This is a genomic window from Streptomyces sp. NPDC006326, assembly GCF_040612915.1.
In the GTDB taxonomy this organism is placed as follows: Bacteria; Actinomycetota; Actinomycetes; order Streptomycetales; family Streptomycetaceae; genus Streptomyces.
In genome coordinates, this window is record NZ_JBEXRC010000022.1 from 54,295 (window position 1) to 109,002 (window position 54,708).

Annotated in this window: 56 protein-coding genes (2 of these 56 cut by a window edge); 23 read left to right on the forward strand and 33 right to left on the reverse strand. The window is 72.4% G+C overall.

Annotation, left to right across the window (positions count from 1 at the left end; genetic code table 11):
- Together ABZ128_RS18750 and ABZ128_RS18755 are read right to left on the reverse strand one after the other, a co-directional pair.
- Positions 1-1,734, reverse strand: partial view of a hypothetical protein gene (locus ABZ128_RS18750; RefSeq protein ID WP_356849582.1) — the 5' portion only. It extends 36 nt beyond the left edge of the window; the window shows 1,734 of its 1,770 coding nt (coding positions 1-1,734); its start codon is at positions 1,732-1,734; its stop codon lies beyond the left edge, outside the window.
- 142 nt (positions 1,735-1,876) lie between these two features.
- On the reverse strand, positions 1,877-2,638 hold the full coding sequence (locus tag ABZ128_RS18755) for a phosphoglyceromutase (RefSeq protein WP_356849583.1): 762 nt from the start codon (positions 2,636-2,638) through the stop codon (positions 1,877-1,879).
- Positions 2,639-2,804: 166 nt separating this feature from the next.
- On the opposite strand from ABZ128_RS18755, the gene ABZ128_RS18760 reads away from it, so the two are divergent.
- Complete coding sequence (locus tag ABZ128_RS18760) at positions 2,805-4,133, forward strand: MFS transporter (RefSeq protein WP_356849584.1); 1,329 nt, start codon at positions 2,805-2,807, stop codon at positions 4,131-4,133.
- Positions 4,134-4,136: 3 nt separating this feature from the next.
- Here ABZ128_RS18760 and ABZ128_RS18765 read toward each other — a convergent pair whose 3' ends face one another.
- Both ABZ128_RS18765 and mshA read right to left on the reverse strand, forming a co-directional pair.
- Positions 4,137-4,679 (reverse strand): YbjN domain-containing protein, encoded by a 543-nt coding sequence (locus tag ABZ128_RS18765; protein WP_356849585.1) that lies wholly within the window; start codon positions 4,677-4,679, stop codon positions 4,137-4,139.
- Positions 4,672-6,009 carry a D-inositol-3-phosphate glycosyltransferase gene (gene mshA, locus ABZ128_RS18770; RefSeq protein ID WP_356849673.1) on the reverse strand — a complete coding sequence of 446 codons (1,338 nt, stop codon included), beginning with the start codon at positions 6,007-6,009 and terminating at the stop codon, positions 4,672-4,674. The genes ABZ128_RS18765 and mshA overlap by 8 nt, the downstream gene beginning before the upstream one ends.
- Before the next feature lie 234 nt (positions 6,010-6,243).
- Here mshA and ABZ128_RS18775 point away from each other — a divergent pair, with 234 nt between their 5' ends.
- The 3 genes from ABZ128_RS18775 (at position 6,244) to ABZ128_RS18785 (ending at position 9,971) form a co-directional block, all read left to right on the forward strand.
- A complete protein-coding gene (locus tag ABZ128_RS18775; protein WP_356849587.1) occupies positions 6,244-7,080 on the forward strand; it encodes a class I SAM-dependent methyltransferase in 837 nt (278 codons plus the stop codon).
- Between the two features lie 189 nt (positions 7,081-7,269).
- Positions 7,270-8,340: an NlpC/P60 family protein gene (locus tag ABZ128_RS18780; protein WP_356849588.1), complete on the forward strand. Its 1,071-nt coding sequence runs from the start codon at positions 7,270-7,272 to the stop codon at positions 8,338-8,340.
- Between the two features lie 299 nt (positions 8,341-8,639).
- Entirely contained in the window at positions 8,640-9,971 is a 1,332-nt protein-coding gene (locus ABZ128_RS18785) for a fused response regulator/phosphatase (protein ID WP_356849590.1), read from the forward strand.
- An 82-nt stretch (positions 9,972-10,053) separates the two neighbouring features.
- On the opposite strand, the gene ABZ128_RS18790 is transcribed toward ABZ128_RS18785, so the two are convergent.
- The 3 genes from ABZ128_RS18790 to ABZ128_RS18800 all read right to left on the reverse strand — a co-directional run bounded on the left by ABZ128_RS18790 (position 10,054) and on the right by ABZ128_RS18800 (position 11,525).
- Entirely contained in the window at positions 10,054-10,395 is a 342-nt protein-coding gene (locus ABZ128_RS18790) for a DUF2516 family protein (RefSeq protein ID WP_356849591.1), read from the reverse strand.
- 152 nt (positions 10,396-10,547) lie between these two features.
- Entirely contained in the window at positions 10,548-11,108 is a 561-nt protein-coding gene (locus ABZ128_RS18795) for a hypothetical protein (RefSeq protein ID WP_356849593.1), read from the reverse strand.
- 18 nt (positions 11,109-11,126) lie between these two features.
- Positions 11,127-11,525 carry a helix-turn-helix transcriptional regulator gene (locus ABZ128_RS18800; RefSeq protein ID WP_356849595.1) on the reverse strand — a complete coding sequence of 133 codons (399 nt, stop codon included), beginning with the start codon at positions 11,523-11,525 and terminating at the stop codon, positions 11,127-11,129.
- Positions 11,526-11,695: 170 nt separating this feature from the next.
- On the opposite strand from ABZ128_RS18800, the gene ABZ128_RS18805 reads away from it, so the two are divergent.
- Both ABZ128_RS18805 and ABZ128_RS18810 read left to right on the forward strand, forming a co-directional pair.
- A complete protein-coding gene (locus tag ABZ128_RS18805; RefSeq protein ID WP_356849597.1) occupies positions 11,696-12,088 on the forward strand; it encodes a VOC family protein in 393 nt (130 codons plus the stop codon).
- A gap of 36 nt (positions 12,089-12,124) precedes the next feature.
- Entirely contained in the window at positions 12,125-14,524 is a 2,400-nt protein-coding gene (locus tag ABZ128_RS18810) for an excinuclease ABC subunit UvrA (protein ID WP_356849598.1), read from the forward strand.
- Between the two features lie 72 nt (positions 14,525-14,596).
- On the opposite strand, the gene ABZ128_RS18815 is transcribed toward ABZ128_RS18810, so the two are convergent.
- From ABZ128_RS18815 to ABZ128_RS18830, 4 genes are all read right to left on the reverse strand, one after another.
- Complete coding sequence (locus ABZ128_RS18815; RefSeq protein WP_356849600.1) at positions 14,597-15,430, reverse strand: putative protein N(5)-glutamine methyltransferase; 834 nt, start codon at positions 15,428-15,430, stop codon at positions 14,597-14,599.
- The gene (locus tag ABZ128_RS18820; protein WP_356849601.1) at positions 15,427-16,332 is read right to left on the reverse strand and encodes a sigma-70 family RNA polymerase sigma factor; all 906 of its coding nucleotides are present in this window, start codon (positions 16,330-16,332) and stop codon (positions 15,427-15,429) included. The genes ABZ128_RS18815 and ABZ128_RS18820 overlap by 4 nt, the downstream gene beginning before the upstream one ends.
- 133 nt (positions 16,333-16,465) lie before the next feature.
- The gene (locus tag ABZ128_RS18825) at positions 16,466-17,710 is read right to left on the reverse strand and encodes a GNAT family N-acetyltransferase (RefSeq protein WP_356849603.1); all 1,245 of its coding nucleotides are present in this window, start codon (positions 17,708-17,710) and stop codon (positions 16,466-16,468) included.
- Positions 17,711-17,815: 105 nt separating this feature from the next.
- Positions 17,816-18,418, reverse strand: coding sequence for an AmfC protein (locus ABZ128_RS18830; protein WP_356849605.1), 603 nt, complete (start codon positions 18,416-18,418; stop codon positions 17,816-17,818).
- A 132-nt stretch (positions 18,419-18,550) separates the two neighbouring features.
- Between ABZ128_RS18830 and dtd the strand changes: the two genes are divergently transcribed.
- Complete coding sequence (gene dtd / locus ABZ128_RS18835; RefSeq protein ID WP_356849606.1) at positions 18,551-18,976, forward strand: D-aminoacyl-tRNA deacylase; 426 nt, start codon at positions 18,551-18,553, stop codon at positions 18,974-18,976.
- A 16-nt stretch (positions 18,977-18,992) separates the two neighbouring features.
- Here the strand turns inward: dtd and ABZ128_RS18840 are convergent, their stop codons facing one another.
- The 13 genes from ABZ128_RS18840 to ABZ128_RS18900 all read right to left on the reverse strand — a co-directional run bounded on the left by ABZ128_RS18840 (position 18,993) and on the right by ABZ128_RS18900 (position 28,739).
- Positions 18,993-19,961 carry a folate-binding protein gene (locus ABZ128_RS18840; RefSeq protein ID WP_356849608.1) on the reverse strand — a complete coding sequence of 323 codons (969 nt, stop codon included), beginning with the start codon at positions 19,959-19,961 and terminating at the stop codon, positions 18,993-18,995.
- 21 nt (positions 19,962-19,982) lie between these two features.
- Positions 19,983-20,438, reverse strand: coding sequence for a Fur family transcriptional regulator (locus ABZ128_RS18845; RefSeq protein ID WP_356849609.1), 456 nt, complete (start codon positions 20,436-20,438; stop codon positions 19,983-19,985).
- 68 nt (positions 20,439-20,506) lie between these two features.
- A complete protein-coding gene (locus ABZ128_RS18850; protein ID WP_356849610.1) occupies positions 20,507-21,079 on the reverse strand; it encodes an FABP family protein in 573 nt (190 codons plus the stop codon).
- Between the two features lie 296 nt (positions 21,080-21,375).
- A complete protein-coding gene (locus ABZ128_RS18855; protein WP_356849611.1) occupies positions 21,376-22,299 on the reverse strand; it encodes a hypothetical protein in 924 nt (307 codons plus the stop codon).
- Complete coding sequence (locus ABZ128_RS18860) at positions 22,296-23,147, reverse strand: hypothetical protein (RefSeq protein WP_356849612.1); 852 nt, start codon at positions 23,145-23,147, stop codon at positions 22,296-22,298. Before ABZ128_RS18860 ends, ABZ128_RS18855 begins: the two co-directional genes overlap by 4 nt.
- Positions 23,144-23,986: a hypothetical protein gene (locus tag ABZ128_RS18865; protein ID WP_356849613.1), complete on the reverse strand. Its 843-nt coding sequence runs from the start codon at positions 23,984-23,986 to the stop codon at positions 23,144-23,146. Before ABZ128_RS18865 ends, ABZ128_RS18860 begins: the two co-directional genes overlap by 4 nt.
- Before the next feature lie 117 nt (positions 23,987-24,103).
- The gene (locus ABZ128_RS18870) at positions 24,104-24,367 is read right to left on the reverse strand and encodes a DUF3099 domain-containing protein (protein ID WP_356849614.1); all 264 of its coding nucleotides are present in this window, start codon (positions 24,365-24,367) and stop codon (positions 24,104-24,106) included.
- 106 nt (positions 24,368-24,473) lie between these two features.
- Positions 24,474-24,764 carry a DUF1416 domain-containing protein gene (locus ABZ128_RS18875; RefSeq protein ID WP_007265476.1) on the reverse strand — a complete coding sequence of 97 codons (291 nt, stop codon included), beginning with the start codon at positions 24,762-24,764 and terminating at the stop codon, positions 24,474-24,476.
- A gap of 86 nt (positions 24,765-24,850) precedes the next feature.
- Positions 24,851-25,696 (reverse strand): sulfurtransferase, encoded by an 846-nt coding sequence (locus tag ABZ128_RS18880; RefSeq protein ID WP_356849616.1) that lies wholly within the window; start codon positions 25,694-25,696, stop codon positions 24,851-24,853.
- A 193-nt stretch (positions 25,697-25,889) separates the two neighbouring features.
- Positions 25,890-25,979 carry an Ms5788A family Cys-rich leader peptide gene (locus ABZ128_RS18885; RefSeq protein ID WP_350875872.1) on the reverse strand — a complete coding sequence of 30 codons (90 nt, stop codon included), beginning with the start codon at positions 25,977-25,979 and terminating at the stop codon, positions 25,890-25,892.
- Between the two features lie 156 nt (positions 25,980-26,135).
- On the reverse strand, positions 26,136-26,849 hold the full coding sequence (locus tag ABZ128_RS18890) for a DUF2993 domain-containing protein (protein ID WP_356849617.1): 714 nt from the start codon (positions 26,847-26,849) through the stop codon (positions 26,136-26,138).
- Between the two features lie 98 nt (positions 26,850-26,947).
- Positions 26,948-28,474 carry a hypothetical protein gene (locus tag ABZ128_RS18895; protein ID WP_356849618.1) on the reverse strand — a complete coding sequence of 509 codons (1,527 nt, stop codon included), beginning with the start codon at positions 28,472-28,474 and terminating at the stop codon, positions 26,948-26,950.
- A gap of 10 nt (positions 28,475-28,484) precedes the next feature.
- Entirely contained in the window at positions 28,485-28,739 is a 255-nt protein-coding gene (locus ABZ128_RS18900) for a MoaD/ThiS family protein (protein WP_356849619.1), read from the reverse strand.
- Positions 28,740-29,137: 398 nt separating this feature from the next.
- Between ABZ128_RS18900 and ABZ128_RS18905 the strand changes: the two genes are divergently transcribed.
- The 5 genes from ABZ128_RS18905 (at position 29,138) to ABZ128_RS18925 (ending at position 35,019) form a co-directional block, all read left to right on the forward strand.
- Positions 29,138-29,953: a response regulator transcription factor gene (locus ABZ128_RS18905; RefSeq protein ID WP_356849620.1), complete on the forward strand. Its 816-nt coding sequence runs from the start codon at positions 29,138-29,140 to the stop codon at positions 29,951-29,953.
- Between the two features lie 24 nt (positions 29,954-29,977).
- Positions 29,978-31,000 carry a LacI family DNA-binding transcriptional regulator gene (locus ABZ128_RS18910; RefSeq protein ID WP_356849622.1) on the forward strand — a complete coding sequence of 341 codons (1,023 nt, stop codon included), beginning with the start codon at positions 29,978-29,980 and terminating at the stop codon, positions 30,998-31,000.
- A gap of 608 nt (positions 31,001-31,608) precedes the next feature.
- Positions 31,609-32,742 (forward strand): trypsin-like peptidase domain-containing protein, encoded by a 1,134-nt coding sequence (locus ABZ128_RS18915; protein WP_356849624.1) that lies wholly within the window; start codon positions 31,609-31,611, stop codon positions 32,740-32,742.
- A gap of 70 nt (positions 32,743-32,812) precedes the next feature.
- Positions 32,813-33,562 carry a response regulator transcription factor gene (locus tag ABZ128_RS18920; RefSeq protein WP_356849626.1) on the forward strand — a complete coding sequence of 250 codons (750 nt, stop codon included), beginning with the start codon at positions 32,813-32,815 and terminating at the stop codon, positions 33,560-33,562.
- Entirely contained in the window at positions 33,559-35,019 is a 1,461-nt protein-coding gene (locus tag ABZ128_RS18925; RefSeq protein WP_356849627.1) for a HAMP domain-containing sensor histidine kinase, read from the forward strand. Before ABZ128_RS18920 ends, ABZ128_RS18925 begins: the two co-directional genes overlap by 4 nt.
- Here ABZ128_RS18925 and ABZ128_RS18930 read toward each other — a convergent pair.
- Together ABZ128_RS18930 and ABZ128_RS18935 are read right to left on the reverse strand one after the other, a co-directional pair.
- Entirely contained in the window at positions 34,999-35,973 is a 975-nt protein-coding gene (locus ABZ128_RS18930) for a phosphatidylinositol-specific phospholipase C (protein WP_356849628.1), read from the reverse strand. The genes ABZ128_RS18925 and ABZ128_RS18930 overlap by 21 nt on opposite strands.
- Positions 35,974-36,050: 77 nt before the next feature.
- Entirely contained in the window at positions 36,051-36,620 is a 570-nt protein-coding gene (locus ABZ128_RS18935) for a helix-turn-helix domain-containing protein (protein WP_356849630.1), read from the reverse strand.
- Positions 36,621-36,740: 120 nt separating this feature from the next.
- Here ABZ128_RS18935 and ABZ128_RS18940 point away from each other — a divergent pair, with 120 nt between their 5' ends.
- Positions 36,741-37,523, forward strand: coding sequence for an alpha/beta hydrolase (locus tag ABZ128_RS18940; protein WP_356849632.1), 783 nt, complete (start codon positions 36,741-36,743; stop codon positions 37,521-37,523).
- Positions 37,524-37,634: 111 nt separating this feature from the next.
- On the opposite strand, the gene ABZ128_RS18945 is transcribed toward ABZ128_RS18940, so the two are convergent.
- A complete protein-coding gene (locus ABZ128_RS18945) occupies positions 37,635-39,449 on the reverse strand; it encodes a bifunctional metallophosphatase/5'-nucleotidase (protein ID WP_356849633.1) in 1,815 nt (604 codons plus the stop codon).
- 177 nt (positions 39,450-39,626) lie between these two features.
- Between ABZ128_RS18945 and mshD the strand changes: the two genes are divergently transcribed.
- The 7 genes from mshD (at position 39,627) to pstB (ending at position 48,589) form a co-directional block, all read left to right on the forward strand.
- Positions 39,627-40,571: a mycothiol synthase gene (mshD, locus tag ABZ128_RS18950; RefSeq protein WP_356849634.1), complete on the forward strand. Its 945-nt coding sequence runs from the start codon at positions 39,627-39,629 to the stop codon at positions 40,569-40,571.
- 276 nt (positions 40,572-40,847) lie between these two features.
- Complete coding sequence (locus tag ABZ128_RS18955; protein WP_356849635.1) at positions 40,848-43,142, forward strand: RNA degradosome polyphosphate kinase; 2,295 nt, start codon at positions 40,848-40,850, stop codon at positions 43,140-43,142.
- Positions 43,143-43,146: 4 nt separating this feature from the next.
- The gene (locus ABZ128_RS18960; RefSeq protein WP_356849637.1) at positions 43,147-44,088 is read left to right on the forward strand and encodes a CHAD domain-containing protein; all 942 of its coding nucleotides are present in this window, start codon (positions 43,147-43,149) and stop codon (positions 44,086-44,088) included.
- A 355-nt stretch (positions 44,089-44,443) separates the two neighbouring features.
- The gene (gene pstS, locus ABZ128_RS18965) at positions 44,444-45,580 is read left to right on the forward strand and encodes a phosphate ABC transporter substrate-binding protein PstS (RefSeq protein WP_356849638.1); all 1,137 of its coding nucleotides are present in this window, start codon (positions 44,444-44,446) and stop codon (positions 45,578-45,580) included.
- Between the two features lie 131 nt (positions 45,581-45,711).
- Positions 45,712-46,701: a phosphate ABC transporter permease subunit PstC gene (gene pstC, locus ABZ128_RS18970; protein WP_356849640.1), complete on the forward strand. Its 990-nt coding sequence runs from the start codon at positions 45,712-45,714 to the stop codon at positions 46,699-46,701.
- Positions 46,701-47,783: a phosphate ABC transporter permease PstA gene (gene pstA / locus ABZ128_RS18975; RefSeq protein WP_356849642.1), complete on the forward strand. Its 1,083-nt coding sequence runs from the start codon at positions 46,701-46,703 to the stop codon at positions 47,781-47,783. The genes pstC and pstA overlap by 1 nt, the downstream gene beginning before the upstream one ends.
- 29 nt (positions 47,784-47,812) lie before the next feature.
- A complete protein-coding gene (gene pstB / locus ABZ128_RS18980) occupies positions 47,813-48,589 on the forward strand; it encodes a phosphate ABC transporter ATP-binding protein PstB (protein ID WP_356849643.1) in 777 nt (258 codons plus the stop codon).
- A gap of 315 nt (positions 48,590-48,904) precedes the next feature.
- Here the strand turns inward: pstB and ABZ128_RS18985 are convergent, their stop codons facing one another.
- Positions 48,905-49,903, reverse strand: coding sequence for an inorganic phosphate transporter (locus ABZ128_RS18985; RefSeq protein WP_356849644.1), 999 nt, complete (start codon positions 49,901-49,903; stop codon positions 48,905-48,907).
- A 5-nt stretch (positions 49,904-49,908) separates the two neighbouring features.
- Entirely contained in the window at positions 49,909-50,529 is a 621-nt protein-coding gene (locus ABZ128_RS18990) for a DUF47 family protein (RefSeq protein WP_307714734.1), read from the reverse strand.
- A 192-nt stretch (positions 50,530-50,721) separates the two neighbouring features.
- Between ABZ128_RS18990 and ABZ128_RS18995 the strand changes: the two genes are divergently transcribed.
- A complete protein-coding gene (locus tag ABZ128_RS18995; RefSeq protein ID WP_356849645.1) occupies positions 50,722-51,084 on the forward strand; it encodes a metal-sensitive transcriptional regulator in 363 nt (120 codons plus the stop codon).
- 30 nt (positions 51,085-51,114) lie between these two features.
- Here ABZ128_RS18995 and ABZ128_RS19000 read toward each other — a convergent pair whose 3' ends face one another.
- Together ABZ128_RS19000 and ABZ128_RS19005 are read right to left on the reverse strand one after the other, a co-directional pair.
- The gene (locus ABZ128_RS19000; RefSeq protein WP_356849675.1) at positions 51,115-51,267 is read right to left on the reverse strand and encodes a hypothetical protein; all 153 of its coding nucleotides are present in this window, start codon (positions 51,265-51,267) and stop codon (positions 51,115-51,117) included.
- 171 nt (positions 51,268-51,438) lie between these two features.
- Positions 51,439-52,272, reverse strand: a complete 834-nt coding sequence (locus ABZ128_RS19005) for a hypothetical protein (RefSeq protein ID WP_356849646.1) — start codon at positions 52,270-52,272, stop codon at positions 51,439-51,441.
- Positions 52,273-52,448: 176 nt separating this feature from the next.
- Here ABZ128_RS19005 and ABZ128_RS19010 point away from each other — a divergent pair, with 176 nt between their 5' ends.
- Positions 52,449-52,616 (forward strand): hypothetical protein, encoded by a 168-nt coding sequence (locus ABZ128_RS19010; RefSeq protein WP_356849648.1) that lies wholly within the window; start codon positions 52,449-52,451, stop codon positions 52,614-52,616.
- Positions 52,617-52,682: 66 nt separating this feature from the next.
- A complete protein-coding gene (locus ABZ128_RS19015; protein ID WP_356849649.1) occupies positions 52,683-52,934 on the forward strand; it encodes a hypothetical protein in 252 nt (83 codons plus the stop codon).
- Positions 52,935-53,069: 135 nt separating this feature from the next.
- Here ABZ128_RS19015 and ABZ128_RS19020 read toward each other — a convergent pair whose 3' ends face one another.
- Both ABZ128_RS19020 and ABZ128_RS19025 read right to left on the reverse strand, forming a co-directional pair.
- The gene (locus ABZ128_RS19020; protein ID WP_356849650.1) at positions 53,070-53,786 is read right to left on the reverse strand and encodes a phosphatase PAP2 family protein; all 717 of its coding nucleotides are present in this window, start codon (positions 53,784-53,786) and stop codon (positions 53,070-53,072) included.
- A gap of 190 nt (positions 53,787-53,976) precedes the next feature.
- Positions 53,977-54,708: the 3' portion of an NlpC/P60 family protein gene (locus tag ABZ128_RS19025; protein ID WP_356849651.1), read on the reverse strand. 300 nt of this gene lie beyond the right edge of the window; the window shows 732 of its 1,032 coding nt (coding positions 301-1,032); its start codon lies off the right edge, out of view — the gene reads right to left on this strand; the stop codon is at positions 53,977-53,979.

The following is a 54,708-nucleotide window of genomic DNA, read 5'->3' on the forward strand; positions in this document are numbered from 1 at the left end:
CACGTCCACGGAGCCGGCGTGGTTGTAGAGGGTCACCGCGTCGGCCCAGGTGTTCAGGCCGCAGTAGTTCAGCGCGGGAAGCCCGCTGGTCACCGCGTTCGCTATGGTCTGCCCGGCGGTGAAGTTGAGGTTCGAGTACGTCGGCCACATTCCCTGGTAGCGGTCGCAGCCCGAGCTGGGGTACGCCGACAGGTGGCTGGCGTCCGTGCCGCCGGTCGCGGTGACGTTCATGGTCACGCCGGTGACCCCGAAGGGCGGGATGCCGAACTTCCACGCGTTGGGCCGGATGTCCAGCTCCTTGTGCTCGCCGAGCCGCGCGCCGGGGGTCTTCCGGGTGTCCAGGACCCGGGTGGGTCCGGTCGGGACGAACTTCGAGCCGGTGGGGGAGTAGTAGCCGCTGATGTCGGCGATCAGGTCGACGGTGCCGGCGTTGTTGTACAGGTCGACCGTGCCGTCGGCGCCGACCGGGACGGTGACCTGGTTCGGGACGGTCTGCCCGGCGGTGAAGTTGAGGTTGGAGGCCGTCGGCCGGGCGGCGCCGTGCGGGTAGACGACGACGTGGCTGTCCGTGGTCGGGTTGGTGGCCGTCACGTTCAGGGTCACCGCCTTGGCGCCGGGGTGGCTCTTGGCGACGTTCAGGGTGATGGTCCCGCCCGCGCCGACCGGTCCGTACGGCCTGGTCGGGGTGGTCGGGGTGATCCAGGGGTCGCGGGTGTCCAGCAGCCGCTCCGGGCTGACGGCCGTGAAGCGCTGCCCGCCGTCCCCGGCGAGGTAGTAGCCGCTGATGTCGGCGATCAGGTCGACGGTGCCGGCGTTGTTGTACAGATCGACCGTGCCGTCGGCGCCGACCGGGACGGTGACCTGGTTCGGGATGGTCTGCCCGGCGGTGAAGTTGAGGTTGGAGGCCGTCGGCCGGGCGGCGCCGTGCGGGTAGGCGATGACGTGGCTGTCCTCGGTCGGGTTGGTGGCCGTCACGTTCAGGACCACCGCGGTGACGCCCCGGGCGGGTGCACCGGCCCGGCCTGCGATCCTCACGTTGACCGACTGGCCGGCGCCGGCCTTGGCCGCCGGTGCGCCGGTGCCGTTCCTGGTGTCCAGCAGCCGCGTGGGCGTCACCGGCACGAAGGTGCCGGGGGTGCCGAAGGTGACCGGCTGGGTGCCCGGGCGGCCGAAGTAGTCGAACGACATCGGCAGCGGGGTGGAGCCGTAGCCCGCGCCGGTGGCCTTCACCTGGGCCTGCAGCACGACGCTCCCCTCCCGGGGCGCGCCGGACAGCTGCAGGAAGATCCCCGTGCAGTTGTTGGTGCAGGCCGGGATCGTCAGCGTCAGCGCGCCGTCCAGGGTGACCGTCCAGTGGCGCACGGTCCAGTCGGTGCCCCACTCGGTGTTCGAGTTGTTGCTGCGCACCTGCAACATCTGCGCCAGCTGCTGCGGGGAGTGCCCCGAGGCCGCCACCGACCCGGCGGCGAGCGTCAGCTGAAGGTCCGTGCCGGTCCAGGTCCTGCCGGAGTCGGGGCTGCTGAAGTTGATCCAGCAGCCCGAGCCGGCGTCCTCGCCGCCGGGCACGGTCACCGGCTTCGCCGCCGGGTCGAACAGCTCGCCGCCCGAGCCGTTGGTGCAGAAGTTCCAGAGCTTGTACGGCTCGGTGGCGGCCAGTGCGCTCTGGAACGGCAGCAGGCCGGAGAGCAGCAGTGCCCCGGCCGTCGCGGCCAGGGCACGGTTGGTCTTTCGCATGTGGATTCCCCCCGAGGGCAAGACCGGCTCCGCTGAGCCGATCTTCACAAGATCCCATGCGCCGGGGGCCCGCAGGAGGCCGGGGCGGACCGGAGCCCCCGGCCTGCGCCATGTGCGCAGGCCGGGGGCTCGGTCGCGCTGCCTACTTCTTCTTGCCCTGGTTCTTGACCGCCTCGATGGCGGCCGCGGCGGCCTCCGGGTCGAGGTAGGTGCCGCCCGGGGTGAGGGGCTTGAAGTCGGCGTCCAGCTCGTAGGAGAGCGGGATGCCGGTCGGGATGTTCAGGCCCGCGATGTCGGCGTCGGAGATGCCGTCCAGGTGCTTGACCAGGGCGCGCAGGGAGTTGCCGTGGGCGGCGACCAGGACCGTGCGGCCGGCGAGCAGGTCCGGGACGATGCCGTCGTACCAGTACGGCAGCATGCGGACGACGACGTCCTTGAGGCACTCGGTGCGCGGGCGCAGCTCCGGCGGGATCGTCGCGTAGCGGGCGTCGTCCGACTGCGAGAACTCGCTGCCGTCGGCGAGGGCCGGCGGCGGGGTGTCGTACGAGCGGCGCCACAGCATGAACTGCTCCTCGCCGAACTCGGCGAGGGTCTGGGCCTTGTCCTTGCCCTGGAGGGCGCCGTAGTGACGCTCGTTCAGGCGCCAGGAGCGGTGGACCGGGATCCAGTGGCGGTCGGCGGCCTCCAGCGCCAGCTGCGCGGTGCGGATCGCGCGCTTCTGGAGCGAGGTGTGCACGACGTCGGGGAGCAGGCCGGCGTCCTTGAGCAGCTCACCGCCGCGGACCGCCTCCTTCTCGCCCTTCTCGTTGAGATTGACGTCCACCCAGCCGGTGAACAGGTTCTTCGCGTTCCACTCGCTCTCGCCGTGGCGGAGCAGGATCAGCTTGTACGGTGCGTCGGCCATGCGTACGAGCCTAATGGACGGGCCGGGGCGCTCGCGCGCGGTGTCCGGGGGGCGGCCGGGCCTGCTTCCGATTGACGCGGCGCGTCAATTCAGTGGCCGTCGGGGGCGCCCGCCCGTACGGTGCGGGGAGCAGGAGAGCCACTTACATCGCCCGGGGGGATTCCGTATGTCCGTTGCCAGTCTGAGACGGGCCGCCCGGGAGAGCGTGTCGGGTCTGCCGCGGGCGTTCTGGTGGCTGTGGGCGAGCACGCTGGTCAACCGGCTCGGGGCCTTCGTGGCCACCTTCATGACCTTGTACCTGACGCTGGAGCGGGGCTACTCGGCCTCCTTCGCGGGCCTGGTGGCGGCCCTGCACGGGCTCGGCGGGGTGGTCTCCTCGCTCGCCGCGGGCGTGATGACCGACCGGCTGGGGCGGCGTCCCACGCTGATGGCGGCCCAGGCCTCGACGGCCTTCTCGGTGGCGCTGCTCGGCTTCATGGAGGATCCGGCGGCGATCGCCGCGGTGGCGCTGCTGGTCGGATTCACCTCGAACGCCTCGCGCCCGGCGGTGCACGCGATGATGGCGGACATCGTGCCGCCGCAGGACCGGGTGCGGGCGTTCTCCCTCAACTACTGGGCGATCAACCTCGGCTTCGCCGTGAGCTCGGCGGCGGCGGGGCTGATCGCCGAGTACAGCTACCTGGCCGGGTTCCTGGGCGAGGCGGCGCTGACGCTGGCGTGTGCGGTGCTGGTGTACGTGAAGCTGCCCGAGTCCCGTCCGCAGCGAAGCGCGGCGGGGACGGCCGAGGCCGGCGCTGCGGACGGCGCCGAGGACCGGACCCGGATGGGGACGGTGCTGCGCGACGGGCGGTTCATGGGCGTGGTCGGGCTGTCGTTCCTGATCTCGATGGTCTTCTCGCAGGGGTTCTACGGCCTGCCGGTGACCATGGGCGCCGCGGGCTTCTCCCCGGCGGACTACGGGCTGGTCATCGCCGTGAACGGCGTGCTGATCGTGCTGCTCCAGATCCCGGTGAGCCGCTTCATCGAGCACCGCGATCCGCGCCGCCTGCTGGTCGTCTCGGCGCTGCTGGCGGGGTACGGGTTCGCGCTGACGGCCTTCGCCGGGCCGCTGTGGGCGTACACCCTGACGGTGTGCGTGTGGACGCTGGCGGAGATCGTGAACTCGCCGACGCAGATGAGCCTGGTCGCCCGGCTGTCCCCCGTGCACGGGCGGGGCCGCTACCAGGGGATGTACACCCTGTCGTGGGCGGTGGCCTCGCTGGTGGCGCCGCTGCTGGCGGGCTTCGTGATCGACCGGTACGGGCCGGGCTGGCTGTGGGGGTCCACGGGGGTCCTGGGCACGGCGGCGGCGGTGGGCTACTGGCTCCTGATGCGCGGGCTCCCCGCCGCCGAGGACGCCCCGGCGGGTGGCGCCCCGCCCGAGGACGGACCGGCGGCCGCGGCCGCGGCCCCTGCACCCGCCGTCGCTCCCGCGCAGGCCCCGGCCCAGGCCTGAGGCCTAGGCCTGCGGCTGGGCGGAGGGCTCGGGCCCGGGCTCGGGCTCGGACCCGGGCTCGGCCGAGGGCTTGGTCAGGTGCCGGAAGGCGTCCAGGTTGCGGGTGGACTCGCCCCGGGAGACGCGCCATGCGTACTCGCGCTTGATCGCGCCCGCGAAGCCCAGCTCCAGCAGGGTATTGAAGGCCCCGTCCGCCGCCTCCAGGACCGTGCCGAGCAGCCGGTCCAGTTCCTCCGGGGTGACCACGGAGAGCGGAAGGCGCCCCGTCAGGTAGATGTCGCCGAGGCGGTCCACCGCGTAGCCGAGCCCGTAGAGCTTGAGGTTGCGCTCCAGCAGCCAGCGGTGGACGCCGGCCTCGTTCTCGTCGGGGTGGCGGATCACGAAGGCGTTGACCGACAGCGAGTGCCGACCGATCCGCAGCGAGCAGGTGGTGGACAGCTTGCGGCTGCCGGGGAGCTGGACGACGTACGCGCCCGGCTCGGGGCGCTCCCAGCTCAGCTCGGCGCCGCTCAGCGTGGCCTCGATGATCTCCGCGGTGTCAGCCATGGTGGGAGCGTACGCGACGGCGATGATCATGCATGGCCGCGGTGTACACGTCGGCCGTGCCGCTCGCGGCCGTGTCCCAGCCGAAGAACTGCGCGTGCCGCGCCGCCTCTCCGCCCATCCGCTCGGTGAGCGCCGGGTCGTCCACGAAACGCCGCAGCTCACGGGCGTAGTCCACCGGGTCGTGACCGGGTACGAGGATGCCGGTGACGCCGTCGTTGACGGCGACCGACAGTCCGCCGACCTCGGCGGCGAGCACCGGCGTGCCGGTGGCCTGGGCCTCGATGGCGACGAGCCCGAAGGACTCGCTGTACGAGGGCATGACCAGCACCGACGCCGCCCGGAACCAGTCGGCGAGCCGGTCCTGGGCGACGGGCGGGTGGAAGTGCACGAGGTCGGTGATGCCGAGCTTCGCGGCGAGTTTCTGCAGGCCTTCCGGCTTGGCGAGGCCGCTGCCGCTCGGGCCGCCGACGACGGGGACGAACAGGCGGTGGCGCAGTGAGGGGTCGCGGTCGACCAGCTCGGCCACGGCGCGCAGCAGCAGGTCGGGGGCCTTGAGCGGCTGGATCCGCCCGGCGAAGAGCGGGATGACGGCGTCCTGGGGCAGGCCGAGGCGGGCGCGGGCGGCGGCGCGGCCGTCGGCGACGGTGAAGCGGTCGAGGTTCACGCCGGGGTGGACGACGGCGACCTTGCCGGGCTCGGCGTCGTAGTGGCGGACGAGCTCCTCGGCCTCGTCGGTGGTGTTCGCGATCAGGCGGTCGGCGGCGGCCACGATCTGCGTCTCGCCGATGACGCGGGCGGCCGGTTCGGGCGTGTCGCCCTCGGCGAGCGCCGCGTTCTTGACCTTGGCCATGGTGTGCATGGCGTGGACGAGGGGGACGCCCCAGCGCTCGGCGGCGAGCCAGCCCACGTGCCCGGAGAGCCAGTAGTGGGAGTGGACGAGGTCGTAGTAGCCGGGGCGGTGGCCGGCCCAGGCCTGCATCACGCCGTGGGTGAAGGCGCACAGCTGGGCGGGGAGGTCCTCCTTGGCGAGGCCTTCGTACGGGCCCGCGTCCACGTGGCGGACCAGGACGCCGGGGGCCAGCTCCACCGCGGGCGGGAGCCCGCCCTCGCTGGCCCGGGTGAAGATCTCGACCTCGATGTTGATCGCGGCGAGGCGCTTGGCGAGTTCCACGATGTACACGTTCATACCGCCGGCGTCGCCGGTCCCGGGCTGGTGCAGCGGTGAGGTGTGCACGCTGAGCATGGCCACGCGGCGCGGTTTGCGGTGGTGGCCGACGGCGGGAAGGCGCAGGCGGGGCGGGTCGTGGCGGGTGCTGCGGGCGGACGCGATCCGGCCGCCGAGGCTGCCGCCGATGCGGGACACGTACTGGCTCAAGGGAGCAGTTCCTCTCGCTCGGACGACATTCGGATGGCAGGGCGGACGGGCATGACGACGGGAGCGCGCTCGGCACCCGCCAAGGAGTGCAACCCGAACGGCACTGCCCCGCATTCCGGGGCATCCGCTTTTTTCCTCGTGAGGCGCCCGGTTTTTCTCCGGCGGGTGCGCTCCGCTTACCCTCGCCCCATGTCCTCCCGTTCCGTCCCGCCCCCGGGCCGTGCCGTCGCCGCCGGCCGGACCGGCCGCCCCGTGGGCACGGTGACGCGCGGGACGACGAACCCGAACCGGCTGCGCCGGATGGACCGCTGGATCGCGGCCGCGCACGGGGCGGCGCTGCGGCGCGCGCAGGCGCCGGTGGCGGTGGACCTGGGCTACGGGGCGGCGCCGTGGACGGCGGTGGAGCTGCTGGCCCGGCTGCGGGAGGCGGCGCCGCGAGTGCGGGTGGTCGGCATCGAGATCGAGCCGGCCCGGGTCGCGGCCGCGAAGCCGTACGAGTGCGAGGGGCTGAGCTTCCGGCACGGCGGCTTCGAGGTGCCGTTGGACGGCGGCGCGCGGCCGGCGCTGATCCGCGCGGCGAACGTACTGCGCCAGTACGACGAGGAGCAGGTGGCGGCGGTCTGGGAGCGGCTGTGCGGGCGGCTGGCGCCGGAGGGGCTGCTCGTGGAGGGGACCTGCGACGAGATCGGTCGGCGGCACGTGTGGGTGGCGCTGGGACCGGAGGGGCCGCGGACGGTGACGTTCGCGACCCGGCTGGGCTCGCTGGAGCGCCCCTCGGACCTGGCGGAGCGGCTGCCGAAGGCGCTGATCCACCGGAATGTTCCGGGCGAACCGGTGTACGCGTTCCTGCGCGACTTCGACCGGGCGTGGGCGGCGGCGGCTCCGTACGCCTCGTACGGGGCGCGGCAGCGGTGGATCCGCACGGCCCGGGCGCTGTCGGGCGACTGGCCGCTGGCGGACGGGCCGGGGCGGTGGCGGCAGGGGGAACTGACGGTGCTCTGGGAGGCGTTGCGCCCGGCGGGGTGAATGTGGCGCAGCGGGGAACCGGTTGTCGGGGCGGCCCGTTGAGTCGTCGGGGATGTGTGTGGGGGACTGGTCCGGCTGGGCAAGGGTGTTGGATTTCACGGACTCGTGGCACCATCCCGGAGGCAGCACATGTTACTGATGGATAGTCAGATCTGATACGGGATCCGACTCGGGCCACGTGGGGGGACCATGGCGACCGTGGAGCGCAGGCGATGGAGGGGCAGGACCGCTCTCACGCTGCTGTGCGCGTCGGCGCTGCTCGCGGTGTCCGGAGTACTGGGCACGCCGGGAGCCGCGCAGGCGGCGCCGCTGCCCGAGCCGGGCGCCAAGTCCCTTGAGCAGGTGCGCAAGGAGATCGACGACCTCTACCGCCAGGCGGGCACGGCGACGGACGCCTACAACCTCGCGGAGAGCGAGACCAAGGCCCAGTCGGCCAAGATCGTCGAGATCGCCAAGCAGGTCGTCGCGGGCCAGGACCAGATCACGGCCCTGAAGAACCGCGCGGGCGCCGCCGCGCGCGCCCAGTACCGCTCCGGCGGGATGCCGGCCGGCGCACAGCTGGCGCTGAGCGGGAGCCCCGGCCAGTTCCTCGACGGGACGGACCGGTTGCGGCAGGGCGCGAAGGCGACCACGGACCTGCTCGCCGAAATGAACCGCACCCAGAGCGCATTGCAGCAGTACGCGAAGGACGCCAGCGAGCAGTGGCAGAAGCTCGAAGCCAACCGGGTCAAGCAGGCCGTCTCGAAGAAGGAGATCGAGGACAAGATCAAGGCGGCCGAGGAGCTGGAGAGCAAGCTGCAGGCCGAGGAGAAGGCCCGGCTGCTCCAGCTGGAGCACGACGCGCAGTACAAGGCGCAGGCGGCATGGCTTTCGACGGGCGTGCTGAAGGAGCTCAATGCATCGGCCTCCGAATCGGGCCGCAAGGCGGTGCAGTTCGCCAGCGCGCAGATCGGAAAGCCGTACGTGTGGGGCGCCCAGGGACCGGGGGCCTTCGACTGCTCCGGCCTGACCTCCCAGGCCTGGCTGTCGGCGGGGAAGGCGATTCCGCGCACCTCGCAGGAGCAGTTGCGGCTGCTGCCGAAGGTCGCCCTCAAGGACATGCGGCCCGGCGATCTGATCATCTACTTCGACGACGCGAGCCACGTCGCCCTGTACGTGGGCGACGGCGCGATCATCCACGCCCCGCGCCCCGGTCGCAATGTCACCCTCGCGGGAGCCGGCTCGATGCCGATCAAGGCGGTCGTCCGCCCGGACGCGTAGCCCGCCCCGCGGCGCGGCGGCCGGCCGACGGCCGCCGGCCGCCGGCCGGCGCGACCTGCGGCCGCCATCCCTGTGCGGCGGGTCCGCGGAGGGAACCGGTCACCCGGCGGCGACGTCTCGTCAGGCGGGACCGCGAGCCGCCTCACCGTGACGTTGGTCATGCGGTGAGACGGACTTTCCCCCGCGATAACGGCATATGACGGCGGCCTTGGCCCAGAACGCCATTCCGCTCGCCCAGGACGGACCGCTAGGGTCGGCGCACGAGCGCACCCTCGGGGGGAGGGAAGGAACCGGAGACGATGCCCGTACCCGTACCGCGGCAGAGGGACATCCCCCTCCCGGAGGCCCCCGCCACGGAGAGCGGTCAGGCCGCAGCCCCCACCGCCGCACCGCAGGCATCCCCACCGGCATCCCCGCAGGCATCGCTGACCCTGCTGGTGATCGAGGACGACCCCGCGGGCGGTCTCACCGTCCCGGAGATCCTCGACGCCGACCGCCACCGCATCCGGCTCCGCACGGCCCGCAACCTCACCGAGGCCGCCCGCCTGCTCACCCCCGACGTCCACTGCATCCTGCTGGACCTCGCCCTCGCCGACGCGCAGGCGGGCCGTACGGCGGCGTCCGGCGGGGCCACCGCCACCCGTGATCCCGCCGCCCACCAGCTCGCCACCCTCCACCAGGTGCTGCGGATGGCGCCCCGGCACGCGGTCCTCGTCATGACCGCCGAGGCCGACGCAGAGCGCGGCGCCGAGGCCGTACGGGTCGGGGCGCAGGACTTCCTCTTCCGCGACGAGCTCGACGGCAGGCTGCTGAGCCGGGCCATCCGCTACGCGGTGGAGAGAAAACGGGCCGACATCGCCCAGTACAAGCTTGCAGAATCGAAACTGCGGGCCCAGGAGAACGCCCGCCTGGAGCGCGGGCTGCTCCCGACGCCCCTCCTCGAAGGCTCCGACCTGCGCTTCGCCGCCCGTTACCGGCCCGGCCGCAGCCGCGCCCTGCTCGGCGGGGACTTCTACGACACCGTGCGCACCCCCGACGGCACGGTCCACGCCATGATCGGCGACGTCTGCGGCCACGGCCCGGACGAGGCCGCCCTCGGCGTCGAGCTGCGCATCGCCTGGCGGGCGCTGACCCTGGCGGGGCTGTGCGGTGACGACCTGCTGGCCACCCTCCAGGAGGTCCTGGAGGTGGAGCGCCCCTGCGAGGAGATCTTCGCGACGCTGTGCACGGTGGACATCAGCCCCGACGGCCGGCGGGCCGGCCTGTGCCTGGCCGGGCATCCGGCCCCGCTGGTGTCCCGGCCGGGGCGGCCCGCGCGGCTCCTCCCGTACGAGAACAGCGGCCCGGCGCTGGGGCTGCTGCCCAGGGCCCGCTGGCCGCGCCGCCAGGTCGAGCTGGGCGGGACCTGGAGCCTGATGCTCTACACCGACGGGCTGATCGAGGGCCGCATCGGCGAGGGCAGGGAGCGGCTCGGCCAGGACGGGATGGTCGAGATGATCAACCGCCACCTGGACCGCGGGCTGAGCGGCGAGGGCCTGCTGGAGGCGTCCGTCACCGAGGCCCGCCGGCTCAACGGGGGCGAGCTCACCGACGACGTGGCGGTGGTCCTGCTCTCGCGCAACGAGAGCTGACACCGGGGGCGGCGGGCGCCGAAGCGCGTTCGCCCGCGGCCGACACCCCTCACGGGCCGCGCCACCGGCCGCGTTCCGCCGGCTAGCGGCCGCCGTTGTACGGCCCGTACGGGCCGTCGCTGCTGCTGCCGCCCCGGCGGCGGCCGCCGCCCGAGACCTGCTTCAGGGCGGGGCGGACGTCCACGAAGAACACGATGGTGGCCACGAGACCGGCGATCTGCAGGAACAGCATGCTCGCCAGGAAGAAGTCCACGAGGACCGTGACACCGAGGATGACCAGCCAGAAGGTCTTGCTCTGCTTGTCGGCGGCCCGGTACGCGTCCTCCCGCGCCACCAGCGCGAGGACGAAGGCCACGACGGCGAGCGCCAGCATGGCGAACCCGAGCAACGGGAGGACCCCGTTATCGAACCCGTTCATCAACATCGCCTCGACCGCCTTCTCACGCTGGCCCGTCTTGTGCCGCCTGACTCCACGCTACCCGCACAGCCCCCTCCACCCCGTCCAACGGGCCGGACACCCCCCGGGTGCCCGGCCCGCCGTCCGGGATGCGCAGGCGTCCTACGCGGTCTTCCGGATCAGCCCTCGTCGCCCGGCGCGCCGGCGGACTTCCGCGGGCCGCCCTTGCGCGAAGGGGTCTTGCGCGCGGCCGGTACGCCCTCGGACTCCGCCGCGGGCGTCGCCCCCGCGTTCTCGGGCTGCGGGTCCGGCTCCACGGCGACGGCGATGTCGACGATCTCCTCGGAGACCCCGCCCCGCCAGGCCCGGACAGCCTGCTCGCCGTGCTCGGCGACCCTGTCGTAGGTCTCCTTGGCGAGCACCGCGTACTCGGCGGCCACACCGACCCCGCGCAGCGCCAGGTCCTGCGCGGTCTCCCCGAGCTTCTTGGCGTCGATCGCGCCGAGCACCTCGGCGAACTTGGCGGTGACCGCCTCCTGGGCCTCCTTGGCCTTCTCCTGCACGACCTTCGGGTCGGTGTTCATCACGGCCTCGATGCGCGCCGGGGCCTCGGCCCGCAGCTGCTCGATGAGCCCGGGCACCTTCTTGGCCTGCTGCACCGCGAGGTCGGCGGTGCCTGCGGCGAAGTAGAGCGGGGTCGGGTCGGTGAGGGTCTTCTTCAGGTCATCGGCGATGGCCATGGGGCTGGTCCTCCCGGATCACAGTTCGGTTCGTTGGTGCTGGGGGCCGTCCGCGCCGGCCGGGTCGGCCTCCTGCGCGTTCTCCTTGCGGAACGACTCGTAGATCTGGAGCAGCACCTGCTTCTGCCGCTCGTTGATGGACGGGTCGGCGAGTATGATGCTGCGCGTCTCCACCTCGTCCCGGTCCCGCTCATCGAGGATCCCGGCCTGCACGTACAGCGTCTCCGCGGAGATCCGCAGCGCCTTGGCCAGCTGCTGGAGGATGTCCGCGCTCGGCTTGCGCAGCCCGCGCTCGATCTGGCTCAGGTACGGATTCGACACTCCCGCCGCATCGGCCAGCTGCCGCAGCGAGAGCTGGGCCTGCCGCCGCTGCTCGCGGAGGAACTCGCCGAGGTTTCCGACGTAGAGCGATGCCATGCCCCGATCCTGCCGAACTCTGCTAACTATTGCAAGCGCATGCTTGCAAGAGCACCCACCGGCGTGTCGGGACGGCGCCCCCGGACCGGTCAGGAATCGAGAAGCACCGCGGGCCCCGCCGCACCTAGCGTGAAGGCCAGGACCCCACCCCTTCCACTCCGGGAGCGACCATGACCGGCTCTTCTGCCCCTTCCCCCTCTTCCCCGTCTTCCGCCTCTTCCACACTGGGCGTCAAGACCGTCCTGCACCCCGTCTCCGACCTGGCGGCGGCCAAGGCCGTGTACACCGCCCTGCTCGGCGTCCCCCCGCAGACCGACGAGTCCTACTACGTCGGCTTCGAGACCGCGGGCCAGAACATCGGGCTGGTTCCGGCCGGCGGACCGCAGGGCATGACCTCACCCGTGGCCTACTGGCAGGTGGCCGACCTCGACGCGAAGCTGGCCGAGGTGACCGCCGCGGGTGCGAAGGTGAAGGAGCCCGCGCACGACGTCGGCGGCGGCCGCCTGGTGGCCACCGTCACCGACCCCGACGGCAACGTCCTCGGGCTGCTCCAGGACCGCTGACACCCCCGAAGCCCACCGCCCGACAGAGGAGAGACGATGAGCACGGCCAAGAGGACGGACACGCCGGCGCCCGCGCCGCACGCCGCCGACAGCCACGACCTGATCCGCGTCCACGGCGCCCGCGTGAACAACCTCAAGGACGTCAGCGTCGAGATCCCGAAGCGCCGGCTGACGGTGTTCACCGGCGTCTCGGGCTCGGGCAAGAGCTCGCTCGTCTTCGACACGATCGCGGCGGAGTCCCAGCGGCTGATCAACGAGACCTACAGCGCCTTCGTCCAGGGCTTCATGCCCACGCTGGCCCGCCCCGAGGTCGACGTCCTCGACGGACTGACGACCGCGATCATCGTCGACCAGCAGCGGATGGGCGGCGACCCCCGCTCCACCGTCGGAACCGCCACCGACGCCAACGCGATGCTGCGCATCCTCTTCAGCCGGCTCGGGACGCCGCACATCGGCCCGCCCAGCGCGTACGCCTTCAACGTCCCCTCGGTCCGGGCCAGCGGTGCCATCACGGTCGAGCGCGGCGCGAAGAAGGCGGTGAAGGCGACCTTCACCCGCACCGGCGGCATGTGTCCGCGCTGCGAGGGCCGCGGCACGGTCTCCGACTTCGACCTCACCCAGCTCTACGACGACAGCAAGTCGCTGGCCGAGGGGGCCCTCACGATCCCCGGCTACAGCATGGACGGCTGGTACGGCCGCATCTTCGGCGGCAGCGGCTTCTTCGACATGGACAAGCCGATCCGCAAGTACACCAAGAGGGAGCTGCACGACCTCCTCCACCGGGAACCGACCAAGATCAAGGTCGAGGGCATCAACCTCACCTACGAGGGGCTGATCCCGAAGATCCAGAAGTCGATGCTGTCCAAGGACATCGACGCGCTGCAGCCGCACGTCCGCGCCTTCGTGGAGCGGGCGATGACCTTCACCACCTGCCCCGAGTGCCAGGGCACCCGGCTCAGCGAGGGGGCCCGGACCTCGAAGATCAAGGGCGTCAGCATCGCCGACGCCTGCGCGATGCAGATCAGCGACCTCGCCGCATGGGTCCGCGGCCTCGACGAGCCCTCGGTGGCTCCGCTGCTCGCCGCGCTGGGGCAGACCCTGGACTCGTTCGCGGAGATCGGCCTCGGCTACCTCTCGCTCGACCGGCCGTCGGGCACGCTCTCCGGCGGCGAGGCGCAGCGCACCAAGATGATCCGCCACCTCGGGTCCTCCCTGACCGACGTCACCTACGTCTTCGACGAACCCACCATCGGCCTGCACCCCCATGACATCCAGCGGATGAACGACCTCCTGCTGCGGCTGCGCGACAAGGGCAACACGGTGCTCGTCGTGGAGCACAAGCCGCAGACGATCGCGATCGCCGACCATGTCGTCGACCTCGGCCCGGCCGCCGGTACGGGAGGCGGCACCGTCTGCTTCGAGGGCACCGTCGAGGGACTGCGGGCCGGCGGCACCGTCACCGGCCGCCACCTCGACGACCGGGCCGCCCTCAAGGAGACGGTGCGCAAGCCCACCGGCTCGCTGGAGGTCCGCGGGGCGAGCGCGCACAACCTCCAGGGCGTCGACGTCGACATCCCGCTCGGGGTGCTGTGCGTGGTCACCGGCGTCGCCGGCTCCGGCAAGAGCTCGCTCGTGCACGGCTCGATCCCTCCCGGTGAGGGTGTGGTCTCGGTCGACCAGGGGGCGATCCGCGGCTCCCGGCGGAGCAACCCGGCCACGTACACCGGACTGCTCGACCCGATCCGCAAGGCGTTCGCCAAGGCCAACGGCGTCAAGCCGGCGCTGTTCAGCGCCAATTCCGAGGGCGCCTGCCCCACCTGCAACGGGGTCGGCGTCGTCTTCACCGACCTGGCGATGATGGCCGGCGTCTCCAGCACCTGCGAGGAATGCGAGGGGAAGCGGTTCCAGGCTGCCGTGCTGGACTACCACCTCGGCGGACGCGACATCAGCGAGGTGCTGGCGATGTCGGTGACCGAGGCCGAGCAGTTCCTCGGCGCCGGCGAGGCACGCACTCCGGCCGCGCACCGCATCCTCGAACGGCTCGTCGACGTCGGGCTCGGCTACCTCAGCCTCGGCCAGCCCCTCACCACACTGTCCGGCGGCGAGCGGCAACGGCTCAAGCTCGCCACCCACATGGCGGAGAAGGGCGGCGTCTACGTCCTCGACGAGCCGACCGCCGGCCTGCACCTCGCCGACGTCCAGCAGCTGCTCGGCCTGCTGGACCGGCTCGTCGACTCCGGCAAGTCGGTCATCGTCGTCGAACACCACCAGGCGGTCATGGCGCACGCCGACTGGATCATCGACCTCGGCCCCGGCGCCGGCCACGACGGCGGCCGGATCGTCTTCGAGGGCACACCCGCCGACCTCGTCGCGGCCCGCTCCACCCTCACCGGCGAGCACCTCGCGCAGTACGTCGGCAGCGGTACGCGTACGTGACCGCCGCGAGGAGGGGGCCCCAGAGGACCAAGGGGAGGTAGAGAAAGCCCGCGACCCTGGCGCCGAGGGCGGTCATGCCGGGGTGCGGCAGGCGCGGGTGCCGATCACAACGGTCGCGTACAGCTCCTCCGAGGTGCGTGCGCGCACGGACAGGCCGGCCGACGCCAGGGCCGCGGCCGTCTGCGGGGACTGGCGGGCGCTCGTCTCGATCAGCAGGTGGCCGCCCGGCGCCAGCCACGGCAGGGCCCCCGCCGCGACCCTGCGGTGGACGTCCAGGCCGTCCGGGCCGCCGTCCAGGGAGGTCAGGGGCTCGTGGTCGCGGGCCTCGGCGGGGAGCAGCCCGATCTCCCGCGAGGGGACGTAGGGGGCGTTGACCACGAGGACGTCCACCCGGCCCCGCAGCGTCCCGGGCAGCGCCTCGTACAGGTCGCCCTCGTGGACCCGACCCCCGTACGGGGCCACGTTGAGCCGTGCGTACGCCGCCGCCACCGGGTCGATGTCCGCCGCGTGCAGTTCCACCGGGGCGCCGCCCAGCCCCGCCGCGACCGCCGCCCCGAGCGCGCCCACCCCGCAGCACAGGTCCAGCACCACCGCACCCGGCCGGGCCAGTGCCACCGCCTCCTGCACCAGGAACTCGGTGCGCCGGCGCGGCACGAAGGCCCCTTCCCCGACCCGCATCCGCAGACCGCAGAACCCGGCCCAGCCGACGACGTGTTCCAGCGGTTCCCCGCCGGCCCGGCGGGCCACCAAGTCCGCCAGCTCCGCACCGTCCTCGGCGGCTGCGGCGCTCAGCAGCTCCGCCTCCTCCTCGGCGAAGACACAGCCCGCGGCACGCAGGGTGTCCACCACGGACGCCGGGGACGGGGACGACGGGGACGGGGACGACGGTGATGCCACGGAACTCATTCCTCGTTCTCCAGGACGGTGACGTCCAGGGATGCCAGCCGGGCCGGATCGGCCAGGATGTCGATGGCGACGATACGGCCGCCGCCCACCGTGAAGGCCAGGACCGAGAGCGGCTTGCCCCCGGGCGGAATGGTGACGACCCCGGGCACGCCGTTGACCAGCGCGGGCCGCCCGAACGGCGCGAGCCGCTGGAAGGTGAGCGCCTGCCGGGCCACCGCCCGCGCACCGAGCGCCAGTTCGGCCATGTCGACGCGGAGCACCACCTCGGGGTCGAGGACGGTGATGAGGCCCTCGAAGTCGCCGCTCCGGGAGGCCGCGAGGAACGCCCCGACGACCTCCTTCTGCCTGGCGAGGCCGACGTCGGGGGCCGGAGCGCCGCCCCGCACCCGCCTGCGGGCCCGGCTCGCCAGCTGCCGTGCCGCCGCGGGCGTGCGCTCCACGATGGGCGCGATCTCGTCGAAGGACACGCCGAACATGTCGTGCAGGACGAACGCCAGCCGCTCCGCGGGCGCCAGTTGCTCCAGGACGACGAGCAGCGCGAGCCCCACGGAGTCGGCGAGCAGCACCTCCTGCTCGGGGTCGAGCCCGTCCGGCGGGCTGAGCAGCGGCTCCGGCAGGCCGAGCGGCGAGTCCAGGGATTCCTCCCGCCTGGCCTTGCGCGAGCGCAGCTGGTCCAGGCAGACGCGGGCGACGACGGTGGTCAGCCAGCCGGCGAGGTTCTGCACCTCGCTCGTGTCGGACCGGTCGAGCCGGATCCAGGCCTCCTGGACCGCGTCGTCGGCCTCGGCGAGGGAGCCGAGCATCCGGTAGGCCACGGCCCGCAGATGCCCGCGGTTCTCCTCGAAACGCGCCGCCAGGTATGCGCCGTCTCCGCGGTACCCGGTGTCGCCGGTGCCGGTCATGGTGGTCGTTCCCCTCGGTCGTCCGTACGTCTTCACTGTCCCTGCTCCTCGAACCCCTGACGGACCGGAGGCCGCGGATGTGACGGGGAACGGGAAGAGCGGTCGGAGCAGAGCCCCGGAGGGGGCGCTGCCGTCAGAAGACGTCCGGGCACCAGGGGCGGCGCGCGGTGCGGAACACGGCGTCGGCGAGCGCCAGCGCCCCCGCCCGCTCCTCGGTCACCCGGCCGAGCGCGCCCAGCCGCACGGCGGACTCGTCGCCGAGGTAGAGGGAGCCCAGCGCGGCCACGTCGAGCCGCAGGTCCGCCGGCTCCCCGGTGCGGGTGCACTCCCCCGTCCCCGCGTCCAGCCGGTAGCGGCCACCGGCCGGCCCCGCCGGGTCGGCCACGTCCAGCACCAGGACCCCGGGCACGGCGTACGTCCGCGCGCGCAGGGCCCGTACGACGTCCAGTACGCGCACCCACAGGAAGTCGGACGCGGTGACCAGCCGCGCGGCTCGCGGATTGGGCAGCAGCTGTGTGACGAGGTCGTCGGGGGCGCGGTAGCCGGTGCGGACCTTCAGCACCCAGTCGATGGAGCACAGGAACTGCCACAGGGCCCGCTCCGCCTCCGGGCTGACCGCGATCAACTGCTTGACCTGCACCGTGTTCTGCGGGAGCTTCGCGTCCGACCAGTGGTCGTCGGCCGTGTAGGCCACCAGGCCGGCCACCTCGCCCGACGCGGTCCGGTACACGGCGTGGAACGAGGCCTGGTACGGGCGGTGCGACATCTCCTCCAGTCCGGTGGCCAGGTTCCACCAGCGGGTGTCGCGGTCCACCACGCCGTGCACGGCCGCCCGCAGCCGCTCGTGCAGCGCGGGGCCCACCCGGCGCACCTCGGCCTCGTCCGCCATCTCGATCCGGCCGCCGTCCGCGGGCCCGGACCAGCGCGGGTCGAGTCCGGTGCGCGGTACCTCGATCTCCCATTCCGAGAGGGAGGTGGCGGGCCCGTACCCGTAGCGCCCGTAGATCGGGTACTCGGCGGCGATCAGCGTCGACACCACGTCGCCGCGTGCGGCGGCGGCGGCGAGTTCGGCGGTCAGCATCCGGCTCAGCAGGCCCTGGCGGCGGTGCGTGGGCGAGACGGTGACGTTCGAGATGGCGTCGGCCGCGACCGCCGCGCCACCGGGCACCGTCAGCTCCTGCGCGAAGGAGCGGAGGGTGGCCACGCACCGGCCGGTGCCGGGGTCGAAGGCGCCCTGGAGGCGGGCGAGGTCGGTGTACTTGGCGCGCTGGGCGATGTCGGAGTCGGTCACCTTGGCCGGGGTCAGGAACCCTGTGTTCAGGGCGCGCAGCCACTCCGGGAGTTCGGATTCGGCGATCGGCCGGACGTCAGCACTCATAACCGGCCACGCTAATGCGCCGGCCGGCCCGCGTCGCCTGAATTTCCGGCGCCGCGCAGACCCCTCCAGCCGCCGGACTCCCGAGCTCCTGAGCTGCCGGACCGCCTACGCCAGCAGGTCGTCCACCTGCGCCTCGCCCTCCCGGTAGCGCCGGGTGATCTCCGCGGTGCAGTCGTCCACCGTGCGCTGCAACTGCTGGCGGCGCCGCGACACCTGCTGCTCGTAGCGCACCAGGCGGCCCATCGCCTCGTGCAGTTCGCCGTCGGTGCGCGCGCCCAGGTCGGACAGCTCCACGTCGGCGAGCATCTCCGCGGCCAGCAGCCGGAACTCCTCGCTGTGCGGGGTGGCGAGGGTGACGTGCCGGGCGGAGGCGCTGCGGCTGGAGGGCGCGTCGGCGAGGATCTCCGAGAGCCGGTCCAACATGGGCTGCCCGGGCGCGACCGGCGCCCCGGGATCGGCGCGTCGGGCCAGTTCGGCGCGCAGGATGTCGATCCGGCCCTGCAGGAGTCTGCGGATGTAGCTGAGGTCCGCCTCGTCGCGCTGCGCGTCCCGGCGCAGGCCGCGCAGCTCCGGCAGCCCGAGCGCGTTGGCCGCACCGGCAGGCGTGGTCGGCGCCTGTTCCTCGCCCGTGCGCTGCGCGGGCGGTCGGACCGCGCCGGCGGACGTGGCTGCGGGTGCTGCAGGTACGGAGGTACCAGAAGTATTCATGCGAACGTGTCCGTCCCCTCGACCGGTGCTGGGGGCACCGCCTGCATGCATCGTGCCACTCTCCGTGGTGCGGGTGCAGTCCCACTCCACCCGATCGGCCCCGGACGGGTGCACGGCTGGTACACAGGTGGTATGCGAGCAGTGGTGCAGAGGGTGGACGGCGCGAGCGTCGTGGTGGCCGGCGAGACCGTGGGCGAGATCGTCGGCGAGGGATTGTGCGTGCTGGTGGGGGTGACCCACGACGACACCGCCGAGAAGGCGGCGCAGCTGGCGCGCAAGCTGTGGTCGGTGCGCATCCTGGAGGGCGAGAAGTCCTGCAGCGACAACGGCTCGCCGCTGCTGGTGATCTCGCAGTTCACGCTCTACGGCGACGCCCGCAAGGGCCGGCGCCCCACCTGGAACGCCGCCGCGCCCGGCGAGGTCGCCGAACCGCTGGTCGACGAGGTCGTGGCACAGCTGCGGGCGCTGGGGGCGACGGTGGAGACGGGCCGGTTCGGCGCGGACATGCGGGTCTCGCTCACCAACCACGGCCCGTTCACCCTCGTCATCGACGTCTGAGACGTTCCCGGCCAGGTCAGGGGGCTACGACGACCTCCTGCGCCGCGGCCGTCTTCCCGGCCAGCAGCGGGGCGTCGACCGGCACGTTCCGCTTGACCAGCGCGAGCGCGATCGGGCCGAGCTCGTGGTGGCGGACCGCCGTGGTCACGAAGCCCAGCTGGCGGCCCTCCTCCCCGTCCGCGGCGAGCCGCAGCGGCGCGCCGTGGGCCGGGAGGACCACCTCCGAGCCGTCCAGGTGCAGGAAGACCAGGCGGCGCGGCGGCTTGCCCAGGTTGTGGACGCGGGCCACCGTCTCCTGGCCGCGGTAGCAGCCCTTCTGCAGGTGCACGGCCGTGCCGATCCAGCCCAGCTCGTGCGGGATGGTGCGGTGGTCGGTCTCCAGTCCGAGCCGCGGCCGGTGCGCCTCGACGCGCAGCGCCTCGTACGCGAGCAGTCCGGCGGCCGGGCCGTGGGAGGCGGCGAAGGACTCCAGCTCTGCGCGGGGCAGGAATACGTCGCGGCCGTGCGCGGTCTCCCGTACGACGTGCTGCTTGTCGACCTCCGCGATGGAGCCGGCCGGCAGGTGGACGACGGCGAAGTCGGCGGTCCGGTCGGCGACTTCGACGCGGTAGAAGAACTTCATCGACTCCAGGTAGGCGATCAGCGCCTCCTGCGTGCCGGGCTCCACGTGCGCCCACACCGTCTCGCCGTCGTCGACCAGGTAGAGCGCGTGCTCGATGTGGCCGTGCGCGGACAGGATCAGCGCCTCGGTGGCCTGCCCGGGCGGGAGTTCGGTGAGGTGCTGGGTGAGCAGCAGGTGCAGCCAGCTCAGCCGCTCCGGTCCGGTGACGGTGACGACTCCGCGGTGCGAGAGGTCGACGAAACCGCGGCCGTCCGCGAGGGCGCGCTGTTCGCCGTACAGCTCTCCGTAGTGGGCGGCGACGCCCTCGTCACGGCCTTCGGCCGGTACGGCGCCGGGAAGATGGAGCAAGGGGCTGCTGGTCATGCCGCCAAGCCTACGACCCTCTCAGGCCGAGCCGGCAGCGTGCTTCGCGGCACACTTCTTGCAGAGTCCGAAGATCGCGAAGTGCTTCATGTCGGTCTCGAACCCGAAGGTCGTACGGAGCTTCGCGGTGAACTCGGCGGCGACGTCCAGATCCGCCTCGATCACGTCGGTGCAGTCGCGGCAGACCAGGTGGATGTGGTGGTGCCGGTCGGCGAGGTGGTAGGTGGGCGCGCCGTGCCCGAGGTGGGCGTGCGAGACGAGCTTCAGCTCCTCCAGGAGCTCCAGCGTGCGGTAGACGGTGGAGATGTTGACCCCGGAGGCCGTCTTGCGCACTTCGGCGAGGATCTCGTCGGGGGTCGCGTGCTCCAGGGCGTCGACCGCTTCCAGCACGAGCTGTCGCTGGGGTGTCAGCCGGTACCCGCGCCGGCGCAGGTCGCTCTTCCAGTCGGCGCTTTCGCTGTCGTCGGTGCTCGCCACCCGGCCAGTGTACGGGCGCGGAAGGGACCGCGGGCGGGCCCGCGGTCCCTTCGGCGACGCGTCCGGGGTCAGCGGAAGAAGGCGATGCCGTCGTCCGGCATGTCCGGGAGGTTGCGGGCCATCTCGGCGACCTCCTCGGGCGTGACGACCTTCTTCAGCTGGGCCGACATGTACGGGCGCAGCTCGACCTCGGGGGTGGCCTTCTCGCCGACCCACATCAGGTCGCTCTTGACGTAGCCGTAGAGCCGCTTGCCGCCGCTGTACGGGCCGGAGGCGACGGTGCGGGCGACCGCGTCCGTCGCGAGGTCGATCTGGGGCTTCTGGTCGGCGAGCTCGCCGTACCAGACCTCGACGACGCCCTGGTCGCGGACCATGACGACCTCGACCTTGCGGTCCGTGTCGATCCGCCAGTAGCCGGACTCGGACTCCAGCGGCCGCACCTTGTTGCCCTCGGAGTCGAGGACCCACGTACGGGAGACGTACTCCAGGAAGTCCCGGCCGTCGTGGCTGAAGACGACTTCCTGGCCGAAGTTGCACTTCTCCTCGCCGGGGAAGTCGAAGACGCCTGCGCCTTCCCAGGTGCCGAGGAGGAAGGCGAGGGGGACGAGGCCGGGGTTCAGGTCGGACGGGATCTGGATCATGGTGGGCTGCTCAGGCGATCTGTGAGGGGTTCCGGGTCGGGGCGGCGGCCGGTGCCGGGGATGCCCCCGGACGGGGTCCGGGGGAGGTCAGCGCTGGCCCTGGTACAGCTTCTTCACGGCCAGACCGGTGAAGGCGAGCACGCCGACGCAGACCAGGATCAGGAGGGAGGTGAAGACTGCCTCAAGCACGGGGTGCTCCTCGGAAGGTTCGTTAGGGCAATGGGCCGGTCCCCAGCCTACTGGCCCGGGGACCGGCCCACTCCGTGAGGTGGCCCGCAGCGGCCGCGCCGGGGCGCTCAGCCGAGCAGCTGGCTCTGCAGGATCGCCGTCTGGTGCAGCGGAACGGACGCCACCTGGCCCTTGCGGCTCTGGAAGATCACGGCCTGGATGTCGCCGGAGCTGACGCAGCCCGCCTTGAGCTGCTCGTCGCCGACCGGAGCGGCCTCCTCGTAGACCGCTATGCCGTGGTGCTCGGGCGGGGACTCGACGAACTTGACCTTGGTCCAGGCCGTCTCCTGGTCCATGCGGTTGACGCCGTTGACGTTCATGTCGACGGTGCAGCCCTGAAAGGCGTCCACGAAGCCCGAGCTGTGGAAGCGCAGCAGGTAGATCCGGGTGCGGGTGCCGTCCGGGGTGGTCCAGCCGCGGCCGACGATCTGGCGCAGGCCGTCGTCGGCGAAGCCCTGCTTCATCTTGTCGCGCGCCGTGGGCTCGTACTCCTGGAGGAAGGTGTCCGGGGTGACCACGGAGTCCTTCTCCAGCTTGAGCGTGGTGTCCGGGGCGGAGCCCCGGGGGGCCGGCAGGAGCAGCTGCGCGAGACCGGCGTAGTGGATGCCGTCCTCGTTGTCCTTGGCGAAGGGCAGGGGGGCGCCGGGCGGCAGGGTGGGCTTGGCCAGCGCGGGGTAGTCCCAGCGGCCGTCCTCGCGGGTGGAGAGCCCGGGGACGTCGGTGCGCTCGGGCCGGGTGATCCCGTACGCGACCCCGGCGGCGACCACGCCGAAGACGAGGACGGCTGCCGTCCACCGCAGGGCGGCGGAGAGCCGGCGGCGGTGCTCGGGCGGGGCCGGCGCCTCCGCCGGTACGAGGGCTTCGGCCGCGGGCGCCGCGGGCACGTCGGCCCCGGCCGGCGCGGCGGGGGCCTCAGGCGCGGCCGGTGCGGGCGGGGCGGCCGGTGCGGGCGGGGCGTCCGGAGCGGCGTCGGTGGCGGTCGGCTCGGTCACACGGACTCCCCGGGGGACTTCAGGTGGCTCAGCTGGTTCTTGAAGAAGGCGACGGCGTCGGAGTGCGAGAAGGGCTTGGGCCCGAACGCCCGGAAGTTGACCAGCACGTCACCCTGGACCGCGACGCAGTCCATCGAGTCGATCTTCTCCTTCTTCTCCTCTCCGATGGCCACCAGCGCGCACTTGGCATCGGGGTGGCCGTCGACCGCGGGCGCGTCGCGGTCGTCCCCGGTGAGGTCCAGGAGCTTCTTGGACATCTCGGAGAACGCGCCCACGGCCTTCGGGTCCGCCTGCATGATGCGGACCTGGTAGACCGCCTCGCCGCCGCCCTTGGTGTAGCTGCGGCCGGCGAGCCCCTTGAGCTTGAGGCCGGCCAGCATCTCGTCGCGCTGCTTGCGCTCGGAGCTGGACAGGCCGTTGCGGGCGTCCTTGAAACCCTGGACGGCCTTCTCCCCCGAGACGAAGAAGTTGTTCCCGTCCTGGGCGAGGTCGGGGCCCAGCGTGAAATTGGACGGGACCGGCAGCAGCTTCCCGGAGAGCTCGTTCGCCGGTACGGACGCCGGCTCCTCGGGCTTGTGCGGGGCGCTGCCCTCGGCGGTCCAGTAGCGGGTGGGCGCGGTCCGGTCCGCGTGGTCCAGGGCTGCGGAGGCCGCGATGCCACCGCCGACGAGGACGGCCAGGCCGACCCCGCCCGCGACGAGGGCGACCGTCTTGCGGCCGACCGCGGCGCGCGGCGCCTTGCCCGAGGGGTCGGCGGCGGGTGCCGCGGCGGGCTCCACCGGTGTCGCGGGAGCCTCGGCCGGGGCCGGAGCCGGGGCCGGGGTTCCGGGGTGCTGCGGCTCGGTCACAGTCGCTCCAGCTGTCGCTTGGCCAGGTCGAGGACGTCGCCCTCGGAGACCTTGCCGCGGTTGTCGTAGTAGCCGATCTCCATGACGATGTCGCCGCGGCGGGCGAGGGCCCGCGCCCCGCGGATCGGGTAGTAGCCGGGCTTCTCGTGGGCCTCCGAGTCGACCCACACGTGCCCGAGGTCCCCGGAGGTGCCCGGGATGGCCACCCCGGCGTTGCCCGCGTGCTTGGCCTCGGGCATGTACGCGGACTGCCTCTGCTGGTACTTGTCCGCCTCGGCGCGCTCGGTGAACTGGATCAGCCGTACCTCCACGAACGTGCGGTCGTCCTGCGACCACAGGGTCGTGGCGATCCGCCGTACGTGGGCGTCCGCGAGCTCGCGGACCATGCTCTCCGGCTTCTCGAAGAAGTCGGCCGCGAAGACGTCGAGGGTCTCGTAGCCGGTGCCTTCGCTCTTCGCCCCGGCCGGAGCCTCGACCAGGAGCTTGGCGAGGTCGTCGTCCGTCTTGTGCCAGCGGTTGGCGTTGACGATCCTGTGCGTGGTCCCGTCGTCGGGCGCCAGCGCCTTCGGCGTGTCGATCTTCTGCTGGGCCAGCGGCGGCAGCGGCGTGGGCGGGCGGCCGTACTGGACCGCGTACCCCGTGACCGTGCCGGCCAGGACGCCGAGTACGGCCGCGCCCGCGATCAGGGCGACCGTGCGGCCGCGGAGGCGCCGGCGCACGGCGGGCGCGGAGGCGGGTGCAGGTGCGAAGCCGGGGGCGGCGGTCAGGTCCGCCGGAGCCGGCTCCGGCGCGGCCTCCCCCTCGTCACGCTGCTCGGAGAGGGTCTGGTCATGTTCCAAGGAAGGGTCCCCCCACAGGACTGGAGGCACCGGGTCGGTTCACCCGTGCACATCCATGACATGTACCGGAGGACTCCGGTTGTACGCATGCTTATTACATTCTTATCTCGGCGGCCTTCAGTCCTCGTGCCGGCGCTTCCCGTCCAGTTCGTCCCACCACTCGTCGGACTTCGGATCGCCCGAGGGGTCGTCCCACCACCGGTCGTCCGGCCCGCGCCGGTTCGCGATCATCGCGGCGACCGGCGGGATGACCATGGCGACCACGCAGAGGGCCACCGCCGCCTCCACCGAGATGAGGCGCACGAAGGCCCAGGCGGACACGAACAGGAAGAGGCATCCGCCCATGAGGAGGAAGTAGACGCGGCGCCGCCGTGCGTACATGACTCCAGGGTAGGGCCGCGGCCGGACGGCGCGAAGGGCCGCACCCCGTTCCAGTGGCGTCCAACCCCCTGGGGTGCGGCCCTTCGGCCGGTCATGCTGCGAGCGGTCAGACCGCGATCGCCACGTCCGTCACGCCGCCGGCCTCGGCGACCACCACGGCGCGGTCCGCCTGGGCGCCGGGCACCAGGGCCCGCAGCGTCCAGGAACCGGTCGCCGCGTAGAAGCGGAACTGGCCGGTCGCCGAGGTCGGGACCTCGGCCGTGAACTCGCCGGTCGAGTCGAGCAGCCGCACGTACCCGCTGATGGGCTCGCCGTCCTTGGTCACCTGACCCTGGATGGCGGTCTCACCGGGCTTGAGCGTCGCGAGGTCGGGCCCGCCGATCTGTGCTCCACACATGTTCTCTGTCCTGTCCTGAGAGAAGGTCGTACCGCGAAGGGCGTCGCGTGCCCGGTCGCCGTGCTTGATTGCCGGTCTGGGCCGGATTACTTGTTGGCGCCGAGCTCGATCGGCACGCCGACCAGGGAGCCGTACTCGGTCCAGGAGCCGTCGTAGTTCTTGACGTTCTCCTGGCCCAGGAGCTCGTGCAGCACGAACCAGGTCAGCGCGGAGCGCTCACCGATGCGGCAGTAGGCGATGGTGTCCTTCGACAGGTCGACCTGCTCCTGCTCGTAGAGGGCGGTGAGCTCCTCGTCGGACTTGAAGGTGCCGTCGTCGTTGGCGTTCTTCGACCAGGGGATGTTGCGGGCGCTCGGCACGTGGCCGGGGCGCTGCGACTGCTCCTGCGGGAGGTGCGCCGGGGCGAGCAGCTTGCCGGAGAACTCGTCGGGCGAGCGGACGTCGACCAGGTTCTGGGCGCCGATGGCGGCCACGACGTCGTCGCGGAAGGCGCGGATCGAGGTGTCCTGGGCCTTGGCCTTGTACGCGGTGGCCGGGCGCTGCGGGACCTCGGTGCCGTCGACCAGGTCGCGGGAGTCGAGCTCCCACTTCTTGCGGCCGCCGTCGAGGAGCTTGACGTCCTGGTGGCCGTAGAGCTTGAAGTACCAGTAGGCGTAGGACGCGAACCAGTTGTTGTTGCCGCCGTAGAGGACGACGGTGTCATCGTTGGAGATGCCCTTGGCAGACAGGAGCTTCTCGAAGCCCTCCTGGTCCACGAAGTCACGGCGGACCGGGTCCTGGAGGTCCTTCTTCCAGTCGATCCGGACGGCGTTCTTGATGTGGTTCTTGTCGTACGCGGAGGTGTCCTCGTCGACCTCGACGATGACGACGTTCGCGTCGTTCAGGTGGGCTTCGACCCAGTCGGCGTCTACGAGGACGTCGCTGCGGCTCATGGTGTTCTCCTCCGGGGCAGTGTGCGGCGGGGCTGTGCCGTGCAGGTGCAGGGGTGCTGCTGCTGGTGCGTACCGCTCCGGGGGCGCTCCTCAGACCTGCGCGGGGAGGCGGCAGGGGGCAGGAGGAAGCAGCTGCGGTGCGGACACGCGGGAAGGACGGTCGTCCGGCTGAGGGAGCGGATGCGCTCTCAGGTCACATGGATCGACAGAGCATGGCGGCGACGCGACACAGGTCTACTGCCCGCCGCTTCGTGAGGTCCGCCTGCTGATGCTTCATAGCCATGGATCGTAGGGACGAACCGGCCGCCCTGTCACCGGCGTGTCATATTCCGAGACAGGATCGTCCGGATGCCGGGACGCAGGACGCTGCGGGCCGCCGCCGCACCGGAAACCGGCCCCTGTCGGCGGCCCATCCTTCTGCGGATCGGACCGGACCGTCTCACGATCCGGCCAGCACCACGTCCTGACCGCTCAGCACGAGGTGCACGCCCGCCTCGTCCGAGGTCAGCGAGTCCAGCCGCAGACCGGCCGGGAGCCCGCCGTCCAGCCGCCGGTCGAAGTCCGTCTTCTTGCGGACCGCGCTCTCGATCCCGGGGATGCCCTCGCCCGGGACGGCGTCCGCCCGGACCCGGACCACCTTGCCGCCGCCCTCTCCGGCGTCCACCAGCGTGACGGTCGACACCACGCTGCGGGTGAAGGTCCGCCCCAGGATGTCCACGGAGGCGGTGACCTTCACCTTGCCCGGCGCCCCGCCGTAGGCGAGGGTGACGCCGGTCTGGGAGGCCTGGGTCAGATCCGCGTACGTCACGAGGGCCGAGCCCTCGGCGCGCCGGGCGGTGCCTCCGCTGTAGTCACCGTTCAGCCTGACCTGGCGGAAGCTGGCGTCGAGCTCGGAGAGCCGCGTCTTGCGGCCGTCCGCGACCGCGTCGACCCCCTTCAGCTTCACGTCGACCCGGTCGAGGTCGTGGCTGAGCGCCTGGGTGAGGAACGGGAAGCCGTGGATGTCCACCTCCGTGCTCCCCGCCAGCCCCTGCCGGGCCTGGATCCGCTCGGCCAGCCGGTTCTCGGCATAGCCGGCGGCCCAGCGGTCGACCCCCCAGAACAGGGCCCCCAGCACCACGGCAATGATCACGACGACACGCAGGAAACGCACGTGCCCCTCCCCCTGTAGATCGGTACGTGCGTTCTAGTGGACCACGGGGACCCGTCGGACGGCCGTCAGCGACGCCCCGGCGGGCCGCCCGGGCGTCCTCAGACCACCACCCGCCCGATCAGGTAGACCGCCGGTGCGGCGGCCGCCAGCGGCAGCGCGACCCCGGCCGTCATGTGGACGAACTTCGACGGATAGTCGTACGCGGCCACGCGCAGCCCGATCAGCGCGCACACCCCCGCGACCAGGCCGATCAGCGCCCCGCCGACCCCCACGGAGGTCAGACCGCCCACGGCGATCCCGGCCCCGGCGGCCGCGGCGAGCGAGACGCCCACGGACGGCGCGGCCGGCAGCGGCAGCGCCCGGGCGAAGACGGCGACCGCGACGGCGGCCGCGCCCACGGTGACGGCGGCGGAGTCGGCGGCCAGGTACCCGGCGCAGACGATGGCGAGGGCGGCGGAGGCCACGGAGGCCATCAGGCCGTACATCCGCTCGTCGGGGTCGGCCTGGCTGCGCAGCTGGAGGACCAGCGTGAGCAGGACCCAGGCGCCGAGGGTGCCGATGATCGCGCCGGGGCCGTACACCTCCTCCACCGCCAGGACCGCGCCGTCGGCCACGACGGCTCCGGCGAAGGCGAGGGCGATGCCCTGGCGGGCCGGCCACATGCCGTTGAGCCGGAACCAGCCGGCCGCGGTCAGGGCCTGGAGGGCGACCAGCGGCACCAGCAGCGCGAGGTCGCCGACGGCGGCGGCGCCGGCCAGCAGCAGCCCGAGGGCGGCGGTCAGTATGGCCGACTGCGGTCCCGGATCGATGATCGGCGAGCGGCCTTCGGCGCGGGCCTGGGCCGGGTCGACGGCGCGCAGGGTGTTGCCGCCGAGGGTGGGCGGGGAGTACGCGGGCTCCTCGCCCGGGACCGCGGTGTCCGGGACGTCCGCGACGTCCGGGACGTCCGCGACCGGGGGCAGGTAGGCGGTGGCCTCGGCGGCCGGTTCCGCCGGCGGCTGCGCCTGCGGGCCGGGGGTCTGCGGGACCTGCGGCTGCGGGACCTGCGGCTGCGGCGGGAGGTAGGCGGTGGCCTCGGCCCAGTCCGGGGCCGGGGGCTGCGGGGCGGCCTGCGCGGGCACCTCCTCGCGGAACCAGCCGTCGGGGGCGGCGCTCTCGCGGACCGGGGGCAGGTACGCGGTCTCGGCGGCCCACTCCGGGGCGGGCGCCGCGGGCGCCGCGTCGCGGTACCAGCCGTCCGGGGCGCCGGACCGGCCGTACGGCTGCTGCGGCTGCTGCGGCTGCTGCGGCTGCTGCGGCTGCTGCGCATAGGGCTGCGGCTGCGGCTGAACCGGACCGGGATCGCGGTACGGGGGCAGGTAGGCGGTCGCCTCGGCGGCGGAGCCCTCCTCCGCCCACGGCGCGCCCGGACCCGGTGTGGGCTGCGCGGGCGCCGCCGGGGCCGCCGGGGCCTCGTCACGGAACCACCCCTCGGGCGCCGCGGGCCGGCCCGGCACACCGCCCAGCGGCGGGTGCACCGGCTGGTAGCCGGTGTCCCACGTGTCGGACTGCCAGGTCTGGGTCCCGTACGGGTCCTGGGGCTGCTGGTGCTGCTGGTGCTGCTGGTGCTCTTCGGGGGTGCTCATCGGCTTCCGCTCACCCGCCCGCGAACGGCGGGAGCACCTCGACGGTGCCCCCCTCGGTCAGCGGAACGGCATCGTGCGGGCGCTTGCCCACAGGCTCGTCGTTCACGAGGAAGGAGCAGCGCAGCAGGACCCGGGTCAGTTCCCCCGGGTGGCGCTCCCGCACGGCGTCGAGCGCCTCCGCGAGTGTGCGCGCCGCGTACGGCTCCTCCGCCGTACCGGCCGCGGCCTTGGCCGCCGCCCAGTAGCGGATGGTTCCGGTTGCCACTGCAGCTCCTATCGTCGGCTCTCTACCGTCGCCGTCCATGATGACCCCTCCCGCCACCCCGGCCCTCGTCCCCCGGCGCGTGGTGGGAACCACAGAAGACGGAGGGCCGAGCCCTCGGTGCCGTGGGCGCCGGTGGGCTATTCTGCTGGCGAGAGGATCCGGGCAATGTTGCCCCCGGGTCCTTTTGTGCTTTCAGCACGTTGAACGGAAGCAGAACAGTGGAACAGTGGTGACCACGGGCCTCAGGGCGCGGGGACCGCAGGCCGCCGCACAGCACCACCGCACGCAGCACCACGTACGAAGCAGTACCGCGAACGTCCTCGACGGGACCGAGGAGGAACCGACGTGATGGACCGGCGAACCGTGCACGACCTCTCGACCCGGGCAGGTGGTCGGGCATGAGCTCTCTCCTGTTGCTGACCAACGCCCTGCAGCCCTCCACCGAGGTGCTGCCCGCCCTCGGCCTGCTCCTGCACAACGTCCGGGTCGCCCCGGCCGAGGGCCCGGCCCTCGTGGACACCCCGGGCGCGGACGTCATCCTCGTGGACGGCCGCCGCGACCTGCCGCAGGTGCGCTCGCTGTGCCAGCTGCTGCGCTCCACCGGGCCCGGCTGCCCGCTGGTCCTCGTCGTCACCGAGGGCGGCCTGGCGGCCGTCACCGCCGACTGGGGCATCGACGACGTCCTCCTCGACACCGCCGGTCCCGCCGAGGTCGAGGCGCGGTTGCGGCTGGCCACCGGCCGCCAGCAGCTGGGCACCGACGACTCGCCCATGGAGATCCGCAACGGCGACCTGTCGGTCGACGAGGCGACGTACTCCGCGAAGCTGAAGGGCCGGGTCCTCGACCTCACCTTCAAGGAGTTCGAGCTGCTCAAATACCTGGCGCAGCACCCGGGCCGGGTCTTCACCCGGGCGCAGCTGCTCCAGGAGGTGTGGGGCTACGACTACTTCGGCGGCACCCGGACGGTGGACGTCCACGTACGGCGGCTGCGCGCCAAGCTCGGCCCGGAGCACGAGTCGCTGATCGGAACGGTCCGCAACGTCGGCTACCGCTTCGTGACGCCGGAGAAGGTCGAGCGCGCGGCGGCGGAGGCGGCGGCCCAGGCGGCGGAGAAGGTCGCGGCCCGGGCGGCGGCCGAGGGTCCGGCGGGCGCCACCCGTGAGGAGGAACCGGTTGTGAGCATCCACTCCACAGGACGCCCTGCCCAGAGGTAGTGCACCCCGCGTAGACTCCGCTGCGTGGCCAAGGTGACGCGGGATGACGTGGCGCGACTTGCGGGTACTTCTACCGCCGTCGTGAGCTACGTCATCAACAACGGACCCCGGCCGGTCGCCCCGGCCACGCGCGAGCGTGTCCTCGCCGCGATCAAAGAGCTGGGCTACCGCCCGGACCGGGTCGCCCAGGCCATGGCGTCCCGGCGCACCGACCTCATAGGCATGATCGTCCCGGACGCCCGCCAGCCCTTCTTCGCGGAGATGGCGCACGCGGTCGAGCAGGCCGCCGCCGAGCGCGGGAAGATGGTGCTGGTCGGGAACTCCGACTACCGGGACGAGCGCGAGGTGCACTACCTGCGCGCGTTCCTCGGGATGCGGGTCTCGGGCCTGATCCTGGTCAGCCAGGGCATGAGCGAGCGCGCCGCCTCGGAGATCGAGGCGTGGGACGCACGGGTCGTGCTGCTGCACGAGCGGCCGGAGGCGATCGACGACGTCGCGGTGGTCACGGACGACATCGGCGGCGCGCAGCTCGCCACCCGGCACCTCCTGGAGCACGGGCACGAGTACGTGGCGTGCATCGGCGGCATCGAGAACACCCCGTCGGTCGGCGACCCGGTCGCCGACCACGTCGAGGGCTGGCGGCGGGCGATGCTGGAGTCCGGGCGCTCGATCGAAGGCCGGCTGATCGAGGCCCCGTACAACCGGTACGACGCCTACCGGGTCGCCCTGGAGGTGCTGGCCCGGCCCGACCGCCCGACGGCGATCTTCTGCGCCACGGACGACCAGGCGATCGGTGTGCTGCGGGCGGCGCGGGAGCTGCGGATCGACGTGCCCGGCGAGCTGGCGGTGGCGGGCTTCGACGACGTCAAGGAGGCGGCCCTCACGGATCCGCCGCTGACGACGATCGCCTCGGACCGGCCGGCGATGGCCCGGGCGGCGGTGGACTTGGTGCTGGACGACGGCCTGCGCGTGGCGGGCTCGCGCCGCGAACGCCTCAAGCAGTTCCCCTCGGCGCTGGTCATCCGCCGCTCCTGCGGCTGCCACTGATTTTTTTGCGCCCCTCGCGCCCCTCGGCGCCCGGAGGCGCCACTCCCCCTTCACGCGCCCCTGGCACCCCTCGGCGCCCGGGGGCGCCACTCCCCCTTCACGCGCCCCTCGCACCCCTCGGCGCCCGGGGGCGCCTCGCGGGCTTCGGCCCGCTGCGCCGGACTCCGTCCGGCGGTCCCGGCCTGCATCCGCCCCCGGACCGGTCCTGATGGCGGGAGCGTGGAGGCAAGGGGGTAGGGCACCAGTCGCCGGCCCGGGACCGGCCCCGGTAGCGGGGTGGAGGTCGGTCGGGGGTGGGGACCTGCGAGAAGAGGGGCCCGTCGCGCGGGTGCGGGTTGCGGGGGCTGCTGTCAACGCCTCCGTGGTTGGCCCCTCTTCTCGCAGGTTCCCACCACTGGCCAGTCGGCTCCCGCTGCCGGGGCCGGTACGGGCCGGCCGGGCCCCGTACATGCCGTCGGCCGGTGAACGGGAGAAGGGCGGAGCGGGGAGAAGCCGCAGCGGCTGCCGACGACCTCGGCCCGGGTCCTTATATCCGGCATACGCGGTTCTGTCGGGCTTCTCAGCGGGGATTCAGGAAGCTTTCATGATCCCGGGACACAGTCAGGAACATGACCGAGAGCGAGAGCTTCCGCCACGCGGGCGATGACCCGCAGGAGAACCGCCCGTCCGCCGGGGCCTGTCCCCCGCCGCCCGGGTACCCGCCGGCCGCTGCCGGCCGGCCCGCGGGCCACCAGCGCAGCTGGGGCGAGACGCAGCCCGGCTGGGGCGAGGCGCAGCACCCCGGCTGGGGCGAGCCGGCCCAGGCACCCGCCCCCCGGGGCCACGCCCGCGCCAAGCGGCCCGTGGCCCTGCTCGCCGCCGTCGCGATCGCCGCCGCGGTCGTCGGGGGCGGCACGGCCGTGGCCGTGCAGCAGGCGCTCGGCGGCCACACCGGCGCAGGCCGCTCCGTCACCGGCACCAACGTCTCGCAGTCCAGCACCGGCACCGTCTCCGGCGTGGCCGAGCAGGTCAGCCCGTCCGTCGTCCGGATCGACACCCGGACCTCCTCCGGCCAGGGCACCGGCTCCGGGATCGTCGTCACCGCCGACGGCGAGATCGTCACCAACAACCACGTCGTCAGCGGCGCCGCCGAGATCCAGGTGACGATGAGCGACGGCAGGACGTACGCCGCCAAGATCCTCGGCACCGACCCCGACAAGGACCTGGCCCTCATCAAGCTCCAGGGCGCCTCCGGTCTCAAGCCCGCCACGTTCGGCAACTCCGACGGCCTCCGGGTCGGCGACCAGGTCGTCGCCATCGGCTCCCCCGACCGCCTCACCGGCACGGTCACCAGCGGCATCGTCTCGGCCCTGAACCGCGACGTGAACGTCCCCAAGTCCGAGCAGCAGTCCCCGCAGCGCCGCCAGGGCGACGGCTGGCCCTTCTCCTACGACGGCCGGCAGTTCAACGGCGGCACCGGCTCGGACACCACCTCGTACAAGGCCATCCAGACCGATGCCTCCCTCAACCCGGGCAACTCCGGCGGCGCCCTGGTCAACATGAACGGCGAGATCGTCGGCATGCCGTCCGCCATCTACTCCCCGGCCACCGACAGCGCCGGCGCCGGCAGCGTCGGCCTGGGCTTCGCCATCCCGGTCAACACGATCAAGGCCGACCTCCCCTCCCTCCGCAAGGGCGGCACGGGCGGCACGGGTTCCGGCGGCGGCAGCTCCGCCGCCAACGGCTTCGGCACCTCGTACTGACCCCGCCCTCACCCCGCAGGGGCCTAGCCTGGAGGCCGCGATCACCGACCAGCACCCAGGGGGACCGACCATGGCCGCACCGACCGCCGGGAGCGCCGAGGGCGACCCGCGGCGCATCCTCGTCGTCGACGACGAACCGGCCGTCCGGGAGGCCCTGCGCCGCAGCCTCGCCTTCGAGGGGTACGCGGCGCAGACCGCCGTGGACGGGCTCGACGCCCTCGACAAGGCGGCCTCGTACGCCCCCGACCTGATCGTCCTGGACATCCAGATGCCCCGTATGGACGGCCTCACCGCGGCCCGCCGGCTGCGCGCCTCCGGCAGCACCACGCCCATCCTGATGCTCACCGCCCGCGACACCGTCGGCGACCGCGTCACCGGCCTCGACGCGGGCGCCGACGACTACCTCGTCAAACCGTTCGAGCTCGACGAGCTGTTCGCCCGGGTCCGCGCCCTGCTGCGCCGCAGCGCGTACGCCGCCCCCGCCGCCGGGAGCGCAGGGCCCGAGGACACCCTCGTCTTCGGCGACCTGCGGATGGACCTGGCCACCCGCGAGGTCACCCGGGCCGGCCGGCCGGTGGAGCTGACCCGGACCGAGTTCACGCTGCTGGAGATGTTCCTGGCGCACCCGCGGCAGGTGCTCACCCGCGAGCAGATCCTCAAGACCGTCTGGGGCTTCGACTTCGAGCCGAGCTCCAACTCCCTGGACGTCTACGTCATGTACCTGCGCCGCAAGACGGAGGCGGGCGGCGAGCCCCGGCTCGTCCACACCGTGCGCGGGGTGGGCTACGTCCTGCGGGCGGGCGAGAGCGGACCCGAGTGAACCCTGCCGCCAGATTCCGCGCCCTGCCGCTGCGCTCCCGGCTGGCCCTGCTGGTCGCGGTGGCGGTGGCGGTCGCCGTCGCCGCCGTCGCGGCCGTGTCCTGGGTGATGGTGCGCACGCAGCTGCGCGAGCAGCTCGACCGGTCGCTGATGGCCACGAACCCGTCCGCTCAGGTCGTACGGACCCTCAGCGAGCCCTGTGTGGCCGCCCCGAGCCGCCCCGCCCAGGAGATCGCCGGGAAGCTGAACCCGACCGTGCAGATCGTCCTCGCCGACGGCAGCCACTGCTGGGTGAGCGGGCTGACCAACCTGCCGGTGAGCACGGCCGACCGGCAGGTCGCCGCCGGGCAGCGCCCGACCAGCCTGCACGACGCGACGACCGCCGACGGGACGGCGATGCGCGTCTACACCTTCGCGGCGCAGACCCAGCCGGGAGCGCCGGTGTTCGGCATCTCCGTCGCCAAGCCCCTGGCCGACATCGACAAACCGCTGTCCACTCTGGCCTGGGTGCTGCTGTTCGTCTCCGGTGTCGGCGTCGTCGGCGCCGGCGCGGCCGGACTGTGGGTGGCCCGTACGGGCCTTCGGCCGGTCGACGAACTCACCGGCGCCGTCGAGCACATCGCCCGCACCGAGGACCTCACCGTACGGATCCCCGACGAGGGCGACGACGAGATCGCCCGCCTGTCGCGGTCCTTCAACTCGATGACGGCGGCCCTGGCCTCCTCGCGGGAGCGCCAGGCCCAGCTGATCGCGGACGCCGGGCACGAGCTGCGCACCCCGCTCACCTCGCTGCGCACCAACATCGAGCTGCTCGCGCGCAGCGAGGACACCGGCCGGGCCATCCCGCCCGAGGACCGCAGGGAGCTGCTGGCCTCGGTCACGGCGCAGATGACGGAGCTGGCCGCACTGATCGGCGACCTCCAGGAGCTGTCCCGCCCGGACGCGGCCCCGCCCGCCAGGCTGGAGGTGGTGGCCCTGCACGAGATCGCGCGCAGCGCGCTGTCCCGGGCCCGGCTGCGGGGTCCGGAGCTGGGCTTCGGCGCCGAGCTGGAACCCTGGTACGTGCGGGGCGAGGCGGCGGCCCTGGAGCGGGCGGTGGTCAACGTCCTGGACAACGCGGTGAAGTTCAGCCCGCCGGGCGCCGCGGTGGAGGTGTCGCTGCGGTCGGGCGAGCTGACCGTACGGGACCACGGGCCCGGTATTCCGGCCGAGGACCTCCCGCACGTCTTCGAGCGGTTCTGGCGGTCACCGTCGGCCCGCGCCCTGCCCGGCAGCGGGCTCGGCCTGTCGATCGTGGCCCGTACGGTGGCGCGCGCGGGCGGGAGCGCGGAGTTGCGGGCGCCGGCGGACGGCGGCCCGGGTACGGAGGCGGTGCTCCGCCTCCCGGGCGCCCCGACACCGCCCCCGGCGCCGCCGGCGACGGCGCCGCGGGACGGGTCAGTTGTGCCGGATCAGTGAGGCGACCAGGCCGGAGCGGGTGTTGGGGAAGTCCATCGGGACGATCCCGAGCCCGGTGCGGCCCGCCAGTTCGGAGCCGTCGACGAAGGCGTGCACCTGGGGGTTGAGCCGGTCGGAGTTCCAGCGCGGCGGCATGTACGCCGCGGTGCTGGTGTAGTTGACGAAGAGCTTGCCGGGCTGCTGGACGGCCCGGCGGAACTGGTTCTCGATCTTTCCGCGTTTGGCGAAGGGCTCGGCGTTGTAGTCGTCCTGGATGTCGAAGACGCTGCCGTCGCCGTACCGCAGGCCGGGCAGACCGCCGTTGTCGGCGAGCAGGACGACCTTGCCGCGGGCCTGGCCGAGGGTGGGCAGGGTGTCGGCGATCCGGAACAGCGGGCGCCAGCCGCGGTGGTCGAGGTAGTCGTCGAAGACGGCGCGGAACGTCGCGTCGCTTTCGCCGGAGTACTCCTGCTTGACCCGCATCAGGACGGTCTCGGAGGGGTGGGCGGCGAGGAAGTTCCAGCAGGCGACGAGGACGTCGCCGAACATCAGGTCCTGGAAGAAGGCCGCGTGGTGGATGGCGAAGGACCCGCCGGTGACCCGGCAGCGGACGTCCAGGAACCGGATCCCGGAGTCGAGCTGCTGCGCGATCGAGGTGTTCTGGCAGGCGACGTAGAGCCCGCCCTTGGTGGCGCCCGAGTCGTGGGTGCCGGGGATGGTCATCCGCTGGAGCGGGGTGGAGTCGCCGAGTCCGGCCATCCAGTCCTGCGTGCCGAGGGTGCGGGCGGAGGCCGCTCCCGTACCGGTGCCGAGGGCCAGGGCGGCGCCGGCCGCCAGCGCCCCGCCGAGGAATCCCCGCCGGCCCAGGCCCGTGCCCAGGCCCGTGCCCGGGGCCGGGCCGGGGCCCGCGCCTGCGTCCGCCTCCGTCCGCGCGTCCGTGTCCGCGTCCCCGCCCACGCCTGTGCCCACGCCCATGCCCGCCCCTTTGCCGACTCGGTTGGTCGCCCGGATTATGGCGTGGCGGCGCGCGGTTTACTACCCGTCGGTAGCGCTCACCTTTCGAGCAACTCGGCCAGGGCGCGCAGGCCTTGGGCGAGTTCCCGCCCGTTCGGCGCCTGCTCCGCGTCGGTCAGCGCCTGGACCATCACCCCGGACAGCAGCGCGAGGTGCACCGACCCGAGGGACCGTACGTCCTCCTCGGCGACCGCCTCCTCGGGTACGCCGCGCAGCCCGGCGGCGATCATGCGGCGGGAGCCCCGCTGGCCTTCGGCGAGGACCGCGAGCAGCTCGGGCGAGGACTGGGCGTGGACGAAGGCCTCGATGGAGGCGGTCCAGAGCCAGCGCATGTCGCGGAAGTCCTGGATCTTGCGGTCCCACATGTCGGCGTAGCGCTCGGCGGCCGTGTCGCCCTGCCCGGCCAGCCGGCCGGCCGATGCGGACCACTCGTCCATCGCGGCGAACAGCGCCTGGTTGAGCAGGGCCTCGCGCGAGCCGAAGTGGTAGCCGATCGCGGCCATGCTCACCTGTGCCGCCGAGGCGATGTCGCGCACCGTGGTGCGCAGGTACCCCTTCTCCTCCAGGCAGCGGCGCGCTCCGGCCAGCAGGTCCTCGCGATTTCCCATGCCGGGATCGTAGCCGCACCCCCCGATTTAGGCGCTCGCCCAAGACATACGTATTGTGCAAGCGCCCAAATCCTGGCAGGCTCGTACCCGTCACCGCAGGACACACAGGGGAGAGCGGACATGCGCCACACGCTGACCATCGACGACCGCACGCTGTCGTACCTGGACTTCGGCGGCCCCGGCCGCCCGCTGCTGGCGCTGCACGGGGGCCTGTCCGAAGCCCTCGCCTTCAGCGGCCTCGCCGAAGCCCTGGGCGACGCCTGGCGGGTCATCGCCCCCGACCAGCGCGGCCACGGCGACTCCGGCCGGGCCGCCGACCACACCCGCGCCGGATACGTCGCCGACGCCGTCGCGCTGCTCGACCACCTCGGCCTCCACGCCCCCGTGGCCGTCCTCGGCTACTCCCTCGGCGGGCTCAACGCCGTCCACCTGGCCGCCGCCCACCCCGGCCGGGTGAGCGCGCTGATCGACGTGGACTCGGCCGTGGAGATCAATCCGGTGGGCCACGAGTGGATGGGCTTCCTGCACACCATGCGCTACACCGCCCCCACCCGCGAGGAACTCCTCAACGCCGCCGGGCCGGTGGGCGCGCAGTTCGTCGAGCCGGCGCTGCGCCCGCTGCCGGACGGGCAGGGCTGGCGGCTGCCGTTCCACCCGCAGGACATGCTCGACTCCGTCGAGTCCTGCCGCGGCGACCACTGGGACGCCTGGCTCGGGAGCACGTGCCCGGCGCTGCTGATCCACGGCACCCGCAGCGCGGCGCTCCCGCAGGCGCAGGCCGACGCGATGGTCACCCGGCGGCCCGGCACCTCGTACACGCCCCTCGACGGGGACCACTTCCTGCCGTTCACCCACCCCGAGGACTTCCACCAGGCCGTCGCGGCCTACCTCGCCGCCCTCTGACCGCCCCGTCACGGGGGTGCGGGGCACAACGCCGGAGGGGCGGCGGGCCGGGTGGCCCGCCGCCCCTCCGGGCGTGCTGTACGCAGCTGTCCTCCGGGCCCGGCCCGGGTGCTACTTGACGACCGTGATGCGGTCCGCCGCCGGCGGGGCGATCGGGCTCGCCGCCGAGGACTTCGCCAGGTAGGCGTTGAAGGCCTCCAGGTCGGGCACGCCGACCAGCTTGTTCTTGTGGTCCTTCAGGACGGTGAAGCCGTCACCGCCGCCCGCGAGGAACTCGTTCATCGCGACCCGGTAGGTCTTGGCGGGGTCGATCGCCGCGCCGTTCAGCTTCACCGAGTCCACGACGACGCGGTCCGCGCCCGTCTTCGTCATGTCCAGGGTGTAGGTGAAGCCCTTGGAGACCTGGAGGATCTTCGGGGCCGCACCGTTGACCGGACCGCTGACCTGCTGCTGCAGGGCGGTGATCAGCTGCGCGCCGGTCAGGTCCACGATGTTCATGAGGTTGTTGAACGGCTGGACCGTGTACGACTCGCCGTACGTCACGACACCGTCGCCCTCGTCACCCGCGGCCTTGTAGGCCAGGTCGGCACGGATGCCGCCCGGGTTCATGATGGCCAGCTGCGCGCCGCCCTTGTCGGCCGGGGCCGTGGCCTCCAGCTGCGCGTCGGCGATCAGGTCGCCGAGCGGCTTCTCCGGGGCCTCCGAGCCGCGGCCCGCGATGTCCGCCGAGATGTAGCCCATCGGCCGGTTGGCGACCGGCGCCGCCAGGGCCTTCCAGCGGTCGATCAGCTCGGTCATGTCGGGGGCCTTGGGCTGGTCCCGGGTGACGACCTTGTTGACCGGCTTCGGCGCGACGAGCGGCGTACGGACGATGTCCTTGGTCTGCCGGTCGTACGTCAGCGTGGTGTCCGTGAACAGGCGGCCGTAGGAGGCGGCCGAGGTGACCATGCGCGGGTTGCCCGCCGGGTCCGGGATGTTGCACGCGTACGCCTGGTGCGTGTGGCCCGTGACCAGCGCGTCGACCTTCGGGTCGACGTTCTTCGCGATGTCCACGATGGCACCCGAGATGCCCGCGCCGGCACCCGGCACGTTGCAGTCGTAGTTGTAGGCGCCGCTCGCGGGCAGGCCGCCCTCGTGGATGAGCGCGACGATCGACTTCACGCCCTGCTTGTTCAGCTCCTCGGCGTACTTGTTGATCGTCTCGACCTCGTCACCGAACTTGAGGCCCTTGACCCCGTCGGCGGTCACGACGTCCGGGGTGCCCTCCAGGGTGACGCCGATGAAACCGATCTTCACGTCCCCCTTCTTCCAGATGAAGGTGGGCGACATCAGCGGACGCTTGGTCTTCTCGTCGGTCACGTTCGCCGCGAGGTACTTGAACTCGGAGCCGGTGAACTCCTTGCCGTACTCGAAGCAGCCCTCGACCGGGTGGCAGCCGCCGTACGCCATGCGGCGCAGCTCGGTCTTGCCCTCGTCGAACTCGTGGTTGCCGACGCTCGTGACATCCAGCTTGAGCTTGTTCAGCGCCTCGACGGTCGGCTCGTCGTGGAAGAGACCGGACAGCATCGGGCTGCCGCCGATCATGTCACCGGCGGCGGCGGTGACGGAGTACTCGTGGCCCTTGCGGGCTTCGCGCAGGCTGGTCGCCAGGTACTCGACACCGCCGGCCGGTATGGCCTTGACGGTGCCGTCCGCCTGACGCTCGCTCACGGTGCCGGAGGAGCCCTGCGGCGGCTCCAGCGTGCCGTGGAAGTCGTTGAACGACAGCATCTGCACGTCGACGGTGCGGTCCTTGCCGGCACCGCCACCACTCGCGGCCCCGGCCGGCAGCGCGGCGGCGACCATCGCTCCGGCCCCGGCCGTGACGGCCAGGGCGGTGAAGGCCAACCGGCGCGTGCGGCGGTTCCGTTGTGGCTTCGCTGACATTTAGTCCCCTTATGTGACAGCGGTAATACATGGGAGGTCCGCCGAAGCCTATGGTCAACGCGCGTAGCACGACAGGGGGTACCGGGTATCGAGCTGGTTACGCGCGGAAGACGGATCGATGGCGGGACCCCGCCCGCACACCACCACCCGCGCCGCCCGCGGCCGTACGCTCGACGTATGACTGACGAAGCAGCAGCGGCCCTGGAGCCGGGACGGCAGATGGAGACGCTCGACGAGCTGACGGAGGAACAGGCCGACGCCGTGCTCGGGCTGATCGAGGAGGCGGCCCGGTCGGACGGCACCACCGCCGTGTCCGAACAGGGCCGGCTCCAGCTGCGCGGCGGCCGCCGCGAGGGCATCCGGCACTTCCTGGTCACCGAGAAGGGACGGCTCGCCGCTTACGGCCAACTGGAGGACACCGACCCGGTGGAGGCCCCCGCCGCCGAGCTCGTCGTCCACCCCGCGCTCCGCGGACGCGGACACGGGCGGGCTCTCGGCTCGGCCCTGCTCGCCGCCTCCGGCAAGCGGATCCGGGTCTGGGCACACGGGGGCAAATCGGCCGCCCGCCACCTCGCGCAGGTGCTCGGCCTCACCCTCTTCCGCGAGCTCCGCCAGTTGCGGCGCCCGCTCGACGGCCCGGACGCGCCCCCGCTGCCCGAGCCGGTGCTGCCGCCCGGCGTGAGCGTGCGCACCTTCGTCCCCGGCCAGGACGACGCGGCCTGGCTCGCCGCGAACGCGGCCGCCTTCGCCCACCACCCCGAGCAGGGCACGCTGACGCAGCGGGACCTCGACGACCGCATGGCGCAGCCGTGGTTCGACCCCAAGGGGTTCTTCCTCGCCGAACGCGAGGGGCGGGAAGGGGAGATCATCGGCTTCCACTGGACGAAGGTCCATGCCGCGGACCAGCTCGGCGAGGTGTACGTGCTCGGCGTGCGCCCCGGCGCCCAGGGCGGCGGCCTCGGCAAGGCCCTCACCGTGATCGGCCTGCGCCACCTGGCCGCGGCGGGCCTGCCGACGGCGATGCTGTACGTGGACGCCGACAACCCGGCGGCCCTCTCCGTCTACGAGGGCATGGGCTTCAGCACCCACGAGGTGGACCTGATGTACCGCACCGAAAGCTGACGGCCCCGCCCCGGCCCCCGCACCCGGCCCCCGCCCGGCCTCCGCGGGGGCCGCGACGGCCGGGGCGGGGTGGCGCCCCCGCGCGCGTGGGCGCAGGAGGGGTCCGCGGTGCGGGGGGGGCGACGTACTCGTGCGTCATGCGGACCCTGGAAGCCATGCGCCATTCACCGGGCCTTAAGACGCGCTTGCGACTCTCCCCGCATGCAGCCCCGACTCCGACTGACGACGACCACGTCCGACGCGCCTGTCCTGCCGCGTGCGCGGAAGAATGGAGTCATGAGCCACCAGCCCAGCGCAGGCCCCACCGAGGTCCCCGCCCAGCACCCGTCTCGCCCCTCCGCCACCGCCTCCTCCGCCGCCGAATCCGCCGGCCCGGCGACGGCGCCGGCGGCCGCGCGGATCGGCTCCATAGCCGCGCACCGCCCGCACGTCGGCCTCGAACCGGACCTCGCACCCGACCTCGACGCCGACCTGGACGTCTACGAGGACAAGGACGGCGGGGAACTGCCCGCCGGACGGTTCCTGGACCGCGAGCGCAGCTGGCTGGCCTTCAACGAACGCGTCCTGGAGCTGGCCGAGGACCCGACGACCCCGCTGCTGGAGCGCGCCAACTTCCTGGCGATCTTCGCGAGCAACCTCGACGAGTTCTTCATGGTCCGCGTCGCCGGCCTCAAGCGCCGCATCGCGACCGGCGTCGCCACGCGCTCGGCCTCGGGGCTGCAGCCCCGCGAGGTCCTCGACCTCATCTGGACCCGCTCGCGCGAGCTCATGGCCCGCCACGCCGCCTGCTTCCAGCAGGACATCTCCCCGCAGCTGGCCGAGGAGGGCGTCCACCTCATCCGCTGGCCCGACCTCACGGAGAAGGAGCAGGCCCGCCTCTTCACGCTGTTCCGGAACCAGATCTTCCCGGTGCTGACCCCGCTGGCCGTGGACCCCGCGCACCCCTTCCCGTACATCTCGGGCCTCTCGCTGAACCTGGCCGTCGTGGTGCGCAACCCGGTCAGCGGCCACCGCCACTTCGCCCGCGTCAAGGTCCCGCCGCTGCTGTCCCGCTTCCTGGAGGCCTCCCCGCAGCGCTACGTCCCGCTGGAGGACGTGATCGCCGCGCACCTGGAGGAGCTCTTCCCCGGCATGGAGGTGCTCGCGCACCACATGTTCCGCGTGACCCGCAACGAGGACCTGGAGGTCGAGGAGGACGACGCCGAGAACCTGCTCCAGGCCCTGGAGAAGGAGCTCATGCGGCGCCGCTTCGGCCCGCCGGTGCGCCTGGAGGTCGAGGAGTCCATCGACCCCGGCGTCCTGGACCTCCTCGTGCAGGAGCTGAAGATCTCGCCCGCCGAGGTCTACCCGCTGCCGGGCCCGCTGGACCTGACCGCCCTCTTCGGGATCGCCTCCCTGGACCGGCCCGAGCTGAAGTACCCCAAGTTCGTCGCCGGCACCCACCGCGACCTGGCCGAGGTCGAGTCCGCGTCCGCGCCCGACATCTTCGCCGCCCTGCGCGAACGCGACGTCCTGCTGCACCACCCGTACGACTCCTTCTCCACCTCGGTGCAGGCCTTCCTGGAGCAGGCCGCCGCCGACCCGGACGTCCTCGCGATCAAGCAGACGCTGTACCGCACCTCCGGCGACTCCCCCATCGTCGACGCCCTGATCGACGCCGCCGAATCCGGCAAGCAGGTCCTGGTCCTGGTCGAGATCAAGGCCCGCTTCGACGAGCAGGCCAACATCAAGTGGGCGCGCAAACTGGAGGAGTCCGGCTGCCACGTCGTCTACGGCCTGGTGGGCCTCAAGACCCACTGCAAGCTCTCCCTGGTCGTCCGCCAGGAGGGCGACACCCTGCGCCGCTACAGCCACGTCGGCACCGGCAACTACCACCCCAAGACCGCCCGCCTGTACGAGGACCTCGGGCTGCTCACCGCCGACCCGCAGGTCGGCGCCGACCTGTCCGACCTGTTCAACCGGCTGTCCGGCTACTCGCGCCGCGAGACCTACCGCCGCCTGCTCGTCGCCCCGCGCTCGCTGCGCGACGGGCTGATCGCGCGGATCGACAAGGAGGCCGCCCACCACCGGGCCGGCCGCCCCGCCTACGTCCGCCTCAAGATGAACTCGATCGTCGACGAGGCCCTCATCGACGCCCTCTACCGGGCCTCCCGCGCGGGAGTCCCCGTCGACATCTGGGTCCGCGGCATCTGCGCCGTGCGCCCGGGTGTCGCAGGGCTCTCGGAGAACATCCGGGTCCGCTCGGTCCTCGGCCGCTTCCTGGAGCACTCCCGGGTCTTCGCCTTCGGCAACGGCGGCGAGCCGGAAGTGTGGATCGGCAGCGCCGACATGATGCACCGCAACCTCGACCGCCGCATCGAGGCACTGGTCAGGGTCACCGACCCGGCCCACCGGGCGGCACTGGACCGGATGCTGGAAACCGGCATGTCCGACGCCACCTCCTCCTGGCACCTGGGCCCGGACGGCGAATGGACCCGGCACAGCACCGACCCCGAAGGCCAGCCGCTGCGGCACGTTCAGGAGATGCTCATAGACGCCCGGAGGCGCCGGCGTGGCTCAGCCAAACCATGACCTGATGACGGGGACCGGCACCGCAGGTGACGTGCTCGGCACGTACCTGCGGGCCCAGGCCACCGCCTTCCTGCGCGCGCTGCGCGGGCACAGCGAGAGCGCGGCGAGCGGGTCCGAAGCCGTCGACGGCGGTGAGGCGGCGCGCAGCCTGCGGGGGGCTGCGCGCCGGATCAGCGGATCACTGGCCACCTTCCGGGTGGTGACCGAGTCCTCCTGGGCCGACGGGCTGCGCACCGAACTGGTGTGGCTGTCCTCGACCCTGGCCGACGAGCACGCGTACGCCGCCCGGCTGGCCCGGCTGATGGACGCGCTGCACCGGCTCTCGGGCACGCCCGAGGTCTCCGCGCCGCGCGGCGGCGCCGGCGCCCTCACGGTGGGCTCGGCCCGGGCGGGCGCGCTGCTGGAGCGGCAGCTGACCCTGGCCCGGACCCGGGCGCACTCGGCGACGCTCCAGGCCCTCGGCTCCTCCCGGTTCCATGCGGTGGCGGACGCGGTCGCGGTCCTCGCCTCGGAGGTGCCGCTGGACCCGGTCGCGGCCCGGGGGCCGGTGGAGGAGGTCCTGGTCCCCCTGGCGGAGGTGGCCCGGCACCGGCTGGCGGCGGCCGTCTCGGCGCTGCCGCCGACCGGGCAGGCCCAGCCGTACAACGCCGACCACGACGGCTCCTGGCACGAGGTGCGCCGCCTGCTGCGGACCCACCGCTACGCCCGGGAGGCCCTGGGCGAGGACGTGGACCGGCTGGCCGCGGCGGGCGAGGTCCTGGACCGCCACCGCGACGCCGCCGAGGCGGCGGCGGCCTCGGCGACGGCGGCCCGCACCCCCCGCATCGCCCCGGCGACCGCGTACGCCCTGGGCATCCTCCATGCCGACCAGCGCCACGAGGTGGGGGCGGCCCGCACGGCGTTCCTCCGCACCGGTGTGGGGGTCGGCGCGCCGTCGCCCGGTTGAGCGGGCCGGCCGGAACTGGCCGGAATCCGCCCCCGGCGCCGGGGGCGCGCGCAGCCGCTGCCAGGGCCCGTTCCCCGGCAGCGGCTGCGGGCTTCCGGCCCTGCACCGCCTCCGACCTGGGCTGCAGCGCTCCGCGTAACAACCGGATAACGACCCCGCACCAGGCCGTCCGCCATGGTTCACCGTCCGTTCACCAACCACGGTCGACCGCTTCACCTGGTCTGCCTAATTTCGGCAGTGCACGGTGCGAGTCGCACGGCAGAAGACCGGCTTCCCGCGCCACCCGACGTAGTCCTCTTCGCACGCCGCCCCGATTCAGAAAGCGGCCGGCGGCTTCTGGAAGGAACACCCGAAAGTGAAGCTTCAGCGCAAGAACATGCTTCGTGCCTCCGCCCTCGGGGCGCTCGTCGTGTCCGGCGCCCTGGTCCTCACGGCGTGCGGCTCGGACGACAACACCAAGGACAACGGCTCCGCCAGCGGCAAGCCGGCCGCCGCCACGGGCGACATCAAGTGCGACGACGCCAAGGGCAAGCTGCTGGCCTCCGGCTCCTCCGCCCAGAAGAACGCGGTCGACCTGTGGGTCAAGGCCTACATGGCCGCCTGCTCGGGCGTCGAGGTGAACTACAAGTCGTCCTCCTCCGGTGAGGGCATCGTCGCCTTCAACCAGGGCACCGTCGGCTTCGCCGGCTCGGACTCCGCGCTGAAGCCCGAGCAGGTCGAGGAGTCGAAGAAGGTCTGCACCGGCGGCCAGGGCATCAACCTGCCCATGGTCGGCGGCCCGATCGCCATCGGCTTCAACGTCTCCGGCGTGGACAAGCTGACGCTGGACGCCCCGACCCTCGCCGCGATCTTCAACGACAAGATCAAGAAGTGGGACGACGAGGCGATCAAGAAGCTGAACCCGGGCGTCACCCTCCCCTCCACCGCCATCCAGGCCTTCCACCGCTCCGAGGACTCCGGCACCACCGAGAACCTCGGCAAGTACCTCAAGGCCGCCGCCCCCGAGGCCTGGACCTACGACGCCGCCAAGAAGTGGCCGGCCCCCGGCGGCCAGGCCGCCTCCGGCTCGGCCGGCGTCGCCTCCCAGGTCAAGGCCGTGGACGGGGCGATCGGCTACTTCGAGCTCTCCTACGCCGCCTCGCAGAGCATCAAGACGGTCGACATCAACACCGGTGCCGCCGCCCCCGTCAAGGCCTCCGCCGACAGCGCCTCCAAGGCCATCGCCGCCGCCAAGATCGCCGGGACCGGCTCGGACCTGGCGCTTAAGCTCGATTACACGACGAAGGCCGAGGGCGCCTACCCGATCGTCCTGGTCACGTACGAGGTCGTCTGCGACAAGGGCAACAAGGCGGAGACCCTGCCGACCGTGAAGTCCTTCCTGAACTACACCGCCTCGGACGCGGGCCAGAAGGTCCTCTCCGAGAACGGCTACGCGCCGATCCCGGCCGAGATCAACACCAAGGTCCGCGAAGTCATCACGTCGCTGTCCTGACCCACTGAGCCCCGCAGGGCCGGCCGACACCCGCGGCCGGCCGGCCCCCGGGGCCCCTCCCCCCACCACCCGGGGGGCGATCCGGTGCACCGCCGCCAGGGGGCCCTGCCCCCGTCCAGACCGGAAAGACCATGGCTTCCACCACACCCACCCCGATAGACACGGCTCCGCCGGTCTCCACGAGCGCAGGGTCCACCGGCCGCGCCGGTGACAAGATCTTCGCGGGGCTCTCCAAGGGCTCCGGCATCCTGCTCCTGGTGATCATGGCGTCGATCGCCGTCTTCCTCACCTACCGCGCCTCGATCGCGCTGTCGAAGAACGAGGGCAACTTCCTCACCACCTTCGACTGGAACGCGTCGGCCAACCCCCCCGTCTTCGGCATAGCCGTCCTGCTCTTCGGCACCGTCGTCAGCTCGATCATCGCAATGGTCATCGCGGTCCCGGTCGCCGTCGGCATCGCCCTCTTCATCTCGCACTACGCGCCGCGCAGGCTGGCCACCCCCCTCGCGTACGTGGTCGACCTGCTCGCCGCCGTGCCGTCGATCATCTACGGCATCTGGGGCGCCCTCTTCCTCGTCCCGTACCTCGGCGGCCTCAATTCCTGGCTCGACGAGTACCTGGGCTGGACCTACGTCTTCGAGAAGACCCAGGTCGGCGTCGCCCGCTCGCTCTTCACCGTCGGCATCCTGCTCGCGATCATGATCCTGCCGATCGTGACCAGCGTCAGCCGCGAGGTCTTCCTCCAGGTCCCGCGCATGAACGAGGAGGCCGCCCTGGCCCTCGGCGCGACCCGCTGGGAGGTCATCCGCATGTCGGTGCTGCCCTTCGGCCGCTCCGGCGTCATCTCCGCCTCCATGCTCGGCCTCGGCCGCGCACTCGGCGAGACCATGGCCGTCGCCACCGTCCTCTCCCCGAGCTTCCTGATCTCCGGCCACATCCTGAACCCGGGCGGCGGGACGTTCGCGCAGAACATCGCCGCGAAGTTCGACGAGGCCAACGAGTTCGGCCGGGACGCACTGATCGCCTCCGGTCTCGTGCTCTTCCTCCTCACCCTGCTGGTCAACGGCGCCGCTCGCGTGATCATCGCGCGCCGCAAGGAGTACTCGGGGGCGAACGCCTGATGAGCCACGCACTGCAGGACCAGCGCCCCGTCCGGGCCGGCGGGTCCGCCGCTCCGGCCGGCCTCACACGAGGCGGCCTGCCCCGCTGGGCGCCCGCCGGCATCGGGGCCCTCTCGATCGCCCTCGGCTGCGGCACCGGCGCCGTCCTCGGCCTCCACAGCCGCATCCAGTGGGGCCTGATCGCCGCCCTGCTCTTCGTCGGCATCACGTACACCGCCAGCGCGGTCGTCGAGAACCGCCGCCAGGCCAAGGACCGGGTCGCGACCTCCGTCGTCTGGGTCTGCTTCCTCCTCGCGGTCATCCCGCTGCTCTCGCTGATCTGGACCACCATCGGGCGCGGCGTGAAGGCCCTCGACGGGGACTTCCTCAGCCACTCGATGAACGGCATCACCAGCTTCGAGAAGGGCGGCGGCGTCTACCACGCGCTGCTCGGCACCATCGAGCAGGTCGCCCTGGCCACCGCGATCGCCGCGCCGATCGGCCTGCTGACCGCCGTCTACCTGGTCGAGTACGGCCGCGGCAGCCTCGCCAAGGCCGTGACCTTCTTCGTCGACGTCATGACCGGCATCCCCTCCATCGTCGCGGGCCTGTTCGTCCTGACGACCTGGAACCTGATGCTCGGCTTCGGCCCCTCCGGCTTCGCCGGCTCGATGGCCCTGTCGATCCTGATGATGCCCGTCGTGGTCCGCTCCACCGAGGAGATGCTCAAGCTCGTCCCGAACGAGCTGCGCGAGGCCGCCCTCGCCCTCGGTGTGCCGAAGTGGCGCGTGATCCTCAAGGTCGTGCTCCCCACCGCCATCGGCGGCATCGCCACCGGCGTGACGCTGGCCGTCGCCCGTATCGCCGGTGAGACCGCGCCGATCATGCTGCTGGTCTTCGGTACCCAGCTGATCAACAGCAACCCCTTCGAAGGTGCCCAGTCCTCGCTCCCGCTGTACATCTGGGAGCAGTACAAGGTCGGCAGTGACGCCTCCTACGACCGGGCATGGGCAGCAGCGCTCGTCCTGATCGCCTTCGTCATGATCCTCAATCTGGTGGCCCGCGGCATCGCCCGCTGGAAGGCCCCGAAGACCGGTCGCTGACGCGACTGTATGAAAGCGAAGTGACCCTCATGGCCAAGCGAATCGACGTCAGCGGCCTGTCCGCCTTCTACGGCAACCACAAGGCCATCGACGACATCTCGATGACCGTGGAGCCCCGCTCCGTGACCGCGTTCATCGGCCCGTCCGGCTGCGGCAAGTCCACCTTCCTGCGGACCCTGAACCGCATGCACGAGGTCACCCCCGGCGGCCGCGTCGAGGGCAAGGTGCTCCTGGACGACGAGAACCTGTACGGCCCCGGCGTGGACCCGGTCGCGGTCCGCCGCACGGTCGGCATGGTCTTCCAGCGCCCGAACCCCTTCCCCACCATGTCGATCTTCGACAACGTGGCGGCGGGCCTGCGGCTGAACGGCAGCTACAAGAAGTCCGAGCTCACCGACATCGTGGAGCGGTCCCTGCAGGGCGCCAACCTCTGGAACGAGGTCAAGGACCGCCTGAACAAGCCCGGCTCCGGCCTCTCCGGCGGCCAGCAGCAGCGCCTGTGCATCGCCCGCGCCATCGCGGTCGAGCCGCAGGTCCTGCTGATGGACGAGCCCTGCTCGGCCCTGGACCCGATCTCCACCCTCGCCATCGAGGACCTGATCGGCGAGCTGAAGGAACGCTTCACGATCGTCATCGTGACGCACAACATGCAGCAGGCGGCCCGCGTCTCGGACCGCACCGCCTTCTTCAACCTCGCGGCCGTCGGCCGGCCCGGCAAGCTCGTCGAGATCGACGACACGGACCGGATCTTCTCCAACCCGTCCGTGCAGGCGACCGAGGACTACATCTCGGGCCGCTTCGGCTGAGCCCGCGATGTCGTGAGCGTCCTGCGGTGCTGCATGGCGGTGCCACCGCAAGGCGAAAGGGCCGGCTCCCCCTGGGTGGGGGGAGCCGGCCCGACTTCGTTCCCGGTCGCCTGGCCGCGGATCAGCCCTGCTCGCCCCGGTCGCCGTCAGAACGGGCCGGCGGGGCGGATACGGTCCCCGGGCCGTGACGGCCTCGGTGGCGTGCGACGGGGCCGCACCGGCCAGTCCGGCCAGGCCCACTCCCCACCGCCGTGGCCGGTGCCCGGCCGGCCGACGGCCCGGGGGACAACCCCCGGGCCCCCGGCAGGGGCCCGGCTACGCGACGGCCAGGTCCACGAGCCAGAAGCTCACCGCGGCGACCACGGCCGCCGCCGGCATCGTGATGAACCAGCCGAGGATGATGTTCTTCGCGACGCCCCAGCGGACCGCGTTGACCCGCTTGGTCGCGCCCACGCCCATGATCGCCGAGGTGATCACGTGGGTGGTGGAGATCGGCGCCTGGTACAGGTAGGACGCCGTGTACATGATCGACGCGCCGGTGGTCTCGGCGGCGAAGCCCTGCGGCGGGTCCAACTCGATGATCTTGCGGCCGAGGGTGCGCATGATGCGCCAGCCGCCCGCGTAGGTGCCCAGCGACAGCATCACCGCGCAGGCGATCTTGACCCACACCGGGATCGGGTCGCCGGCCTTCTCCACGTCGGCGATGACCAGGGCCATCACCACGATGCCCATCGTCTTCTGCGCGTCCTGCAGGCCGTGGCCGAGCGCCATGCCGGCCGCCGAGACGGTCTGGGCGATGCGGAAGCCGCGCTTGGCCTTGTGCGGGTTCGACCTGCGGAAGATCCACATGATCGCGACCATCACCAGGTAGCCCACGATCAGGCCGACCAGGGGCGACAGGAACATCGGGATGACGACCTTCTCCAGCACCCCGTGCCAGATGACGCCGATCCCGCCCGCCAGCGCCGCACCCACCATGCCGCCGAAGAGGGCGTGCGAGGAGGAGGACGGCAGGCCGAAGTACCAGGTGATCAGGTTCCAGACGATCGCGCCGACCAGCGCGGCGAAGAGGATCCACATCCCCCGGTCGCCGTGCGGCGTCTCGATCAGGCCCTTGCTGACGGTCTTGGCGACCCCGCTGCCCAGGAAGGCGCCGGCGAGGTTCATCACCGCGGCCATCGCCAGGGCGGCGCGCGGGGTGAGCGCGCGGGTCGAGACCGAGGTCGCGATCGCGTTCGCCGAGTCGTGGAAACCGTTGGTGTACGTGAAACCGAGCGCGACACCGATGGTCACGATCAGAGCGAAGGTGTCCACGAGGTTCAGGACTCCTTGACCGCGATGGTCTCCACCGTGTTCGCGACGTGCTCGAACGCGTCGGCCGCCTCTTCGAGCACGTCGACGATCTGCTTGAGCTTCAGCACCTCGATGGCGTCGTACTTGCCGTTGAAGAGCTGCGCGAGGAGCTTGCGGTGGATCTGGTCGGCCTGGTTTTCGAGGCGGTTGACCTCGATCCAGTACTCGGTCAGGTTGTCCATCGTGCGCAGGTGGGGCATGGCCTCGGCGGTCAGCTCCGCCGCCCGCGCCAGCACCTCGATCTGCTGCTCGACACCCTTGGGGAGCTCTTCGATGTTGTAGAGGACGACCAGGTCGACGGCCTCCTCCATGAAGTCCATGATGTCGTCGAGCGACGAGGCGAGGGAGTAGATGTCCTCACGGTCGAACGGCGTGATGAAGGAGGAGTTCAGCTGGTGGAAGATCGCGTGGGTGGCGTCGTCCCCCGCGTGCTCCGCCGCCCGCATCCGCTCCGCGATCTCGGCCCGGGCGGAGGACTCCGCTCCGAGCAGTTCCATCAGGAGCTTGGAGCCCGTGACGATGTTGTCCGCGGATGCGGCGAACATGTCGTAGAAGCTCGTCTCCCTGGGGGTCAGACGAAATCGCACGTGAGGTCCTCGGGGTGCATTGGATTCGGTCAGGCTGATGCTAGGCGCATCCCCCGGCCACGGCTAACCGGCGGTTCCCCAGTGTCCTCCATCAGGCAGAGTGAGGCACAGGGACCCCTGCCCGGCCGGGCCGGGCCCGGTATCCTATACCCATGAGGGGTATGTCCCTCGTTCCGGACCACGGGAGGACGCATGACGGCCATCGAGGCGGGGGGAGCACCCTCGGTAGCCGGGGGAGGCTCCGGAGCCGAAAGCGGCACCGGGACGGTCCCGGTGCACGGGTACCACCACCAGAAGGACGAGCACCTCAAGCGGCTGCGCCGGATCGAGGGCCAGATCCGCGGCCTGCAGCGGCTCGTCGACGAGGACGTGTACTGCATCGACATACTCACCCAGGTCTCGGCGAGCACGAAGGCGCTCCAGTCCTTCGCCCTCCAGCTGCTGGAGGAGCACCTGCGGCACTGCGTCGCCGACGCGGCCGTCAAGGGGGGCGACGAGATCGACGCCAAGGTGGAGGAGGCGACGAAGGCGATCGCCCGGCTGCTGCGCACCTGAACCCTGCGCCGGCGGGGCGGCGGCCGTACGTCAGCGGGCCAGGCCCATCAGGACCTCGTCGATGCGGTCCTGGCTGAGCCGCTCCTCGTCCGCCGCGGAGGCCGCGATGATCAGCTCGCCGCACAGTTCGATCTCGGCGAGCGCCACGTGGTCCTGCACCGTCGTACCGCCTGCGGGAGTCACGCGTGTCACCCCAATCTGCCGTCATCGATCGTCGAAGTCGTCGATGGTCGTCGGTCGTCGGCGCTCGGCTTCAGCGTAGGGAGGGCGCGGCGCTGTGCGCATGACACGGATGGACCATTTCCGGATACCCGGCCATGACCCGATCGCGCCGCCGCGCACCGGTCCGGCCGGCTATTCGGCGATCTTCCCGGCGTAAATGTCCCCGCTTGCGGGCAATACGACGGTCACCGGGGTCCCGAAGCCGTACAGCAGCGTGGTGGAGGAGACATCGATCACGCCATTGTTGACATAGGTGAAACGGTGGCGGACCTTGCGCATCCGGCCCTCCTCGTCGAGGTACACGTCGAAGGGGACGGTGTCCTTGCCGAACCCTTTCGCCGCCGCCTCCAACGCTCCCTTCACCTGCGGCGAGGCGCTCCGCGCGGCCCGCGCGATGTCGGTGGTCCCCCGGTAGTGGCGCACCTTCGTGCCCCCCACCTCGGTCTCGCCGACGTACGTCACCTCCTGCGCGCCGCGCAGCAGCTCGGCCGCCGCCACCGGGTCGGTGGCCCCGCCCGTGACGAGGTTCCCGTCGGCGAGGGTGGTCGTGTCGACCCGGACCCACTTGTCGTCGGGCACGCCCGCGCCGCGGTTCTTCATGTAGAGGGCGCCGGGGACGAGCAGTTCGGTGATCGGGCGGTGCTCGTCCTTGCCCGCGGCATCGGCGGGCAGCATCACCAGCAGCTGGCCCATCCGGTTCTTGAAGTCGACACCGCCCTCGCCGCGGATGGTGACCCGGGTGCCGCCCGAGGCCATCTCCATGGCCGTACGGGCCTGTGCGCTGCCCGCCTTCGCCAGCAGGTCGGCGGCTGCCCGGACCGTCTCGGCCGGGTCGGCGGGCGGCCGGTCGTCCCCGGACGCGGGCCCGCCGCAACCGCTCATCACGGCGACGGCCGCGGCCACGCCGACCGCGAGCACCGCCTCACCCGCACGCCCGCGCCGCCGCCTGTGCTGGTGCACCACCATCGCCTGCCAACCCCCAACGCATGACCGCTGTTTGCCCGAGGCCCCCACCCGCTCCGGTTAACGAGGTCCGGGGTTTCCCGTCACGGGGCCTCGGCCTCCACGAGCCGCGCCGGGCCCGGTACCGTGGTGGCGTGGAACCGCACTCCAAGGCGTCGCCCGTCCTTCCGCTTGAATCCGTGCCGCTCCCCCGTCCCGCGGAGCGCCCCTCGTCTCCCGGACACACCACGAGCACCGCCGAACGCGGCTCCTTCTGCCTGGCGGTCTGCACCTGCGGCTGGACCGGGCCGGCCCGCCGCTCCCGCGACCTGGCCCGCAAGGACGCCACCCGGCACACCTCCGGCTGAGCCGCCCCCTCACCCGCTCGGACGACCCGGCTGGCCGCGGTGGCCGGGAGCGGATGCCCTGGAGGCATGCCAGGAACCGCACCCCGCGTCGCGGCCCTCCGCTGGGCCCTGCCGGCCCTCCTCTGGGCCCTGCTGATCGCGCCCGGCCCGGCCGCCGCGGCCTCGGCCCGCCCCACCGGCCCGGTGGACGGCCCGGCCGACGTGGCCCTGGCCGTCGGGGCGACGTCCGCCGCGGCGGCGGTCACGGGCCTGTGGCTGCGCTCCCGCTACCGCCGGGACGCCCCGGAAGCCCGCCGCGCCGAGAGCGGGGAGCCGTGACCCCGCGCCCGCGTCCTCCCGCTGCGGTGCGGCTGTGCTTCGCGGCGGCGGCGCTGTGCCTGCTGGCGGCCGTCCTGATGTCCGTATGGGGCGCGCACGGTCACACGTGACGTGAAGCCGTACGCCGTACGCCCCTCAGGCCGCGAGGTCCTTGTCCTCGGTGAGGCAGCCGGGCGGCGGCGTCTGCGCCTGCGGCAGGTCGACCGGGCGCGGCAGCGTACGGCCCCGGGCGCGCACGAGCCGGCCCGCCCGCGGGGAGCGGGCCACCGCCCGGACCACCGGGGTCAGCAGGGCCATCGCGAGCGGGGCGAGCACCAGCACGACGGCCGTGCCGAGCGCGAACCCTCCGATCACATCGGTGGGGTAGTGCACGCCCAGGTACACGCGGCAGATTCCCTCGGCGAGGGCCAGGCCGATCCCGACCAGCCCGAGCCTGCGGTGCGCGACGAACAGTCCGACGCCCAGGGCCATCACCAGCGTGGCGTGGCCGCTGACGAAGGAGAAGTCGCTCTGGCCGTGGCCCGGTTCGAGCACCTCCAGGCCGCTGTGGGCGAGGAACGGCCGCGGACGCCCGACGAACGCCCGCAGCGGGACGTTCACGAGCAGGGCCAGTGCGGCGGCGAGCGGGGCCCACACCAGCGCGGCGAACGACTCGGCGGCCGCGGCCTCGTCCTGCCGGCGGGCGCCGCGCCAGCACCAGAGGACCAGCAGGACCAGGGCGAGCGGAATGCCGTACGAGCCGAGGAGGCCCACGGCCCGGTCGGCTCCGGCGGGGGCGTGCCGGGCCAGTCCGTTGATGTCGTACAGCAGGCTTACATCCAGGTTCGGCCCACCCGTTGTGAGTCCAGCCATGGTGATGCGGCCCCTTGCCTTGCGTGGTTCCCCTGCGGGCGCACGACGGTGTGCGCCCTCCGAACCCCCCCGTTGATCACTCCCCGGTGTCCATGGAACGCCCGTTCTGAAGGCCTGGTTCCACTCTCCACGGAATGATCACGGCAACGTTATCCAAGAGTGACTCATCGTCGCAGCTCAGGGCCTGGACTTAACGCTGCGTGGCCACACCCGACTTGGGGTCTGCGGTCCGGTCCGGAAGGGCCTCCGCGCCGTCCTTCGTCACGCGGGTCGCACCGAAGTAGTCCGGAGTGTCGATCTTGTCGAACCGGATCACCGCGCCGGTGTACGGGGCATTGATCATGTAGCCGCCGCCCACGTAGAGGCCGACGTGCCGGATCTCCCGAGAGTTCGTCAGATCATCGGAGAAGAACACGAGGTCACCGGGGAGCAGTTCACCGCGCGAGGGGTGCGAGCCGGCGTTGTACTGGTCGTTGGCCACCCGCGGCAGCTCGATCCCCACGCTCTCGTACGCGGCCTTGGTCAGCCCCGAGCAGTCGAACCGTCCGTCCTGGTCCGGCGTCCCGTTGCCGCCCCACAGGTACGGAGTGCCGAGCTGCTTCTGCGCGAAGTGGATGGCCCCGGCGGCCTGCTGCGAGGGCGCCACCCGCCCGACGGGGCGCTCGAAGCTCTTGGCGAGGGTGGTGATGGCCTTCACGTACCCCTGCGTCTCGCGGTAAGGCGGTACGCCCTGGTACTTGATCACCGCCCCGGGCCCGGCGTTGTAGGCGGCGAGCATGTTGGAGACGGCGTCCCCGGGCACGCCCCGCACCGAGCTCGCGAGCTCGCAGTCGTACGAAGCGGCCGACGGGATGGCGTCGTTCGGGTCCCAGATGTCGCGGTCGCCGTCACCATCGCCGTCGATCCCGTGGGTGTCCCAGGT

Excerpts from the sequence above, each read along its gene's own strand:
- pstA (WP_356849642.1), top strand. The coding sequence starts at position 46,701 with ATGAGCCACGCACTGCAGGACCAGCGCCCCGTCCGGGCCGGCGGGTCC.
- ABZ128_RS19015 (WP_356849649.1), top strand. The coding sequence starts at position 52,683 with ATGCCAGGAACCGCACCCCGCGTCGCGGCCCTCCGCTGGGCCCTGCCG.
- ABZ128_RS18905 (WP_356849620.1), top strand. The coding sequence starts at position 29,138 with ATGAGCTCTCTCCTGTTGCTGACCAACGCCCTGCAGCCCTCCACCGAG.
- ABZ128_RS18805 (WP_356849597.1), top strand. The coding sequence starts at position 11,696 with ATGACCGGCTCTTCTGCCCCTTCCCCCTCTTCCCCGTCTTCCGCCTCT.
- ABZ128_RS18895 (WP_356849618.1), bottom strand. The coding sequence starts at position 28,474 with ATGAGCACCCCCGAAGAGCACCAGCAGCACCAGCAGCACCAGCAGCCC.
- ABZ128_RS18765 (WP_356849585.1), bottom strand. The coding sequence starts at position 4,679 with ATGGCTGACACCGCGGAGATCATCGAGGCCACGCTGAGCGGCGCCGAG.
- ABZ128_RS18935 (WP_356849630.1), bottom strand. The coding sequence starts at position 36,620 with ATGGGAAATCGCGAGGACCTGCTGGCCGGAGCGCGCCGCTGCCTGGAG.
- pstB (WP_356849643.1), top strand. The coding sequence starts at position 47,813 with ATGGCCAAGCGAATCGACGTCAGCGGCCTGTCCGCCTTCTACGGCAAC.
- ABZ128_RS18800 (WP_356849595.1), bottom strand. The coding sequence starts at position 11,525 with ATGGCATCGCTCTACGTCGGAAACCTCGGCGAGTTCCTCCGCGAGCAG.
- ABZ128_RS18810 (WP_356849598.1), top strand. The coding sequence starts at position 12,125 with ATGAGCACGGCCAAGAGGACGGACACGCCGGCGCCCGCGCCGCACGCC.
- ABZ128_RS18875 (WP_007265476.1), bottom strand. The coding sequence starts at position 24,764 with ATGTGTGGAGCACAGATCGGCGGGCCCGACCTCGCGACGCTCAAGCCC.
- ABZ128_RS18995 (WP_356849645.1), top strand. The coding sequence starts at position 50,722 with ATGACGGCCATCGAGGCGGGGGGAGCACCCTCGGTAGCCGGGGGAGGC.
- ABZ128_RS19005 (WP_356849646.1), bottom strand. The coding sequence starts at position 52,272 with ATGGTGGTGCACCAGCACAGGCGGCGGCGCGGGCGTGCGGGTGAGGCG.
- ABZ128_RS18825 (WP_356849603.1), bottom strand. The coding sequence starts at position 17,710 with ATGAGTGCTGACGTCCGGCCGATCGCCGAATCCGAACTCCCGGAGTGG.
- ABZ128_RS18885 (WP_350875872.1), bottom strand. The coding sequence starts at position 25,979 with ATGGCTATGAAGCATCAGCAGGCGGACCTCACGAAGCGGCGGGCAGTA.
- pstC (WP_356849640.1), top strand. The coding sequence starts at position 45,712 with ATGGCTTCCACCACACCCACCCCGATAGACACGGCTCCGCCGGTCTCC.
- ABZ128_RS18785 (WP_356849590.1), top strand. The coding sequence starts at position 8,640 with ATGCCCGTACCCGTACCGCGGCAGAGGGACATCCCCCTCCCGGAGGCC.
- ABZ128_RS18755 (WP_356849583.1), bottom strand. The coding sequence starts at position 2,638 with ATGGCCGACGCACCGTACAAGCTGATCCTGCTCCGCCACGGCGAGAGC.
- ABZ128_RS18850 (WP_356849610.1), bottom strand. The coding sequence starts at position 21,079 with ATGATCCAGATCCCGTCCGACCTGAACCCCGGCCTCGTCCCCCTCGCC.
- ABZ128_RS18880 (WP_356849616.1), bottom strand. The coding sequence starts at position 25,696 with ATGAGCCGCAGCGACGTCCTCGTAGACGCCGACTGGGTCGAAGCCCAC.
- ABZ128_RS18940 (WP_356849632.1), top strand. The coding sequence starts at position 36,741 with ATGCGCCACACGCTGACCATCGACGACCGCACGCTGTCGTACCTGGAC.
- ABZ128_RS18790 (WP_356849591.1), bottom strand. The coding sequence starts at position 10,395 with ATGTTGATGAACGGGTTCGATAACGGGGTCCTCCCGTTGCTCGGGTTC.
- ABZ128_RS18815 (WP_356849600.1), bottom strand. The coding sequence starts at position 15,430 with ATGAGTTCCGTGGCATCACCGTCGTCCCCGTCCCCGTCGTCCCCGTCC.
- ABZ128_RS18870 (WP_356849614.1), bottom strand. The coding sequence starts at position 24,367 with ATGTACGCACGGCGGCGCCGCGTCTACTTCCTCCTCATGGGCGGATGC.
- ABZ128_RS18760 (WP_356849584.1), top strand. The coding sequence starts at position 2,805 with ATGTCCGTTGCCAGTCTGAGACGGGCCGCCCGGGAGAGCGTGTCGGGT.
- mshD (WP_356849634.1), top strand. The coding sequence starts at position 39,627 with ATGACTGACGAAGCAGCAGCGGCCCTGGAGCCGGGACGGCAGATGGAG.
- ABZ128_RS18915 (WP_356849624.1), top strand. The coding sequence starts at position 31,609 with ATGACCGAGAGCGAGAGCTTCCGCCACGCGGGCGATGACCCGCAGGAG.
- ABZ128_RS18920 (WP_356849626.1), top strand. The coding sequence starts at position 32,813 with ATGGCCGCACCGACCGCCGGGAGCGCCGAGGGCGACCCGCGGCGCATC.
- ABZ128_RS18955 (WP_356849635.1), top strand. The coding sequence starts at position 40,848 with ATGAGCCACCAGCCCAGCGCAGGCCCCACCGAGGTCCCCGCCCAGCAC.
- ABZ128_RS19020 (WP_356849650.1), bottom strand. The coding sequence starts at position 53,786 with ATGGCTGGACTCACAACGGGTGGGCCGAACCTGGATGTAAGCCTGCTG.
- ABZ128_RS18930 (WP_356849628.1), bottom strand. The coding sequence starts at position 35,973 with ATGGGCGTGGGCACAGGCGTGGGCGGGGACGCGGACACGGACGCGCGG.
- dtd (WP_356849606.1), top strand. The coding sequence starts at position 18,551 with ATGCGAGCAGTGGTGCAGAGGGTGGACGGCGCGAGCGTCGTGGTGGCC.
- ABZ128_RS18945 (WP_356849633.1), bottom strand. The coding sequence starts at position 39,449 with ATGTCAGCGAAGCCACAACGGAACCGCCGCACGCGCCGGTTGGCCTTC.
- ABZ128_RS18820 (WP_356849601.1), bottom strand. The coding sequence starts at position 16,332 with ATGACCGGCACCGGCGACACCGGGTACCGCGGAGACGGCGCATACCTG.
- ABZ128_RS18775 (WP_356849587.1), top strand. The coding sequence starts at position 6,244 with ATGTCCTCCCGTTCCGTCCCGCCCCCGGGCCGTGCCGTCGCCGCCGGC.
- ABZ128_RS18795 (WP_356849593.1), bottom strand. The coding sequence starts at position 11,108 with ATGGCCATCGCCGATGACCTGAAGAAGACCCTCACCGACCCGACCCCG.
- ABZ128_RS18830 (WP_356849605.1), bottom strand. The coding sequence starts at position 18,418 with ATGAATACTTCTGGTACCTCCGTACCTGCAGCACCCGCAGCCACGTCC.
- ABZ128_RS18840 (WP_356849608.1), bottom strand. The coding sequence starts at position 19,961 with ATGACCAGCAGCCCCTTGCTCCATCTTCCCGGCGCCGTACCGGCCGAA.
- ABZ128_RS18780 (WP_356849588.1), top strand. The coding sequence starts at position 7,270 with ATGGCGACCGTGGAGCGCAGGCGATGGAGGGGCAGGACCGCTCTCACG.
- ABZ128_RS18960 (WP_356849637.1), top strand. The coding sequence starts at position 43,147 with ATGACGGGGACCGGCACCGCAGGTGACGTGCTCGGCACGTACCTGCGG.